We start from the raw sequence: 57,671 nt of genomic DNA on the forward strand, positions 1-57,671 counted from the left end.
TACCGAACCGGCGACCTTGGCGCCGAGGCTTTCGAGTTTGTCCTTGGCCACCTCGCGGCTCATCAACTCCAGCGATCCGGTCAGGACCCAGGTCTGCCCTGCCAGCGGCAAACCTTCGACGACCTTCTTCTCGCTCAGCCAGTGCATGCCGAAATCGCGCAGTTGCTGCTCGGCCGCCTGGGCCTGCCGGCGATGCTCGGCCACTGCAAAAAACTCACGCACCGCGTTGGCCTGCTTTTCCGGCAAGGCCTGGCGCATGTCCAGCCAATCGGCGTTGAACACCCCTTCCAGCGAGCCGAACCGGTCCGCCAGTTTCTGCGCCCCGCCCGGTCCCACCGACGGGATGTGCAATTTGTCGAGGAACCCGCCGAGGGTGGTGCTTGCGGCAAACTCGGCGCCCAGCTCGCCCTGGTCCTGAATCTGCAAGCCATGCTTGAGCAGGTCAGCGATCACCTGGCGGTTGTGGCTGTCTTCGAAAAAGCTGTGGATCTCGTGGGCCACTTCCAGCCCCACGTCCGGCAAGTACGTGAGCACCTGCGGCAATGCCTGCTGCACCCGCTCCAGCGAGCCGAGGGAGCGCGCCAGGACCTTGGCCGTCTCCTCGCCGACATCGGGAATGCCAAGGGCGTAGATGAAGCGGGCCAGGCTCGGCCGCTTGCTGTTCTCGATGGCGCTGAGCAGCTTGTTGCTCGACACTTCGGCGAACCCCTCCAGTTCGACAATGTCTTCGAACTTCAGGGCGTACAGATCGGCCGGCGAACTCACCAACCCTTCATCCACCAGTTGCTCGACGCTCTTGTCGCCCAGGCCTTCGATGTCCATCGCACGGCGCGAAACGAAGTGAATGATTGCCTGCTTGAGTTGCGCACCGCAGGCCAGACGACCGACGCAGCGGTACACCGCGCCTTCGCTGACGGTCTCACGGCCCTTGCTGCGCTTGACCAGTTGCGTGCGCTCGACATGGGAACCGCAGACCGGACAATTTTGCGGAATCTGCACCGCCCGCGCATCCTGCGGACGACGCGCGAGGACCACCTGCACCACTTGCGGAATCACGTCGCCGGCGCGGCGGATGATCACGGTGTCACCGATCATCAGGCCCAGGCGCGCCACTTCATCCATGTTATGCAGCGTCGCATTGGCCACGGTGACGCCGGCAACCTTCACCGGTTTCAAACGCGCCACGGGTGTCACGGCCCCGGTACGACCGACCTGGAACTCCACGTCGAGCAACTCGGTGAGCTCTTCCATGGCCGGGAATTTATGGGCGATCGCCCAACGCGGCTCGCGCGCGCGGAAACCCAGCTCACGCTGGGACGCAATGCTGTTGACCTTGAACACCACGCCGTCGATTTCATAGGCCAAAGCGTTGCGGCGCTCGCCGATGTCGCGGTAGTAATCGAGGCACTCGTCGATGCCATGCGCCAGTTTCAGCTCGCGGCTGATCGGCAGGCCCCAGGTTTGCAACTGTTTCAGGTTGCCAATGTGGGTGTCGGCGATGTCGGCCGACACCTGGCCGATGCCGTAGCAGCAGAACTCCAGGGGGCGATTGGCGGTGATCTTCGAATCCAGCTGGCGCAGGCTGCCCGCCGCCGCGTTGCGCGGGTTGGCGAAGGTCTTGCCACCGACTTCCAGCTGCGTGGCGTTCAGGCGTTCGAAACCGGCCTTGGACATGAACACTTCACCGCGCACTTCCAGGGTGGCCGGCCAGCCGCTGCCCTGCAGTTTCAGCGGGATGTTGCGCACGGTGCGCACGTTGACGCTGATGTCTTCGCCAGTGGTGCCGTCGCCGCGCGTCGCCCCGCGCACCAGCACGCCATCCTGATACAGCAGGCTGACCGCCAGGCCATCGAGCTTCGGTTCGCAGCTGTATTCCACCGCGGCACCACCGCCGAACAGATCGCCGGCCGGCAAATCGAGGCCTTCGGTCACCCGCCGATCGAACTCGCGCATGTCGGTTTCTTCGAAGGCGTTGCCAAGGCTGAGCATCGGCACTTCATGGCGCACCTGGGTGAACGCCGACAACGCCGCACTGCCCACGCGCTGCGTCGGCGAGTCGCTGGTGATCAGTTCGGGGTTGGCCGCTTCAAGGGCCTTGAGTTCGTGGAACAGACGGTCGTATTCGGCGTCCGGAATGCTCGGCTCGTCCAGCACGTGGTAACGGTAGTTGTGCTGATCCAGTTCGGCACGCAGCTCTAGAATGCGGTTTTTGGCGGCGGTCATGGGTGTTCTCTCATAAAGCAAAAGAGCAGCCGAAGCTGCTCAATGTCATTGCGGCGTGGCAGGAGCACCGGTGGCTCCTGCCGATCAACGCTTCTGGGTCAGTGCGCGACGCTCGAACTCGACGATGCGCTGACGGTAATGCTCGATGGTCTGAGCGGTCAGCACGCTGCGCTGGTCGTCCTTCAGTTCGCCGTTGAGCTCCTGGGACAGTTTGCGCGCCGCCGCCACCATCACGTCAAAGGCCTGCTTCGGATGACGCGGGCCCGGCAGGCCGAGGAAGAAGCTCACGGCCGGGGTGCTGAAGTGATCGATGTCGTCCAGGTCGAAGACGCCCGGCTTGACCGCATTGGCCATGGAGAACAGCACTTCGCCATTACCGGCCATGCTTTCGTGGCGATGGAAGATGTCCATTTCGCCGAAGCGCAGACCGCTTTCGAGGATGTTCTGCAGCAGCGCAGGCCCCTTGAAGCCGGCCGCGTCGCGGCAGATCACGCTGATCACCAGCACTTCCTCGGCTTGCGGCTGTTCCTTGTCGCCCAACGCCGGCGAGGCCTTGCCGTCATCCGGGAAATCGTCGTCACGGCTGTTGAAGCTCGGGCCGCCATCGAGGTCGAGGCTGAGGTTCATGTCGCCCTGGGAGGGTTCACCATGGCTACGCTTGCCGCGCTTGGAACCCGTTTCACGAGGTTCACGGGCGGGCATGCTGACCGACGGCAGGTCGTGCTCGTCCAGTTGCGGTTCTTTATGGGTGTCCAGAACGCGGGGCGGGCCCAGCAGTTCGGCGTTACCGTCGTCGTCCGGCAAATTGGACAGACTTCGATCAAGACGGAATTTCAGTTTTCCCTTGCCGCCGCGCATCCGGCGCCAGCCATCAAAAAGAATACCGGCAATGACAATGATGCCGATGACGATCAGCCACTCGCGCAGACCGATTTCCATGTAATCCCGTGCCTCTATAAAAAATGCTGAAAAATAAGGGGTTTACAACTGGTAAACCGCTTTAAAACGTGGCGCCAACTCTATGTTCTGACAGGCGTTTTGCCCACGTATACGAAAAATTGACATTAAACTAGCACGACCAAAGACAACTTTACACCGTCTGTCACCATGGCTTGCGCGATTATGTCGATTTGCCAGCAAGTCGGAGCATTCAGAAAAGCCCTACGGACCGAAAATACCCCTCCCGCCAACGCCGACTCAGGCGTCCACCATCGCCATGGCCTCCTCGACATCCACCGCCACCAGACGCGAACATCCCGGTTCGTGCATCGTCACCCCCATCAACTGATCGGCCATTTCCATGGCGATCTTGTTGTGGGTGATATAGATGAACTGCACCGTCTGCGACATCTCTTTCACCAGGCGTGCGTAGCGTCCAACGTTCGCGTCATCCAGTGGCGCATCCACTTCATCGAGCATGCAGAACGGCGCCGGATTCAACTTGAAGATCGCAAAAACCAGGGCCAATGCGGTCAGGGCTTTTTCGCCACCGGAGAGCAAATGGATGGTGCTGTTCTTCTTTCCTGGCGGTCGCGCCATGATCGTTACCCCTGTATCGAGTAGATCTTCGCCCGTCAGTTCCAAATAGGCGCTGCCTCCACCGAAAACTTTTGGGAAAAGCGCCTGTAAACCGCCATTGATCTGATCAAAGGTATCCTTGAAGCGGTTGCGGGTTTCCTTGTCGATCTTGCGAATCACGTTCTCGAGGGTGTCCAGCGCCTCCACCAGATCGTCGTTCTGCGCATCCAGATAACGTTTACGCTCCGATTGTTGCTGGTATTCGTCGATGGCCGCGAGGTTGATCGCGCCCAGGCGCTGAATCCGTCCGGCGATGCGTTCGAGTTCTTCCTCGGCGTCCTTTTCGTTGGCCTCGGCCGCCAGGGTGGCGAGCACGCCGTGCAGGTCGTAGCCGTCTTCGAGCAACTGGTCCTCGAGGGCCTTGCGACGCACGGTCAGGGCTTGCCATTCCATGCGCTGGGATTCCATCTGGCCACGGATCAGCTGCGATTGCTGTTCGGCCTGGTTGCGGCGTTTTTCGGCGTCGCGCAATTCACGGTCGGCATCTTCCAGGGCGATCTGCGCGGTCTTGAGTTCCTCATCGACGGTCATGCGCTTGTCGAGCAGCTCTTCGAGTTTCAGGCGCAGCTCTTCCAGCGGCGCCTCGCCCTCTTCCAGATTGAGGCTCAGCTGTTCGCGTTTTTCAGTCAGGCGCTCGGACTGCATTTCCAGGCGTTCCAGCGCCTGGCGCGTCGAGTCGTGCTGTGCCCGCAGGGAACCCAGGCGCACCGCCAGTTGATGGGCGTGATCCTTGTGTTGCCGTGCTTCCTGACGCACCCGGTCAAGGCGTTCGCGCAGGCTGTCGCGTTGAGCCAGCAGCAGCTCACGCTGCTCGGTGTCCAGTGCCATGGCATCGAGCGCTTCCTGCAACTGCAGGCGCGCTTCGCCGATGTTTTCGTGTTCCAGCGCGCGCTGTTCGGCCAGTTCGGCCAACTCTTCGTCGAGTCGCGTACGGCGTAGCGTCAGCTGCTCGGCCTTGGCCTTGCCCGCAGACAACTGAGCCTTGAGTTCCCCCTGCTGGCGCGCTTCGTCCTGCAGCAGTCGACGCAAATGTTCGCGACCGTTTTCCTGCTGGCGCTGTTGCGCCCGCAGGTTCTGCAGTTGCGTTTCGAGGGTTTCGACCGTGGCTTCGCGCGCTTCGCGCTCAAGGCCCAGTTGCTGGATTTCCTGGCCCCGGGCCAGGACGCCGCTTTCCGCCTCGCTGGCCCGGCGCACGCGCAGGAAGTGCCGGCCCACCCAGTAGCCGTCACGGCTGATCAGGCTTTGCCCGGGCGCCAATTGCCCGCGCAGGGCCAGGGCCTGTTCAAGGCTGTCGACCGGCTTAACCTGCCCCAGCCACGGCGACAGGTCGATCTGTGCCTCGACCTTGTCGAGCAGGCTGCCGGGCACGCGCACGCCATCACTGGCGGGGCTCAACAAGCGCAAATCGCCTTGGGTGAAACCGGCAAGGTCGACGCCCGCGAAATCGTCCACCAGCACCGCCTGCAGGTCGGCGCCCAGTACGGTTTCCACCGCCAGCTCCCAGCCGGCGTCCACTTTCAGGCCTTCGGCCAGTCGCGGACGCTCCGCCAGGTGTTGTTCGCGCAGCCACTGGGCCGTACCGGTGCCCGGATCGAGCGCGGCCTGCTGCAAGGCCTCGAGCGACGCCAGTCGCCCGTTGAGGCGCTGCAAATCACCCTGCGCCTGTTGCTGCGCCGCCAAGGCCTGCTGCAATTGCTGGCGCAGTTGCTCAAGGCGTTCGACCTGCGCCTCTTCACTGGCCTGCAGGTCTTCCAGCGTCGCCTCGCTCGCCGCCAGTTGCTCGTTGAGTTCCATGATCGCCGCGTCTTCCGGGTCCGCCGACAGCAAGTCGCGCTCCTCGGCGAGGCGCTTCTGACGGTCGGCCAGGCGCTCCAGGCTGGTTTCCAGCTGCTGGATCCGCGCCTGCTGGACTTCGGATTGGCGGCGCGGTTCAGCCGCCGTGAGGTTGAACGCGTCCCACTGTTCCTGCCAGCCGTGCATGGTGGTTTCGGATTCTTCCAGCGCGGCGGCGGCTTCTTCTGCGGCGGCGCTGGTGACTTCCTGCTCCGGGGTGAGCATGTCCAGCTCTTCGCCCAGGGTCAGCAGCAAGGTGCGGTCGTGGCCCAGGTGCGACTCGGTCTCCAGGCGTGCGCGTTCGGCTTCCTTCAAGTCGTCCTGCAACTGGCGCAGGCGTTGCTGGCCATGCTGGATGCTCTGCTCGACCCGGGCAATGTCGCCGCCGACCGAATAGAAGCGCCCCTGTACCAGATTGAATCGCTCGGACAGGTCATGGTGACCGTCGCGCAGGCGTTCGATGCTGGCGTCGGCGTTGCGCTGCTCAGCCACCAGCGCTTCGAAGGTGACCTCCTGGTTGCCGATGACCGCTTCGCGCTGTCCGACCTGTTCGTTCAGCGCCTGCCAGCGCAGCGCCGACAACTGGGCCTTGAGCTGGCGCTCCTCGCCCTTGTATTCCTGATATTTCTTGGCGGACTCGGCCTGACGGTGCAGACGCTCGAGCTGACGTTCCAGTTCTTCGCGCAAGTCGGTCAGGCGGGCGAGGTTTTCGTGGGTGCGACGGATGCGGTTTTCGGTTTCGCGCCGGCGCTCCTTGTATTTGGAGATCCCCGCCGCTTCCTCGATGAAATTGCGCAGGTCTTCCGGCTTGGCTTCGATCAGCTTGGAAATCATCCCCTGCTCGATGATCGAGTAGCTGCGCGGACCCAGGCCGGTGCCGAGGAAAATATCGGTGATGTCACGACGGCGGCATTTGGCGCCGTTGAGGAAATAACTGTTCTGACTGTCGCGGGTGACTTTGCGACGAATGGAAATTTCCGCGTACGCGGCGTACTCGCCGATCAAGGTGCCGTCGGAGTTGTCGAACACCAGTTCGATGCTCGCCTGGCTCACCGGCTTGCGGCTGGTCGAGCCATTGAAGATGACGTCGGTCATCGACTCGCCACGCAGGTTCTTGGCCGAGCTCTCGCCCATCACCCAGCGGACGGCGTCGATGATGTTCGACTTGCCGCATCCATTGGGTCCGACCACCGCCGCCATGTTACTGGGGAAGTTCACCGTGGTCGGATCGACGAAGGATTTGAACCCCGCCAGCTTGATGCACTTGAGTCGCACGCTCAGGCGTCCGTCAGGGCGGAAACCACCAGATCGCAACTGCGCTGGCCATAAGCCGTCAGTACTTCGCGGATCTGTGGAAAATCGCGGGCGATCACCGCCGCGAGCAGTTGTTCGAACAACGCCAGGTATTCGCTCATCGATGCCTTGCGTTGGTCCAGGGCGAGAAAGTACGCACGGCTCATGGCCGGCTGCAGATTCTCGACGGTTTCCTGCAAATACGGGTTGTTGGCGAAGGTATACGCCGCCCGCATCACATTGAAGCTGTCATCGACGAAGGCGCGGATGTCCTGGCGTTCGTAGCTGCTGTGCAAGCGCTGCTGGATCTGCAGGAACGGCGCAAGGTCGGCCTGGACCTGCCAGCCATTGGCCACGGCATTGCCGAGCAGGATGTACAGCTCGCCCATCAGGGTGCACAGGCTGCGCACTTTGTGAGCAGTGAGTTCGGTTACGTGCGCGCCACGTCGCGGCAAAATCGCGATCAGGTGACGACGCTCGAGGATCAGCAAGGCTTCGCGGACCGATCCGCGGCTGACATTGAGGGCCAGCGTGACCTTCTGTTCCTGGATGCGCTCTCCGGGCTTCATTTCGCCACGAATGATGCGCTCGGCGAGGTGGTGAGCGATTTGCTCGGCGAGGCTGTCCGGCGCCTTGAACGTCATGGTTGTCCCTTCAAACTCTTCGATCTGCACAAGCGGCGCAGTGTAGCGCACATGATGGGTCATGGCGGAGTGCCCACGCAGCGGTTTTTGGCACGAAACCCGCAAAAAGCAGACAGGTGCTTCAGGGTCAATACTGAAGAAACGTGCTGTTGATCGACAAAATGATTTTTCCTGACCCTTAAGTCAGAAAATCATTGACCCAAAAGTCAGAACTGATAAATTCAGTCCCAGTCGCTTAACAACAATAATGAAATCTGCGAGGCCTTCCGTGATCCAGTTTTTACTCAACCAGGAACTCCGAAGCGAGCACGCCCTGGACCCGAACCTGACCGTCCTCAACTACCTGCGCGAGCATGTGGGCAAACCCGGCACCAAGGAAGGCTGCGCCAGCGGTGACTGTGGCGCGTGCACTGTGGTGGTCGGCGAGTTGCAGACGGATGCGGCGGGCCGCGAGCACATTCGCTATCGCAGCCTCAATTCCTGCCTGACCTTCGTTTCGTCCCTGCACGGCAAACAACTGATCAGCGTCGAGGACCTCAAGCACCAGGGCGAATTGCACAGCGTGCAAAAAGCCATGGTCGAGTGCCACGGCTCGCAATGCGGCTTCTGCACCCCCGGTTTCGTCATGTCGCTGTTTGCCCTGCAAAAGAACAGCGATGCGCCGGATCAGCACAAGGCCCACGAAGCCCTGGCCGGCAACCTGTGCCGCTGCACTGGCTATCGGCCGATCCTGCAAGCCGCCGAGCAGTCCTGCTGCGGCAAACAACCCGATCAGTTCGATGCCCGGGAAGCCGAGACCATCGCGCGCCTGAAAGCCATCGCCCCCACGGACATCGGCGAACTCAACAGTGGCGACAAACGCTGCCTGGTGCCTCTCACCGTGGCCGACCTGGCGGACCTCTACGACGCCTATCCGCAGGCCCGCCTGTTGGCCGGCGGCACCGACCTGGCACTGGAAGTCACGCAGTTCCACCGCACCCTGCCGGTGATGATCTACGTGGGCAACGTCGCCGAGATGAAGCGCATCGAACGCTTTGACGATCGCCTGGAAATCGGTGCCGCCACCGCCCTCTCCGACTGCTACGCAGCACTGAAAGCCGAGTACCCGGATTTTGGCGAATTGCTGCAACGCTTCGCCTCCCTGCAAATCCGCAACCAGGGCACCCTTGGCGGCAACATCGGCAACGCCTCGCCCATCGGCGACTCGCCACCGCTGCTGATTGCCCTTGACGCGCAGATCGTCCTGTGCAAGGGCGAAACCCGCCGCACCATCGCCCTGGAGGACTACTTCATCGATTACCGGGTCACGGCGCGCCAGGAAAGCGAGTTCATTGAAAAAATCATCGTGCCGCGAGCCAGTGCCGAGCAGTCGTTCCGCGCCTACAAGGTGTCCAAGCGCCTGGACGATGACATTTCCGCTGTCTGCGCCGCCTTCAACCTGCGCCTGGAAAACGGCGTGATCGGCGACGCCCGCGTCGCGTTCGGCGGCATGGCCGCCATCCCGAAACGCGCCAGCGCCTGTGAAGCCGTGCTGCGCAACGCGCCCTTCGACAACGCCACCGTGGAACGTGCCTGCGCCGCGCTGGCCGAGGATTTCACGCCGCTCTCGGACTTCCGCGCCAGCAAGGAATATCGCCTGCTCAGTGCACAGAACCTGCTGCGCAAATACTTCATCGAACTGCAAACGCCGCACATCGAGACCCGGGTGACCGATTATGTCTAACCATCACGCCGTAGAGAAGACCCAGGCCGAACTGGCTGAACTGTTCGCCAAGGACCTGACCACCGGTGTCGGCCGCAGCGTCAAGCATGACAGCGCCGCCAAGCATGTGTCCGGGGAAGCGCAGTACATCGACGACCGCCTGGAGTTTCCCAATCAGCTGCACGTTTACGCGCGCCTGTCGGACCGTGCCCACGCCAGGATCCTCCGCATCGACACCGCGCCGTGCTACGCCTTCGAGGGCGTGCGCATCGCCATTACCCACGAAGACGTGCCCGGCCTGAAAGACATCGGCCCCTTGCTGCCGGGCGATCCCTTGCTGGCCATCGACACCGTGCAATTCGTCGGTCAGCCGGTGGTGGCCGTTGCCGCCAGGGACCTGGAAACCGCACGCCAGGCTGCCATGGCCGCGATCATCGAATACGAGGACCTCGAACCGGTGCTCGATGTGGTCGAAGCCCTGCGCAAACGCCATTTCGTGCTCGACAGCCATACCCATCAACGTGGCGATTCGGCTGCCGCGCTGGCGACCGCAGAGCATCGCATCCAGGGCACGTTGCACATCGGTGGCCAGGAGCATTTCTACCTGGAAACCCAGATTTCTTCGGTGATGCCCACCGAAGACGGCGGCATGATCGTCTACTGCTCCACGCAAAACCCCACCGAAGTGCAGAAACTGGTGGCCGAAGTGCTCGATGTGTCGATGAACAGGATCGTCGTCGACATGCGCCGCATGGGCGGCGGTTTCGGTGGCAAGGAAACCCAGGCCGCAAGCCCGGCCTGCCTGTGCGCGGTCATCGCCCACCTCACCGGCCAGCCGACCAAGATGCGCCTGCCGCGCGTCGAAGACATGCTGATGACCGGCAAGCGCCACCCGTTCTATGTCGAATACGACGTCGGCTTCGACAGCACCGGCCGGCTGCACGGCATCGCCCTGGAACTGGCGGGCAACTGCGGTTGCTCACCGGACCTCTCGGCCTCGATTGTCGACCGGGCGATGTTCCACTCGGACAACTCGTACTACCTGGGCGATGCCACCATCAACGGCCATCGCTGCAAGACCAACACCGCGTCGAACACCGCTTACCGGGGTTTCGGCGGCCCGCAAGGGATGGTCGCCATCGAGGAAGTGATGGACGCCATCGCCCGACACCTGGCCCTCGACCCGCTGGCGGTGCGCAAAGCCAACTACTACGGCAAGACCGAGCGCAACGTCACCCACTATTACCAGACCGTCGAGCACAACATGCTCGAGGAAATGACCGCGGAACTGGAACAGAGCAGCCAGTACGCCGAGCGCCGCGAAGCGATTCGTCGCTACAACGCCAACAGCCCGATCCTGAAAAAAGGCCTGGCGCTGACCCCGGTGAAATTCGGCATTTCCTTCACCGCCAGCTTCCTTAACCAGGCCGGTGCGCTGGTGCATGTCTACACCGACGGCAGCATCCACCTCAACCACGGCGGCACCGAGATGGGCCAGGGCCTGAACACCAAGGTCGCGCAGGTGGTGGCCGAAGTGTTCCAGGTGGAAATGGACCGGGTGCAGATCACGGCGACCAACACCGACAAGGTGCCGAACACCTCCCCCACCGCCGCGTCCAGCGGTGCCGACCTGAACGGCAAGGCCGCACAGAACGCCGCCGAAACCATCAAGCAACGGTTGGTGGAATTTGCCGCGCGCCAGTACAAGGTCAGTGAAGAGGACGTGGAATTCCACAACGGACACGTGCGGGTACGCGATCACATCCTGACGTTCGAGGCGCTGATCCAACAGGCGTATTTCGCCCAGGTGTCGCTGTCGAGCACCGGCTTCTACAAGACCCCGAAAATCTACTACGACCGCAGCCAGGCCCGGGGCCGTCCGTTCTACTACTTCGCTTTCGGTGCAGCGTGCTGCGAAGTGCTGGTCGACACCCTGACCGGCGAATACAAAATGCTCCGTACCGACATCCTCCACGACGTCGGCGCCTCGTTGAACCCGGCCATCGACATCGGCCAGGTCGAGGGCGGGTTCATCCAGGGCATGGGCTGGCTGACCATGGAAGAGCTGGTGTGGAACAACAAGGGCAAGCTGATGACCAACGGCCCGGCCAGCTACAAGATCCCGGCCGTGGCGGACATGCCCCTGGACCTGCGGGTGAAGCTGGTGGAAAACCGCAAGAACCCGGAAGACACGGTGTTCCATTCCAAGGCCGTGGGCGAACCGCCGTTCATGCTCGGTATCGCCGCGTGGTGCGCCATCAAGGACGCCGTGGCGAGCCTGGGTGACTACCGGCATCAACCGAAGATCGACGCGCCGGCGACGCCGGAGCGGGTGTTGTGGGGGTGCGAGCAGATGCGCCAGTTGAAGGCGGTGAAGGCTGTTGCGGCTGAGACCGAGTTGGCTCCGCTCTAGATCGAGGCGCGGCCATTCGCGAGCCGGCTCGCTCCCACAAGGGAATGCATTCCAAATGTGGGAGCGGACTTGCCCGCGAAGGCCCGGAACAGACAACAACGATGTCGAGGTGAACATGTACAACTGGATCGACGCCCTCGCCGACCTGCAAAACCGCAGTGAGCCCTGCGTGTTGGTGACCATCATCGAAGAGCTCGGCTCGACGCCGCGCAATGCCGGCTCGAAGATGGTCATCAGCGCCAGCCAGGCTTTCGACACCATCGGTGGCGGACACCTGGAATACAAGGCCATGCAGATCGCCCGCGAAATGCTTGCCAGTGGCCGCCAGGACAGCCACCTGGAGCGCTTCAGCCTCGGCGCCAGCCTCGGCCAGTGTTGCGGCGGCGCGACCGTGCTGCTGTTCGAACCCATGGGCCAGGTGCAGGCGCAGATCGCCGTGTTCGGCGCCGGGCATGTCGGCCGCGCGTTGGTGCCCCTGCTCGCCAGCCTGCCCTGCCGCGTGCGCTGGATCGACTCGCGGGACGCCGAGTTTCCCGGGCAGATCCCCCCTGGGGTGCGCAAGATCGTCAGCGAGGAGCCTGTGGATGAAATCGACGACCTGCCCCCCGGCAGCTATTGCATCGTCATGACCCACAACCACCAGCTCGACCTCGAATTGACTGCCGCGATGCTCAAACGCAACGACTTCACCTATTTCGGCCTGATCGGCTCCAGGACCAAACGGGTCAAGTTCGAACACCGCCTGCGCGAGCGTGGTTTCGACAGCGATGTGCTGCAGCGCATGCGTTGCCCGATGGGGCTTGGCGAGGTCAAGGGCAAGCTGCCGGCGGAAATCGCCATCTCCATCGCCGGTGAAATCATCGCCACCTACAACGCGAATTTCGGCCAGCAAACCTCGCGTGCCGAACCGATCGCCAAACTGCTGCCCGTGTCACGCCGCAGCCCTACCGCACACTTGAAAGCCTCGAACTGAGAACCTTATGCCTCTGACTCGCAAAGCCTACCGCGCCGCCATCCTGCACAGCATCGCCGACCCTGCCGAAGTGGGGACCGAAGCGTCCTACGAGTATTTCGAGGACGGCTTGCTGGTGGTCGATAACGGCCGGATCAGCGCCCTTGGCCACGCCAGCGACCTGTTGCCCACCCTGCCCGCCGATATCGAGATCACCCATTACCAGGACGCGTTGATCACTCCCGGGTTCATCGACACCCATATCCACCTGCCGCAAACCGGCATGGTCGGTGCCTACGGCGAGCAACTGCTGGACTGGCTCAACACCTACACCTTCCCCTGCGAAAGCCAGTTCGCCGACAAGGCCCATGCCGATGAAGTCGCGGACATCTTCATCAAGGAACTGCTGCGCAACGGCACCACCACCGCCCTGGTGTTCGGCAGCGTGCACCCGCAGTCGGTGAATTCGTTCTTCGAAGTCGCCGAACGCCTGGACCTGCGGATGATCGCCGGCAAGGTGATGATGGACCGCAACGCCCCGGATTACCTGACCGACACCGCTGAATCCAGCTATGTCGAAAGCAAGGCGCTGATCGAGCGCTGGCACGGCAAGGGCCGCCTGCACTACGCCGTCACCCCGCGTTTCGCCCCGACCAGCACCCCGGAACAGTTGACCCTTGCCGGTCAGTTGCTGAGCGAATATCCAGACCTGTACATGCAGACCCACATCAGCGAAAACCTCAAGGAAGTCGAGTGGGTCAAAGCGCTGTTCCCCGAGCGCAAGGGCTACCTCGACGTCTACGATCACTATCGGTTGCTCGGCGAGCGCTCGGTGTTCGCCCACGGTGTGCACCTGTGCGACGACGAATGCGCGCGCCTGGCGCAAACCGGCTCTGCGATTGCTTTCTGCCCGACGTCGAACTTCTTCCTCGGCAGCGGCTTGTTCAACCTGCCGATGGCCGAGAGGCACAAACTGAATGTCGGCCTGGGAACGGATGTCGGTGGCGGCACCAGTTTCTCGCTGCTGCAAACCCTGAACGAAGCGTACAAGGTCATGCAGTTGCAAGGCGCGCGCCTGAGCCCGTTCAAGTCGCTGTACCTGGCCACCCTCGGCGGCGCCCGCGCACTGCGCCTGGAAGACCGGATCGGCAACCTGCAACCGGGTAGCGACGCCGACTTCCTGGTGCTGGACTACAACGCCACGCCGCTGCTCGGCTATCGCCTGAAGCAGGCCAACAACATTGCCGAGACGTTGTTCGTGTTAATGACGCTGGGCGATGACCGGACGGTGGCGCAGACGTATGCGGCGGGCAACCTGGTGCATCAGCGCTAAGCAATCGCGAGCAGGCTCGCTCCCACAAGGATCACACTATCCCTGTGGGAGCGAGCCTGCTCGCGATGAAGGCAACTCAGCTCACAGCTTGGCCGAACGCCCCGGCTTCTTGCTCTGCAGCAAATGCGAGAACACCGCATGCAGGTCATCGGACGCGCCTTCCTCGTCGAGGTTGAGCTTGCTGTCGATGTGGTTCATGTGGTGCATCATCAGGTCCACCGCCAGCTCGCTGTTGCGCGCTTCGATGGCATCGATCAGTTGGGTGTGCTCGTCGTAGGAACAGTGGGAGCGGTTGCCGCTTTCGTACTGGGCGATGATCAGCGAAGTCTGGGACACCAGGCTGCGCTGAAAGCTGATCAATGGCGCATTCTTCGCGGCCTCGGCCAGTTTCAGGTGAAATTCGCCCGACAGGCGGATGCCGGCACCGCGATCACCACGGGAGAAGCTGTCGCGCTCGTCATTGACCATCTGCCGCAATTCGGCGATGTCCTCGGCGCTGGCGTGCTGCACCGCCAGCTCGGTGATCGCGCGTTCGACCAGGCGACGGGCGAAGAACACCTGGCGCGCCTCATCGACACTCGGGCTGGCCACCACGGCGCCGCGATTCGGTCGCAGCAGTACGACGCCTTCATGGGCCAGGCGCGACAATGCGCGGCGGATGATGGTACGACTGACCCCGAAAATTTCCCCCAGCGCTTCTTCGCTCAACTTGGTGCCGGGCGCCAGGCGCTGTTCGAGGATGGCCTCGAAGATATGCGCGTAGACAATATCGTCCTGGGTTCCGCTGCGGCCGGCTTTAGCTGCTCGCGGTTGTTTCTTGAGGGGCTGCAACTGTTCGTTCATGGGTACTCGGGTCGGAAGAACTGCGGCGAATTGACCGTGACTGTAATACGGCACAGCGGGTCGCTGGCAAGTATCGCGTAGAAATCACGGCGATTGTACACAATGGGTGGTGGCAACACGACTGTACGGCTGTTTGTCCCTTCCGCTGTATGGCAACGCCTGCTTACATTTGAGTTTAGGCTTGAACACGGAATCCGCGATCCCTGTGGGAGCGGGCCTCATGGTTACCCTCATCAACACCAGGAACACCGCTGTCATGAACGACGCAACACACGCGCCTCTGCGCCCACTGGCCGACACATCGCCTTCGGCCATCGTCGCCGGTTTCATCGCGATGATGACCGGCTACACCAGTTCGCTGGTGCTGATGTTCCAGGCCGGGCAAGCGGCAGGCCTGAGCAGCGGGCAGATTTCCTCTTGGATCTGGGCCATCTCGATCGGCATGGCGGTGTGTTCGATCGGCCTGTCCCTGCGTTATCGCACACCGATCACGATTGCCTGGTCGACCCCCGGCGCGGCACTGCTGATCACCAGCCTCGGCGGGGTGACCTACGGCGAGGCCATTGGTGCCTACGTGACCTGTGCGGTGCTGGTGACGATCTGCGGGTTGACCGGCAGTTTCGAACGCCTGGTGAAAAAGATCCCGGCGTCGTTGGCCGCGGCGTTGCTGGCGGGGATCCTGTTCAAGATCGGCAGTGAGATCTTTGTCGCTGCGCAGCATCGCACCGCCCTGGTACTGGGGATGTTTTTCTCGTACCTGGTGGTCAAGCGCCTGTCGCCGCGCTACGCGGTACTCGCCGCGCTGCTGATCGGCACCGCGCTCTCCGGGCTCATGGGTTTGCTGGATTTCAGCGCCTTTCATCTGGAGGTGGCGACGCCGGTCTGGACCACGCCGCATTTCTCCCTGGCCGCGACCATCAGCATTGGCATCCCGTTGTTCGTCGTGGCGATGACCTCGCAGAACATGCCGGGCATCGCGGTTCTGCGCGCCGACGGTTACCACGTCCCGGCGTCGCCCTTGATCACGACCACCGGCATCGCCTCGCTGCTGTTGGCGCCATTCGGTTCCCACGGGATCAACCTGGCCGCCATCAGCGCGGCCATCTGCACCGGGCCGCACGCCCACGAAGATCGCCACAAGCGTTATACGGCAGCGGTCTGGTGCGGGATTTTCTACGGGATCGCCGGGGTGTTCGGCGCGACGCTGGCAGCGTTGTTCGCTGCATTGCCCAAGGAACTGGTGCTGTCGATTGCCGCACTGGCGTTGTTCGGCTCGATCATCAATGGCCTGAGCATCGCCATGAGCGAAATGAAGGAACGTGAAGCGGCGCTGATCACCTTCATGGTCACGGCGTCGGGGCTGACGCTGTTCTCCATCGGTTCGGCCTTCTGGGGGATTGTGGCGGGGGTGGTGACACTGGTGATTCTGAACTGGCGCAAGGCCTGAGCGTTCAGCCAGACAAAAAAACGGCGACCCTTGGGTCGCCGTTTTTCATGACATCAGGCTTTCGGATTGATCGGCTTTTCCGGGTACCAGACGTCGAGCAGCGGGCTGACGGTGACTTCGGTCAGTTCGCTGCGGCCCTTGAGCCAGGCTTCCACAGCGGCACGCTGCTCTTCGGACACCGAGCCACGCTTCTGCAGGCACACCAGACCGAAGTCGTCGCCGCCCACGTAGCCCAGACCGTTGGCTTCCATGGCTTCTTTGAGGAATGCGTCGAGGAAAGCATCAATGGCTTCATCAGCCAAATCGTCCTTGAAATCCAGGTTCAGTTCGAAACCCAGCTCTTGAAATTCATCGACGCACAGTTTTTTGCGCAGACGCTGGGAACGGTTAGTCGCCATTGGAACAATCCTCATAAGTAATAACGGGCCGCACTTTAGCAGTTTAAGCGGCCAATTGCCCGGCTCTCTGGACGCGAACGGCAACCGCCTGTAAAAAAATAGCGGTTCGGTCCCCCTGCGTACGGCACAAGGGGTTGCACCTTGGGGCATAATGCCGACACTTTCATGTCACCGAGGGTTTTTATTTTCATGCCCTCCTCTTTTCCCCCTCGGCTGTAGGGTTTTATTTCACATGATCAAATCTTTGCGTCCATTGTTGCTGGCCAGTCTTCTTGTCCCCCTGGCCCTCCCTGTATCCGCCGCCACCATCAACACCGCGCTGACACCCAACGTCGAAAAGGCCCTGAAGGCCAGCAAACTGCCGGACAACGCCCTGTCGCTGGTGATGGTCCCGCTCAACGGCCCGGGCACCCCGACCATTTTCAACGCGGACGTCTCGGTCAACCCCGCTTCCACCATGAAGCTGGTGACCACCTACGCGGCCCTGGAAATGCTCGGCCCCAACCACCAGTGGAAAACCGAGTTCTACACCGACGGCACCCTCAGTGGTGGCATTCTCAACGGTAACCTGTACCTCAAGGGTGGCGGCGATCCGAAGCTGAACATGGAAAAACTCTGGCTGTTGATGCGCGACCTGCGCGCCAACGGCGTCACCCAGGTCACCGGCAACCTGGTGCTGGATCGCGGCTTCTTCCTGCAACCGCAATTGCCCGAGTTCAACGATGACGGCAATGACGAGAACAAACCGTTCCTGGTCAAGCCCGACTCGCTGCTGGTCAACCTCAAGGCCCTGCGCTTCGTGGCGCGCAACGACAACGGTCGGGTGCTGGTGTCGGTCGAACCGCCGATTGCGAGCATCCGCATCGAAAACCAGGTCAAGGCCATCAACTCCAAGCAATGCACCGGCGGCGTGCGCTACAACCCGGTGACCCAGCCGGATGGCTCCGTCACCGTGACCGTCGGCGGCCAGTTGGGCGACGGCTGCAGCTCGCAGACCTACCTGTCGCTGCTTGACCACGCCACCTACACCGCCGGCGCCGTGCGCGCGATCTGGAAGGAACTGGGCGGCAGCATCCAGGGCAAGGACGTGCTGGCGTCTACGCCCAAGGACGCCAAGGTCGTGGCTCGTGCCTTCTCCCCGGACCTGGCGGAGATCATCCGCGACATCAACAAATACAGTAACAACACCATGGCCCAGCAGCTGTTCCTGAGCCTGGGCCAGAAATTCCGCACCGACGCCGACGGCGACGACGCCAAGGCCGCCCAGCGCGTGGTGCGTCAGTGGTTGGCGAAAAAAGGCATCACCGCGCCGCACCTGGTGATGGAGAACGGTTCCGGCCTGTCGCGATCCGAGCGTGTGAGCGCACGGGAAATGGCAGCGATGCTGCAAGCCGCATGGCGCAGCCCGTACGCTGCCGAGTTCATCAGTTCGATGCCGATTGCCGGAACCGACGGCACCATGCGTAAACGCCTGAAAACCACCGCCATGCGCGGTGAAGCCCACGTCAAGACCGGCACGCTGAACACCGTGCGCGCGATCTCCGGCTACAGCCGCGACGTCAACGGCAACACCTGGGCAGTGGTGGCGATTCTCAACGACAAGGCGCCGTTTGGCGCGTCGTCGGTGCTCGACCAGGTGCTGCTGGACCTGTATCGCCAGCCGAAACTGCCTGAGACGGCTTCGGTGCTGTAAACCGATCTTCGATAAACCGAAGATCAAATGCGGGAGCGGGCTTGCTCGCTCCCACAGGGGTTCTGTGTTCGTCCCTAGTTCATCTCGCCTTCTACCCGATCCCGGCCGGCCTGCTTCGCCACGTAAACCCCAGAGTCGGCCCGCAGCAGCAGCGCGTCCGCGCCTTCGCCCACCCGCCAACTGGCGATGCCGAAACTCGCGGTGACGATGCCGACGTCGTCGATCGGCGTGCTGCGCAGCCCTTGCCACAACTCCAGTGCCAGTCGATAGGCCTTCTCGCCGTCGATGTCCGGGCAAAGCACCATGAACTCTTCGCCGCCCAGGCGACAGAACACGTCGGTGCGCCGCAGCCGATGGCCGATGCGCTCGCACACCGCCTGCAACACCCGGTCGCCCACCGCATGGCCGTGCTGGTCATTGATGCGCTTGAAGTGATCGATGTCGAGCATGATCACCGACAACTCGCCACCGCCCCGCTCGACCCTGGCCATTTCGGTGGTCAGGCGCTCCTGGAAGTAGCGACGGTTGTGGATCCCGGTCAGCGAATCAGTGATCGACAACGCCCGCAACTCTTCTTCCACCCGTTTCAGGTCGGAGATGTCAGAGATGTAGCCGTGCCAGAGCACGCCGCCGCCCGGCAGTTCTTCCGGTGTCGCCTCGCCACGCACCCAGCGCAGGCCGCGTGTGGGCAGCAGCACGCGGTATTCCTCGCGCCACGGGCTGAGCGTGTCCGCCGATGCCCGGATCGAGGAGCGGACCCGCGAGGTGTCCTGGGGATGAATCCGGGTGAAGATCGCTTCGGCGTCGAGCAGCAACACCTCCGGCTCGAGTTCGTAGATCTCGCGGATGCCATCGCTGGCGTAGATCACACTGAAACGCCCGTCGAACTCCATCTTGAACTGGTAGATCCCGCCAGGCAGATGGGCACTGAGCTTCTTCAGCAACAGGTCCCGCGCCGCCAGCGCCTCATGCACCCGTTTGCGCTCGGTGACGTCGATGCAGATCGCCAGGTGCCCGACCCACAAGCCTTGTTCGTCGAGCACCGGTGTCGCCAGCATGTTCACCGTCAGGTGGCTGCCGTCGCTGCGCACCAGGGTCCACTCCCGCGCCTCGTGTCCGCCCTCCTCGCCGCCTTCCACCAGCATCGCCTGGCACGTGGGGATCGGTTTGCCGTAACGCGCGCTCAACTCCGCCGAACGCGCTTCCAGCTCCCGGGGCAGAAGCAGGTTCTCCAGTGTCATGTGCCCCACCACGTTGAGGCTGGAGTAGTCGAGCATCTGTTCCGCCCCGGCATTGAAGGTGCTGATCACACCGCGCAGGTCGGTGGCGATGATCGCGACCTGGGTCGCGGCGTTCAGCACACCCCGCAACTGGCCATGGGTGCCGCGCAGCTCCTGCTCCCGGGCACGCAGCTCCTGGGTTCGTTGCTCGACCATTTTCAAGGCACGCTGGCGCTGGCTGACCAGCACATAGAGCAGCGCGCTGAGCAACAGGCTGAGCAGGCCGCCGAGGATCACCAGGCTGCTCACCGAAGAATGGTTGGCCTTCAGGAATGCCTCGCTGGGCTGGATATCGACCTGATAATCGTGGTCGGCCAGCCGCAGTTCCCGGGTCGCGCCCAACTCGCTGTCGGCAGGCCCGCTGGGGGATTCGTAGAGCACTTCGTGCTGATCGTCGGTGGACAGGTCGAGTATGCGCACCGACAGGTAGTCGCGGCTGGGTTCCGGCAGGTCGTCCGCCAGCAACTGGCGCATGCTGATCACCGCCATCACGTAGCCGAAGGGTTTGCTGCCGGGACTGCTGTTACGCAGGATCACCGGCGCCACCAGCAGCACGCCCCGCGCATAAGCCGGCTCGATACTGACCAGGTGCATCGGTTGCGACACCGCCATCTGCCCATGCTCGTCGGCCCGGTCGAGGGTGGCGCGACGCAGGGGCTGGGCCAGCAGATCGTAACCCAGCGGCGCGCCGAGCTTGCTTTGGGTCTCGCTGTAGAGCACCGGCACGTACTCGTCGCGTTCAGCCGCCAGTTGCAACTGGCCATCGGCATTGAGTTCGCGGATGGTGAAGTCCGGCAGCCCCTCGGCCTGTACCCGGCGCTCGAACTCGCTACGATCGGCCCCCTTCACCCTCAGGGCAAACGAATACGCTTGGGTCCGGCGCAGCAGGGGTTGGGTGTAGCCGTTGAATTCGTCGCGTTGAATCGAATCGGAGTTGATGAAAAAACGCCGCAGCCCGTCCAGGCGCTGTTCCTGATCTTCGAAACGCTCGGTGATACGGCTGTAACGTTCGCTGGCCAGCAGTTGAAAACGCTGGTGCAATTGTTGGTCGAACAGATTCAGGGTCGACCAGGCGAGCAAACCGGTGAGGAGCCCGCCGACGACCAATACCAGCAGCGCGACCAGCCAGGCCGAAGCGTCTTCACTGATAAAGCCCAGAATCTTGGGGCGTACGGAGTACAACGACATAAAGGCCACTCAAAACGCCAGGTGCTGAAAATGCGCATTGGCCATGTCTGAGTTATAGCTATTAGCCACTAATTTGGCCAGCCCCCACATCGAAGGCGGAAAGGGCCGACGGAACGGGAACTGCAAGGGTGGCAGCGAGCCTGCTCGCGATGGAGCTTGACGATAACGCTGGATGCCTGACACCCAGCAGCGTTATCGGCTCCATCGTCGCAACGCCGCCCGGAGACGGCTCGCTCCCACAGGGGGGTTATCCATTAACGCGCGGTGATTTTCCAGGCACGGTGGATCTTGGCATTACGGGCAAAATCCGGATCAATGGTCTGGGCCGTGATCTCCTCGACCGCATAACGCTCGCTGAGGTTGGGTTCCAGTTCGAACTTGCGGAAGTTATTGGAGAAATACAGCACGCCGCCCGGTGCCAGTCGGGCCATGGCCAGGTCGATCAACTGCACCTGGTCACGCTGCACGTCGAATACCCCTTCCATGCGCTTGGAGTTGGAGAAGGTCGGCGGGTCGATGAAGATCAGGTCGTACTCGTCACGGCTGGCCTCGAGCCAGGCCATGACATCGCCCTGCTCCAGGCGGTTCTTGTCGGAAAAACCGTTCAGCGACAGGTTGCGACGCGCCCAGTCGAGGTAGGTCTTCGACAGGTCGACACTGGTGGTGCTGCGCGCGCCGCCCTTGGCCGCGTGAACACTGGCGGTCGCGGTGTAGCAGAACAGATTGAGGAAGCGCTTGCCTGCAGCCTCTTTCTGAATGCGCATGCGCATCGGCCGATGATCGAGGAACAACCCGGTGTCGAGGTAGTCGGTGAGGTTGACCAACAGCTTGATGCCGCCTTCGCTGACCTCGACGAACTTGCCCTGGGCGGCCTGGCGTTCGTACTGCCGGGTGCCGCTCTGACGCTCGCGACGCTTGACCACCACGCGGCTCTTGTCGACGTTCAATGCCTGCGGAATCGCCGCCAGTGCGTCGAACATGCGCGCCGAGGCTTTTTCCGGGTCGATGGATTTCGGCGCGGCGTATTCCTGGACGTGGACCCAGTCCTGATACAGATCGATGGCCATCGAGTATTCCGGCATGTCGGCATCGTAGACGCGGTAGCAGTCGATGCCTTCACGCTTGACCCACTTGCCCAGCGCCTTGAGGTTTTTCTGCAGGCGGTTGGCGAACATCTGCCCGCCCTCGCTCAAGCGCGGCTGTTCGATGACTACCGGGGCCGGTTTGATCGGGTTGCCGTTCTTGTTGTACTGGCGTTCCTGCGGTGCGTCCGGGGTCTGATCGTACGCGGCCTGCTCACGCTCGACCTGACGCTGCTCCGGGGTACGACGCTCGCCGGTGACGAACTGGTCCGGCGTGACCTTGATCAGCAACAGCTTGCACGGCAATGCGCCGTTCCAGAACGAATACTGCTTGTGGCTGCGGATGCCCATGCGCTTGCCCAGGTCCGGGGCGCCGGTGAACACCGCGGCTTCCCAGTTCAGGCAGGCCTGGCGCAGACGTTCGCCGAGGTTCTGGTAGAGATACAGCAGGCTGGCCTCGTCCCCCAGGCGCTCGCCGTACGGCGGGTTGCAGATGACCAGGCCTTTCTGGTTCTGGTCAGGGCGCGGTTCGAACGTGCCGACTTCACCCTGGTAGATCTTGATCCAGTCGCTCAGGCCGGCACGCTCGACGTTGTTGCGGCCCGGTTGAATCAGGCGCGGGTCGGCTTCGTAACCGCGAATCCACAGCGGTGGCCGGGCCATGCCGGCCGCGGCACGTTCGAGTGCCTCTTCGTGCAGTTTTTTCCACAGTGCCGGCACATGGCCGAGCCAGGCGGTGAAGCCCCACTGTTCACGGCGCAGGTTCGGCGCCATGTCGGTGGCAATCATCGCCGCTTCGACGAGGAACGTACCGACACCGCACATCGGGTCGGCCAGCGCGCCGCCCTCGGCCGCAATGCGCGGCCAGCCGGAACGGATCAGTACGGCCGCCGCGAGGTTTTCCTTCAGCGGCGCCGCGCCTTGCTGCAGGCGATAACCGCGCTGGTGCAGGCTGTGGCCCGAGAGATCGAGGGAAAGGATCGCTTCGCCACGGTCCAGGCGCAGGTGAATGCGCAGGTCCGGGTTGAGTTTGTCGATGGACGGACGATCGCCTTGCGGGGTTCGCAGTTTGTCGACAATGGCGTCCTTGACCTTCAAGGCGCCGAAGTGAGTGTTGTCGATACCCGAGCCGTGGCCGCTGAACTCGACGGCCAGGGTGCCGTCGCTGAGCATGTGATCCTGCCAGTCGATATCGAGCACGCCGTGGTACAGGTCTTCGGCGTTTTTCATCGGGAAACGCTTGAGCACCAGCAGCACCCGGTTCGCCAGGCGCGACCACAGGCACAGACGGTAAGCGGTTTCCATGGAGGCCATGCCGCGAACGGCAGAGGTGTGTTCGCGCGCGTCTTCAAGGCCAAGCCCGACGGCTTCCTCGATGAGCAGGCCTTCAAGGCCTTTGGGGCAAGTGAGGAAGAGTTCGAAACGATCGGACATGGTAATGACAGAGCCTTTGGCTAGTGGACCGACAACGCATTGCCGGCCCGGTTTTCAATCAGGCGCTTTTCTGAAAGAGCGCCCGCGTGGCACGAAAGTGTGCCGTCCCATCCGTGCTGCTCGGGTCAGAAGAGCTTAGATGCACGGACAGATAAAAAAGTTGATGCAACAAAATGTCATAACGCGACCCTTCGTCGCATAGCGTCCGAGTTAACGGGAGCCATTCTCAGCAGAAGATTAGCGTCATCATCTTGCGAAGGGCTGATCATACAGGGGTTTGCGCCCTGAACAGGCAATAAACATTGAGTTACTTATGGCCATAGCATCTTTATGGTTACGTCCTTATGACAAAACGATCATTCCCTCGATGTGACGCATTGGTTAGAACTCAACACAGGTTGACGCCGCGAGTGACGTCAACACCTTGGCTCGCCACGCCGGCAGCGAGCCCCAACGGCAGACTTTCTGCCAGACCTCGATCGAGGTCAACGCGATAAAAACAGTCAACAAGTGAGGGCAACACCCTATGAGAAGACTTAAGCGTGATCCGTTGGAAAGAGCATTTTTGCGCGGATATCAATATGGCGTTGGTGGCAAATCCCGTGAGCTTTGCCCATTTACTCTACCGTCGGTACGCCAAGCCTGGATCAACGGCTGGCGAGAAGGACGCGGCGACAACTGGGACGGTATGACCGGCACTGCGGGAATCCACAGACTCAACGAACTTCACGCCGTCGGCTAACACAAGGCACACACTCCGACACGACAATCTGATTACGTACCGACTTACCACGCACGCCCCATCCGGGCGGCGGGCTTCGGCCCAAGGGCTCCTTCGAGGAGCCCTTTTTTATGCCTGAATGTTCATCGCGAGCAGGTTGGCTCCCACAGAGTCAGTGTGAGCCTGGCGGGCGCGGGCCCGGGATCAGCGCAGGGCTGCGATCGCGTCGACGGACTCGCGAATCAACGCAGGCCCCTTGTAGATGAAACCGGAATAGAGCTGCACCAGGCTTGCCCCGGCGGCGATTTTCTCGGCCGCGTGCCTGCCTTCGGTAATGCCGCCCACCGCGATGATCGGCAAACGACCGGCCAGTTCCGCCGCCAGCACCTTCACCGTGTGGGTGCTCTTGTCGCGGACCGGCGCGCCGGACAAACCGCCCGCCTCATCGCCGTGTTCCATGCCTTCGACGCCGACGCGGCTCAGGGTGGTGTTGGTGGCGATCACCGCGTCCATCCCGGTGTCGATCAGCGCCTGGGCGACTTGAGCGGTTTCCTCGTCCGACATGTCCGGGGCGATCTTGATCGCCAGGGGCACGTGCTTGCCGTGACGCAGCGCCAGTTCCGCCCGCCGCGTGGCCAGGTCGCTGAGCAGTTGCTTGAGCGAATCACCGAACTGCAGGCTGCGCAGGCCCGGGGTGTTCGGCGAGCTGACGTTGACCGTCACATAGCTGGCATGGGCGTAGACCTTGTCCAGGCAGATCAGGTAGTCGTCGACGGCGCGCTCCACCGGGGTGTCGAAGTTCTTGCCGATGTTGATGCCGAGCACGCCTTTGTATTTGGCCGCTGCCACGCGGGACAGCAGGTGATCGACGCCGAGGTTGTTGAACCCCATGCGATTGATGATCGCCTCCGCTTCCGGCAGGCGGAAGATCCGCGGTTTCGGGTTGCCCGGCTGTGGACGCGGCGTGATGGTGCCGATTTCGACGAAGCCGAAACCCAGTTGGGAAAAACCGTCGATGGCCGCGCCATTCTTGTCCAGGCCGGCCGCCAGGCCGACCGGATTCGGGAAGTCCAGGCCCATGACGCTTACCGGCGTGCTTGCCGGCGCCTTGCACAGCAAGCTGTTGAGGCCCAAACGTCCACCCGCGCCGATCAGGTCGAGGGACAGATCGTGGGAGGTTTCCGGGGAAAGTTTGAACAGCAGCTGACGGGCCAGGGTGTACATGGGCTGATTCGGACTCTGGGCGATGAAAAGTGTCGGCGATTATAGCCGGGCTGCCTGACTCAAGGAACCACAGTCTCCTGCGGCAGGACGTAGACGTTATCGGTACGCTTGGCACAGCCGAAGACAAAGGGAAAGTAGAAGATCATCCCCATCAGGGCGACACACCCGGCGATGATGTGGGCCTGATAGCCTTCGCCGACCTCTGCACTGTCGAGCAGGGTGGCGACCGCCCCCAGGACCAGCGCGAACGAATGCCCCGCCGAGAGGCTGAATGTGCCGAAGTCAAACATCGTATCGGCCAGTTCGCTGCGTGTCGGTCGCTGAAGCCCCGCTCGCACTTGCAACACTTCGTGCTGCACGGCCTGCGGATCGGAGAACACCGAATCGCGCCCCGGGTCCGGTGACAACAACTGGCAACTCCTGCAAAAGATGGAAATCATGTCATCCAGCACCATGCCGGCGCCATTCAACATGCCTTCCACCAGGTCCGCGCCAACGCTGTACCTCAATCCTTGCGCCGCACGGGCCGCACCGCTCAATGGCAGTACTTGCCCCAATTCAGCCAGCAGGAACTGCGCCACGCCGTTGACCACCGTCGTGGCTCCGGTGTTGGCCGCGTTGGGCGCTCCGGCGTTGCTCTGCAAGGACAGGAACAGATTGGGCAAGCTTCGGGCCAGCGTGTAGATCGATCCGCCGATCATCGCCGGGAGCACCCGCTGCGAGGCGCCCGTGAGGTGCCCGGCAATCAACGATCCCAGCAGGACGGCCGCCATGCTCACACGCCCCAGGCGCGACGGCACATTGGCGGTGCCGTTCACCTCATTTCGAATGGCACCGCCGATCAGCAAACCCAGGTCGACGAGGGTCAACGCCACCGCCACCCATGCACGCCCGGCCGGCGTCGAGTCACCCTCGCGCAAGGCTAGCTCGACGTGATAGCTCACGGCCTGGCGCACGGCGGTCGCGAGCGCCACGACCAACCCCGTGCGTCCCGCGATATTCAGCAGGTTCAACCCGGGACCTCTGGCCGACTCCAGCCACGCCCTGCCCGCCTCCAGCAGGGTGGTGACCCGGCTGTCACGGGACTGTTCGCTGTCGGCGGCATTCAACTCCCTGACGCGCGCGAACAGCGACGGATCGACCAGCACTGTCGGCAGGCGTCCCTCGGCAATGAAGGCATCGACCTGGGCGACCCCCTCCATATCACTGGCGCCCAACGCTGCGCGACAGGCCTCGAGCTGCAGGCTCACCTCGCGGTTCACCAGCGCGATGCCAGTGCCGATTTGCCGGGGTGTGCCCATGTCGAGCACGCGAAAGTCAGGCGATACGGCAAGCGCCGAGAGCACAGGCGATACCCGCTCGGTGGCGGGCGTTTGCGCGATCGTGGTGATGGCGCGGTTGTACACGGGTAGTCCATTGATCAAAATCATTCTCCTCACTGCCTGTTCGTAGAGTGGTTGTCGGGCGTGGCCTCACCACTCACTCTTTTCCCACGCGTCGTCGTCCGTCACCTGGAACACCTCGCGGGTGTAACTCATGACAAACACCTTCATGGCGAAGGCCATGCCATTGACGCCTTTGATTTCCTGGTAGAGCGGCGTTTTGTCCAGGCCCTCGTCTTTCAAATGACTCATGAGCCGCAGCGCTACGCTGCTCAGGGCTTGCGAGGTGGGATACAGCGCAGTTCCTGCGTCCGCGCCAGGCAGCGTCCTGAGAAGTTCGTAATGCGCCCTCTGGCCCTTGCCCTCCAGCGCCGACAGCCTTTGATGAAGCGCTTCGATGCCCGGATCGACCCCGGACGATTTGCCCGTCGCCTTCAACAATCGCGACTCAAGGGACTCGACCCTGGATACCGGCTCAGCGCGCTGCACAGTCGTCACGGTTTCAATCTTCATGGCGCGCCTGCTCGAATTCCGCACACAGCGCCCGCAACCGACTGATCGAGGCGTCATCGAGCTGTCGAGCCGATTCGGGCAGATTCGCCAACTGCGCCAACAGCAGTGGCTGCAACCGCTGACAGGTCGTACCGATATCGAATTCGAGCAATTGGTCGGCCAAACGAAACACGTAGCGCTCCTCGGGCTGATAGTCGATGACCAGCGCACCCGGCCAGAAGCCCTGCAGTCGCTGGCGCAAGGCCGGGTGTCGGGATTGGCAACGCATCGGCAGCAAGACCTGCAACGGCGCGCCGACATCGGCCTGCTCCGCCAGCCAACGCTCGAGCATTTCGTCCAGCCACTCGACCCGCGTCAGTGCCTCACTCAATAGCTGCCGGGCGGCCTGCGTCAGGTCCTCGCGCAACTGCATGCCGAGCGCCTGCGTTTCGAGCAAGCCACCGGCCAGGTCCTCCACAGCCCGGAGCATGCCGCTGGCGTAGCCCTCCTGATACGCCTGTGCGCGAATCGCGGCAGCTTCGGATCGGGCCTGCCCGACACAATCCCGCGCCCAACGTCTGGCCTGTTGCTGCAGGGTGCCTCGCTGGCGCGCGGCGCGCAGGTCTTCGCTTGCCACCCGGGCATCGCTCGAGGCCGGCACGTCATTCAAGGTTCGGATGGAGTCGAGCATGCTGCACCGCCAGAAAGAAAAGCGTGGGATCGGCCGCTGCGACCGGCCACTGTGTTTGCCGGTCGACAACATCGGGAGAGAATTGCAGGGGCAGCCGTTCGCACAGCGGCGCTGGCACGAACCCGGACAAACCCGACAATGCGTTCAAACCCACGGCTTGCACCTGCTGCATCAGCTCCCCTGCCGGGTCCAGCGGCGGGCTGGTGCGGCCACCCGGCCGGCAACCGGCAAACAGGCGCAAAGACCTGGGCAATCGCTGCAAGGCCCCGCCTTGCGCCAACCGTGGAAACAGTCGCCAGGCCCCCATCAGCCTCGCGATGTGCGGCAGTTGTTGCCATTGCCCAACCCACTGACGGGCCACGGCCGTCAGTGGCATCGGCAGCCATGGGCCCGGCGGCCCCAGCCCGTCGAGAAGGATCCGGTTGAGTGCACGCCGTGCCTCGGGGCTGTCGAAGCCGACCGGCAAATCCAGGCGCTGCGGGTGCAGGTAATCCAGCGGTTCAGTGAGGATCCACCGCAGACGCTCAGCGCACGCCATCGCGTCGTCCTCCTTTCAACAGTCGGTAGCCGAACGCGGCGCCGCCGGCCAACAGCGCGAGCATTGGCACCAGCAGCCAGGCCCAGGGTGAATCACCCGGCCTCGCCATCGCGGATGGCGTGACGTGCTGGGTGGGTGAACGCACCGACAGGACAACTGAAATGTTGTCGTAGTCGACGTCGGCAAAGGTGTTTTTGAGAAATCGCTTGATGTCACCGATCAGCAACTGCGGCTCGACACCTCGCTCGTGCACGGCCACGGCCGCCAGATGAATGGGCGCGGCCTTGCGCCCGCCTTCACCGGCGTCCAGGTCATAGCTGACATGTACCCGCGCCGAGACCACGCCCTCGAGCACGCCGATGGATTGTTCCAGACGCTGCTCCAGCGCCGAATACAACCGGGCTTTTTCTGCCCTGGGAGAAGCGACCAATGCATCGGCGGGAAACATCTCGGCGACTTGCAGCCGTGGTCTGGAAGGCAACGAATAGAGGTTGAGCAAATCGACCGCAGCAGCGAAATCCACCGGGTCGATCTTCACCGCATACCCGGCCTTGCCTGCGTCGACCTTCGTCGCGGCGATATTGTTGCGCTGCAGCACCGCCAGCACTTCGTTGGCCTGCTGCTGGTCCAACCCTTCCAGCAGGTTGGGCTGGCGGCAACCCACCAGCGCCAAACACAACACCACCGGCAACACACCGGCTTTCATGAGGCGCGCAACAAGGTTTCAGCGGTGCTCACGCTCTTGCGAACCAGCACATTGAGCAAATTGATATCGACGTTGTACTGCCCCATCCGCTCCTGCAGTTGCGCCAGCACCTCGGGGTTGGTGAGATCCGGCCGTTGCGTCAGTCGCTCGATCGCCGCCACGTCCTGCGCGCTGTCGACCGCCGAACCGGCGAACGCCTCGATCAGCCGGCGCTCAAGGGACACCACCGGGCCTTGCTGCGCACTGCGCAAGTCAGTGAAGGTCGCCGCCCCGACGAGTGAAGGGGAAATACTCTGAATAGCCATGTCGTGCCCCTTGGAAAGGACCATCGCCAGGCAGCGATGGCCCGTCAGGTTGAGTGAATCAGCGAGCCGCCTGGATGATCGCCATGTCGATGTCCTTGAAGCCCTTGACCGTACTGGTCTGGGCATTGCGAAACACGGTGTAGGACGAGAACGCCGTCTGGTAGGCCGCCAGCTTTTCCGGGTTGGAGGCATCACCCTTGAGGGCCGTCAGTGCGTTTTTCAATGCGGTGTTGAGCGCACTCGCTCCGTTTTCGAACGCTGACGCCTGCTGGCCGAGAAAATCATTGTGAAATTTTGCCGCGCTAATGCCTTCAGACATGTGTCACCTCCAGATTTGCTTGGGGAAATGCCAGGACGACGACGTCGTCTTGATGTAGCCCTGAGGGCCGGTTTGAAATGACTTGCCCTTGAGCAGGTCATCCTTGAGCTCGACAGCGAAGTGCACGTAGCGATCGCCCCACTGCCGACGAAACTCGCCGACGTATTGGCGGGCCGTCGCCAGCTCGGCATCGCGCATGTCTGCGCCGAGGGCAAAGGTCACACTGCCGGCGTACCCGACCCGGTCGAACGCCAGTGCCAGGCGACGCAAGCCTTGTTCGGCGAGGTCGGCCAACAGGTTCTCGTCCTGTAGCTGCACGACCACATCCCGGGCATAGGGAGCGGCCTCGAGCAACATGTCGAGCAATCGTGCCTGGCGTTGCGGCGTGAGCACATTGCGCTGCGCGCTGAGCAGCAGCCGTGGCTGGGTGGGGTCCTTTAAATCGAGGGCATGCCAGGCCAATTGCGGATCGTGTTCGATCAGCAGGTTTTCCAGGCGACGGCGTTCCTGGTCGATCACCAGCACGTTGGCCACGGTGGCGTTGCGCATCAGCACTTGCCGACTCCAGCCGGCATCCCGTTCGGACGCCACAAAGACGTACACCTTGCGGTCTCGCCCGAGCACGACCTCGATATCGCCGCTGGCGCCGCCGATCAAACTGCGCACATGGGTTTGCGGGGCCGGATCGGGCAGCGGCCAGAGGCCTGTCGAGGCCACCAGCAAGGCCAGTAACAGCCCACCGCCCGCCCACTTCGCGGCGACAGGCAACGGCCAGCGTCCAACGGCCGATTGCGGCGGCTGCAACGTTTGACTGCCCGGCAGAACGTGCACCCAGGCCTGCCCCGCTTCCCGCACAACGACCGACAGGCCGCCGATCTGCACGGGCTGCAGAAAGGGGCAATGCCGGGTTTGCGTGGGCTCGTCGAGCAGGTGCAGGGTCACGCCCTCCAGGTCGCTGTCCCCCGGCAACACTTCAAAGTTGCAACCACCCTGCTCCAGAGGAACGAAGATCGCGTCCTCGGGCACACTCACGACGTGTGCGTCCAACAACTCGAGCGGCGCGACGATGAACAAGGTTCGCGACTCGGCGAGCGGGAACTCGCAGCCCTGCAGCGGACCGTTGAGTATCCGCAGGATGCAGGGCCGTGGAGAGAGGGCTGAAATATCCGTCACCGTTCAGGCTCCGGCCAGTGAATGAGCGCTCATCCTAAAAGCACCGCCCATGAGATTCCTGATCGAATTATCGTGGTCATCCCCGGGCATCATCAGAATCCCGCTGGCGAACCGCGACTAACCCAGCAGCACTGCCGGATGCCCGACCGGGTCCATGTTCATGGCCTGTTCCCGGTCACTCGACTGGACGATACGCACTCGCAGCATCTTCGCCCGTACGCAGTTCGGATCGTGACGCAGGCACCTGTCGATGCTCTGGGCGGCCTGCCCGTGGCGTTGCCAGAACCAGTAATGCCACGCATGAAAGAAATGCACCTCCGCCAGGTCGGCGTTGAGCATGCAGCGTCGAAACAACACCTGCGCCGCTTCCTCGCAACCGCGCAGGCTGGTCAGCAAGGCAAGGCGCGCGATGGCCGGCGGGCTGCCGGGGTCCAGGGACAGGGCCCTGGCGACCGCCGAATGCGCCAGATCGATGGCATCCTGCAAGTCGCACAGCCCGAGCATCGCCTGACCCAGCCAGACATCCACCAGGCCACACCAGGCAGGGGCATAGCGCTCGTCCAGTTGCAGGCCATGGCGAAATTGCACCAGGGCATCGCGCAGGCTCTGCGCCGTATGACGCTGGATGCTGCACAAACCATTGAGGTAAGCCACCAGGGCCGGGTAGGACGAACAGGTCGTGGCGCACGGGCGCAAACCCGGCAAGCGTTGCGCAACCAGGCAGGTCAGCTCACCGAGCGCCTCCCCCAGGTCTTCGCCGCGCACCACCTGGGCATGCAACAGCGCATGATCGATACCCCGTATCAACTCGACCGACCATTGCTGTTCGACAGCCTGCGGGACATGACGTCCGGTCAGGTAGAAGTCCGGCATCAGGCCCTCGACCAGGCACCGCGCGTCGATGGGTGGGGCGTAGGCGGCCATCAACCCTGAAGGCACGACATGCAGCGCCTCACCGAATGCCGTGGTCAATTGGCGGATCATGGCGTCCTGCCAATCCAGTGCCTGGGACTCGCTCACCCCGCGAAACGGCAGGATGGCCAGCGACGAGACCCTCACGCCTGCCTGTTCGTTGAGACCCAGCGCCACCACCGGGCAGGTGAATCGGTAACCCTGGCCGTACACCGTCGCGATAAAATCCTTGTTGTCCTTGAGCAGCTTGCGCAGGGCGTAGATGCAGCGGGTCAACGACTCTTCGCCCGCATCGGTCGCGGGCCATACACAGTCCAGCAGATGATCCTTGGTGATCACCTTGCCCGCCGATGCCAGCAGCAGGCGCAACACACTCAATTCCTTGGGGGGGACGTGGACTCCGTGTCCATCTCGCATCAGCGTTCCATCGCTTTGCAGTAGCCAGTGGTCAAAAACGAACGACTGCACCGGCGCTTTATCAGTTGCACTGTCCATACTTTGAAACTTCTCTATAGGAAGGTACTGAAACGCAATTGAGCCCGTCGCGGGACGGGCTCAAGATGACAAGCTGCGTGACTATAGGAAGTTGGGTGGGAGGAATCCGCAGGGCGATCTCACTTCTCAGCGATGAAAATGCGATTTTTGCCGTAGGACAAAAGCTACCGCGTCCGCTCAGAAATTCAGCATCGCCTTGAGCATGTCCGTGTACTGATTCAAGTGCGAAGACAGGATCTTGTTGAAGTTGTCGTGATAGGCGTTGGCATTGGAATACTTCTGCGTGAACGATTGCAGCCGGTTCTTCAGACGGTCTTCCTGGGCGGTGAAGCCGGTTTGCCAGGACTGGAACCTGGCGGTATCCCAGTCGACACTGGCGCCATTGGGCGGCAGTTGGCCGATCATGATGGTCAACGGGCTGAGGTCCATCACGACGCTGTAGCCACCGTTGGCGTTTTTCCTCAGGCTGTCGTCAGGCAACCCCAGCGCCTTCAGCCACTTCCCGGCTTCCTCCCGGGTGGCGTCGCCCATGCCCGGAGCCGGGAACAGGACAGCGGCAGCGCGAGGGGGTGAATACCGACTCACCAGTGCCTGCAGCGCGGACCGCAGCTCAGCGACGTTCAACCTGACTTCCTTGCCGTCCTTGACCCCCTTGATCCAACCCTCCAGTTTGGCGGTGATGTCCTTGTTGAACGCGTCGAAGAACCCGGTGAAGACATCGATGATGTGTTGATAACCCGCCAGGTAGCTGTTCTTGATCAGGCCGATCAGTTCCTGCAGCCTGTCAAAGAAGTCGCTGGAGCCGTTGCGGTGCTGCGTGAGTTCGCCGGCGATGCCGTCGGGAGGTGAGGGATTTTGTTGCACCTGCGACAGCACGCCCTGCTGAGCGGCGCTCAGGCGTTGTTGCTGCTCCGGACGCAGGGACTGCTGAATATGCGACATCACCGCGCCGGACTGACGCACTTGCAGCGCCCACATCTGCGCGCGAATGCGCTTGCCCTGGAGCTGCTCGCCAAACTCGGCCATGGTCGCGTCCGCGCCGCTGCCCGCCAGCAACTGCTCAGCCAGTTTCTGCGCTGGCGGCTGGACCTTGAGCAGGTTGTCGAGCTGGCGTTGGATCCCCTTGTTCGAGCGGTCCAGCAACTGCACGAGTGGCTGGACAACCTGAGGCGTGCGCGGCAATTCATCGGGCAGAGGCCTGGCGTCGGCCCGACGGGCGTCGACGGCCTGGTGAGTCGGTGGCGCTGTGAAATCGGCAATTCTCATGGGGTGCTCCCGATCAGGTCGCTTTTCCGATGACTTCAATCCGTGACTGGAACAGCTGCATCACGATCTCCATGAGTTTTTGCAACAGTGCCGCATCCGACGAGTCCTTTTGCCCGACTTCATCGCCCAGGCTTTTCTGCGTGTTGTGCGCGCTTTGCTGCAGGACCTCCTTTTCCCGCGCGGCGTGTTCGCCGATGCGCACCATGCTGGTCACCACCTGGCTCAGGCTCATCGACATCGCGTTGAGTACGCGGCCGATCTCCAGTCGCTTCTCGATGCCCTTGCCGCTCGTCTGGCTCAGCCAGTCGGAGGTGCGGCCGACGTTCTGCGCCTTGATGATTTCACTGTCGAACCAGGCTTGTTCCCGGGCGTTCAGCGTCGAACCCTGGGGTTTGAAATCGACGGTTTTCATTCGGGCAAAATCATCGAATACCGTGATTTTGTAGGCAGTGTCCGGATTCCAGTCATCGCGAACACGCGCCTGCTGCAAGTCACGCTCGACGATGCCGGCGTCGAGGGCATTGCGCTGGTGCAGGTCGATATCGGCTTGCTTGAGCCCTTGCCCCTGGAACGTCTTGAGCAGCGCAAATCCGGCGATGGCACCGGAGACCACGGCGGCGGTGATGGCGCTGAACATCGCCGCCTTGCCCGACTCGACGATGGCCGCGCCCTGGGACTTGGCGGCATCGGCGGCCATCACGCTGAAATGCCCGCGCAGTTGTGCGTTGGCGACCCGCGCGACATTCAACGCGATGATCGCAGCGACCAGCACGTTCGCGTGTTTTTCCCAGGCACCGGGATCGAACACCAGATCGTTGCGCACCTTCTCGCCCACCGTCAGCGTGGCCGCGAGCAAGTCCTGCTGATCGGACCCGGTGGGCTGATAGCCGTCGATGCCACGTTCAAGCTCCGCTGCCGAAACGCCAGGAACCGGCGGGTTGGCCAGCACCTGGCCCTGCCCCACCATACCCTTCAAGGACGAGTCGCCGGGCGACAGCCAGACCTTTTCGGCGCCCGCCGTGCTTCGCGACGGCATGACGACACCCAACGCAGACACTGCATTTGTACTCATGAGAAACTCCTTCTATCGGTGAATTCAAACCTGCCGGGCCATTTGCACGCTGACGGCATGGCTGCGTTGCAGGTCGGCAAAGACCTGTTCGATCTGCCGGCCACGATCCTGCATCGCCTTGCCGTAGTCCTCGACGATGCGTGTCAGGTAACGGGTGAGCTCGTCGTTGACCGCCATGTGCACCCGGACATCGGCCAGGTGCCTGGCGGCCTGGGCCTGATGCACACCACTCTGTGTACCCATCACGCCCTGCGCGCCGACGCCGCCGAATTCGGTGACCGCCTGGGCGACTTCGACCCTGGCGACGTAGCGGGCCAGTGCCACGGGGTCCGCGCCACGGCTGACGAAATGGCGCAGTTGACTGAGCATCTGGGTCAGGGTGTTGCCCAACGACGACGCCAACTGCCGCGCGGCCTGTACCGCCGCCGGTGCGGCCTGGGCCGCCACCGAGCCGATTTTCGAAGCAACGGCACTGAGCAGCGGCCCGATCACCTTGATCCCGACCATGACCGTGAGCACGATGGCGCCCAGTGTGGCGGCGATGCCCGCAATCATCCCGGCGATTTGCCCGATGTCTTTGGCCGTCTTGGCGTCGACGCCAAACGCCATCAACGTCTTGGTGTACAGGTCGGTAAACAGCTTCACGGCTTCCTGCATGACCGTGGTCAGCGGTTTCATCACCTCGGCCATGAACGATGCGCCGGTGAGTTCCCGGGTCACCTCGTCCGCAATCATGATGGCGGCGCCGATGACCCCGACGGCGATCAATACCGGGTTGACCGTCAGGACGCCCGCGACAATCGTAGCAATGGACACCAGCGCACCCACGACTTTACCGACGCAACCCATGGTCTTTTGCAACGCTTCGGCCTTGCGCACTTCCTCCAGGTACTGCTGCGATTCAAGCTGCATTTTTTCCTGCAATCTGGCCTGCAGTTGCAGCAACAGCTCCTGATTGAGCGCTTCCTTGTTCTGCGCGGAATCGCCCAGCAGCTCGATGAGTTTCAAGCGGTTCAGCAGCGCAAGCGCACTGGCGCTCAACGCCTTTTCATCGGCCTGCTTGAGTGGAGCACCCGCGACACCTGCCTCCACCAACTGGCCGGTCAGGAACAGCAGGTTTTTCGCGGCGGCATTGGCGGTCTCGATCAGCTTCAAGTGGGCATCGGTGGCCGTTTGAACAGACTGGGTCGCGGTTGTCAGCTCACCCTTGAGCCGGTCGCACCGCGCCAACTCGCTCGCATACTCCGGTGATTCGGCGGCCAGGCCGGCCAGACGGGTTTCGCTGGCATCCCGCTGGCCCTGAACGCTCTGCACGCGCTCACGTTGTTTCTCCAGTTGCTGCTGACTGTTTTCCACCGCGCCCTCGGCGGTTTCCAGCGCCGTCACGGCCAAAGTGTATTGAGTGGCGAGTTTTTCCTGGCCCTGCTGCCGGGCACCAGCCAGGCTTTGGGCCATCGCCAGCCGACTCTTCAGCTTGTTGATGTCGACCTCGCCGATCAGCTCGCTGATCATCGCCATCAGCAGCGTGAACAGATCGCCCTGCGCGGCTTTTCCAAGGTCCCGTGCCATGGGCGGGTGCAATTGCGGTCGTCCCGGGGCCGGCGCGGACTGACCGGGTTCGGCGTGGTAATTCACCGACATCAGGGCGCCCAGCGCCTCCTGGCCCGCCTTGCGATAATCCACCCGGGCGGCGATTGCATCACCCGTGAAGGTGTCGGAACGGCCAGGCCCAAACACAGAGGCCGGATTCATTGTGCGGCTGATGTCACTCATGTTCAGTCCTCCGAACAGTCCTTTTCGAGGGGGCCCAATGTGTCCAGATACACCTGGGCCTGTTGGCGCAGGTCCTCCTGCGTCGCCTGGTCGAGTACGTACTCGAAACACAACCTGGCCTTGGCGATCCGGCCCAGGGCAAGCTGACACTGGCCGGTGTACAGCATCGGTCGGTAGTCGTTGCGGCCCTGGGCGAAGGCGATGGCGTACAGGTCGATCGCTTTCTGGTGGTTGCACTTGAGTTGATGCACCGCCGCCAACCCCATCCAGTAATGGCTGTTGTAAAAATCGTAGATGCACAGGAAATGAAAGAACTTCTCGGCATCGTCCAGCCGCCCCTGCTCATAGAACTTGAACGCGAAGGCGTACAGGTCATCCATGTGCTCGTCGCTCAAGCCCTGAACCTGCTTCAACGATGCTCCGGCGAGGACGGCATCGACGATGCCCAGGGCGACCCGCTCGTCTTGTTGGTTGTCACCACTCATCGGCCACACTCCTGAAAAAGTGCCAGCGTCGCCGGCCCGTGCATTGAGCCAAAGCACCCTCAGGGGCGCTGCCAAATTGCGCTCAAAACGCCCGCCCGATTGCCTGTGGGAGCAAGCCTGCTCGCGAAAAACGGCCAGACAACCTGCGTCATCGTTGACGACCGTCGCCAGCGCGCTCACGCCCACAGCGATCCGCCATCACGCCTGCTCGACCTGCTCCAGCCAGATCAACAGGCGCAGGACTTCCTCGACTTCCTGCACCTGCAGGAAGCTGTAGCGCTGATGGGTCTTGAAAATGCGGCGGGCCAGGGCCGGGTCGTTGATCACCGGGACGCCGACCTCCCGGGCGTAGGCCCGGACGGCCAGGGCGCGCTGGTTGGTTTCCATCAGGGAGATGAAAGGCAGCACGATGATGTCCGGGCGGAAATACACGCCGATGGCGATATGGGTGGGGTTGGCGATGATCATCCGCGAGCTGCGCACATCGGACCTGACCTGCTCCGACAGCAGCTCCAGGTGCAGGTCGCGGCGACGCCCCTTGAGGTGCGGGTCGCCGTCCAGTTCCTTGTGTTCGCGCTTGACCGCATGCTTGTCCATCCTCTGCTCGCGCATGAACAGCCAGTATTCGCTCAGCGCATCGAGCACCACGATCAACAGCACACAGAGCAGAAACGCCAACACCAGCACCAGCAGCAAGTGGCCCCAGATCGCAAACAGATCCGGGGCGCGGGCAAACAGTTGGGCAAACAGCAATTGCCGCTGAGTGATCCAGACCATCCACAGCGCCAGGGCAAAACTGCCCAGGTACAGCAGCGCCTTCAGCGTGTCCTTGAGCGTGCGCAGGCTGAACAGTTTTTTCAGGCCATTGATCGGGTTCAGCGCGCCGAAATTCAGCTTCAAGGCTTCGCTGGCCAGGGCAAAGCCGCTTTGCAGCAACGCCGGCACGGCGCTGGTCAGGATGCACACCACCAGCAGCGGCAGCAGCGCCTTGAGCCCCACGAGCACCAGCGTCGCCGAATACTGTTGCAGGTCGGCGTCGAAATCCCGGGCGATGATGCGTCGATAGACCTCCATGATCTCCAGCAACGAGCTGTTGAATACCATGTAGGCGATGCCGCACAGCGTCAGGCAGGTGACGACCAGATCCCGGGCCTTGAACGTCTGCCCCTTGCGCGAAGCATCGCGCAGGCGCTTGGGCGTGGGTTTTTCAGTCTTCGAGGCGCTGGACGACATCACCCGACTCCCCGTCAGCGGACAAATAGTGCGCCACCCCCCGGGAGCCGGCGCCCATGCGCAGGACTTCATCGGGCACGTGCGCGCCGAAGTACAGCATCAGCACCATCACCGCCACCAGGCTCTTGACCGTCAGCGACACCGAAAACGCGTTCATCTGCGGCGCATACCGCGACAACAGACCCAGCAGCGCCTCGCTGATCAACAGAGTCGCCACCACCGGCGCGCTGATCACCAGCATCTTGCCCACCAGGGCATCGAGCAGGCCGAACAGCGCGTGCACATTGATCTCGCAGACATCGACCGGGGCGCACAGGCGATAGCTGTGGCCGACGGTTTCGAGCATCAACCGCATGCCGCCCCCTTCGAGGTACACCACGGCGGCAAACAGTTGCAGGAAGTTCGCCAGCTCCGAGGTATCGACGCCGTTGGCCGGGTCCACGGTGCTGCTGAGCAGGGCCCCACGCTGGTTGTCGATCAGGTTGCCCATGGCGTGCAGGACCCAGAACGGCCAGCACAGCAGGACGCCGAGCAACACGCCAATGCCAGCCTCGCGCAGCAGCCAGCCGAAGAATGCCAGGCTGTCGAGACGCGGTAGCGGCACGCCGACACTGGCCCAGAACCCCGCCGCCACCAGCAGGATCACTGCCTGGCGCGGTGCCCCGGTCAACACGCCGCCGTTGAGAAACGGCAGCATGAAAAAAATCGGCGCCAGCCGTGCGAACCCCAGCAGCGCGACGGCAAACCAGGCATACAGGTCGGAAAACAGGGTCGCTGTCATTCGGCTAGGCCAACGCCAGGCGCATGACTTCACGACTGAAATCGAGCAAGGTTTCACCGTACCAGCCCGAGAGCAAAAACAGGCACGCCGCCACCGCCAGCAACTTGAAACCGAACGGCAGCGTCTGCTCCTGCAACTGGGTCACGGTCTGGATCAGCCCCACGACCAGGCCGACCACCGTGGCGACAATGATCGGCCAGGCGACCATCAGCAGGATCAGGTACAGGGTCTTGTTGCCGGCATACACCAGGTCGTTCATCGGCGCCCCTAGGCCAGCAGCGTCAGGTATTGCCTGACCAGCCCGGTCGACAGCAGCGCCCAGCCATCCAGCGCGACAAACAGCACCAGTTTGATCGGCACCGAGATGATCACCGGACTCATCATCATCATGCCCAGCGCCAGCAGGATGCTGGAAATCACCAGGTCGACGATCACGAAGGGCAGGTACAGGTAAAAACCGATCTTGAATGCGCTTTTGATTTCACTCAGCGCATAGGCCGGCAACAGTGCGAACAACGAAGGCGCGGGGGCTTCCTCGTCGACTGCACCGGTCTCGTCATCGTCCTGCGCCGCCTGCGCACGCTCGAAAAAGCGGGCCAGTTCCGGATCGGTGTACTTGCGCAGATAGTCCTTGTAGCCACCCAGCCCGTTCTCCGCGAAGTTCACCACCGACTCGATGTCGGTGAAGGCCACCGCCTCTTCCTTGTAATAGCCGTAACCCTGTTTCATCACCGGGGTCATGACGAAGATCGCCAGCATCAGGGCAATCGCATTGAGCGTCATGTTCGAGGGCACCTGTTGCAAGCCCAGGGCGTTGCGCACGATGACAAACACGATGGAAAACTTGATGTAGCAGGTGCCGGCGGCCACCAGGAACGGCAACAGCGAGGCGAACGCCAGCAGCGCGATCAACGAAACGTCATTCATCGCGGCGGTTCCGGGCGATACAGCTCCAGCACCTCGACGCCCAACTGTCCGTCCAGTTGCACCAGTTCGCCACGGGCCACGGGCTTGCCATTGGCGCGCACCTCGATCTGCCGCGCGGCGTCGCTCGGCAAGGGAATGAGTTGCCCCTCGATGATCTGCGACAGCGTGCCCAGGTCGATCTCATGGCTGGCCAGCAGAAACTCCAGGCGCACCGGCAAACTCGCCAGTTCGACCGGTGTGACGATGGGTGCTTCGTCGTGCGTTGATTGCATGTGTAATCCCCCTTGGGTAAACGTGAAAACGCCAATGCATCGACTGGCCAGCCGGCAGTGGTCGGTCCGCTGGGTGATGCGCAGAACGTCGCCCGGCCCCAGCCGCGCCCGGTTGCCATGGCTCAGTTGGCTGCTGCCGAGCAGCAGCTCCAGGCGCAGCGGCAGATCCCGCAGCCAGGGCGCCGCTCCCGGCGTGACGGCGCGTACCGTCGGCACCTGCGTCACCCACACCCGGCCCCGTGCGGTGTCGAGCCACGGCAGGTCTTCGCTGGGCAATGCCGGCGGGGCGATCAGTTCGATGTCGCGCAACTCGTGGTAAGGCAATGCCGCCTCCGGCAGCAACAAGGGTTGGGGCACGGCCTGGAACAAACAGGCGATGCTGGAGGCCGGGCATTCGTGAGGCAGCCACCCGCGCAGTGATGGCCATGCGTGATGCAGCCAGTCAACGGCGTTGATCAGGCCGCGCCATTCGCCCGCGCGGCCACTGGCGCAAAATCCCAGATAGCCCGGTTGTCGGGTGGGCCGCCCGAGGCCCGCGTGGTGACCGGCGTGGCGCCAGCGTTGCACCACCTGCGCCCTGGCGTGGGCCACCGCCTCGACCCGGCGCAACGTCAACGCGCTCATGTGCTGGACTCTTGCGGCTCTTCATCCGGCGATTGCCGGGAGCCTTGGCGTTGCTGCTCGCCACGCTGATCGGCCAGCCGCCATCCGGGCTCTCGCAGCTGTTCGAACGGTGCCTTGAGCTGTTCGAAAACCAGCGGGTTGCTCGGACTGAGCAGCAACGGTCGAGCGGGTTCGTCGGGCTCTCGACTGATCGTCACCTGCCCGCTGGCCGCGCCTTTGTTGAAGGGCACCTGCAACAGGCCGGGACCTGGGCCGGGTGGTGTTTCGATCCTCGGCTCGATGGCAGGCCGGGGGACGGGTGCCGGGGGTAACGGGAGCGCGAGTGCTGGGGTGACCGGCGCGGGGCGCGTGCCGTACAGGTTCATTGAGGCGTCGGCAACGACTGTGCCCGCAAGATCATCAGGCGCCCTTGCGGCCGCCTTCGCGAGCAGGCTCGCTCCCACACGGGATTGCGCTTCCCGGAGAAATTGAGCCTGCTCTCCCCCACTGGCATGCGACTCCCTGTGAGATTGAGCCTGCTCTCCCACATGGGCATGCGACTCCCCGTGGGAGCGAGCCTGCTCGCGAATACGCCCGTCCAGTCCCCCCAACTCGCCCACATCGGAACCCGATCCCCTGTGGGAGCGAGCCTGCTCGCGAAGGCGCCCGTCCAGTCCCCCCGACTCGCCCACATCGGAACCCGATCCCCTGTGGGAGCGAGCCTGCTCGCGAAGGCGCCCGTCCAGTCCCCCCGACTCGCCAGCCGATCGAGTTCGCACGATCAACGCCGCCAACAAATCCAGCACACCTTGCGGTAATTCCTCCACCTGCACCGGGACCCGCCGGTCGTGCAGCCCATCGGCAATGCCTGCGTTATCGGGCACCACGCTGTGAGCCGGGCCGGGTGAAACGGTGGCTATGTCTTTCATCGCCGCGCTCCACTCATCTCTTCCGTCTCCCGTTCTTCACGGCGAAGCTGTTCCAGCCGTTGTACCCGCAGCCGTTGCTGCAGCGAACGAACGCAGCTGTCATGTTTGCGCCGCGCCTCACGCAAGTGTTCGCGTTGCCGGAGCAACGACTGCTCAAGTTGTCTGCACTGCCCGGCCACGTGGTCACGCTCCAGGTGCAGCAGGTCAAGCTGCCGCCGGAGCAGCGCCTGGTGGCGCAACAGCGCCAGCAACTGCGCGTAATCGAGGGTGATGTCGCTGGCCTGATGGCTGGCCAGCAGGCTGCGCAGTGAGACCTCCTGTTCCGCGAAATCGCTGAGTTCGCGCAGCAACGGCTGCAACTGTCGTTGTGTCTGCAACAGCGCCCGCTCGGCACGTTGCCAGCGCGACTGCTGGAGCGACAGCAGGCGTCGCAGCTCAGGCAAGCAGTTCATTGAGGCTCCGCAGGGTGTCGTCAGGCGTGCACCGCTCAGCCGTCGGCTGACGCAGCCAGTGCATCAGGGCTTCGCGGCGCTGCAACGCCTGATCGCTGGCGGCATCCGCGCCCGGGGTGTACTCGCCCAGGTCGAGGAAGACCTGCAACTGCTCCAGGCGGGCCAGGGTGTCCCGGGCCGAAGCCGCCGACGCCTGCACCTGGGCGCTGCTGACTTGGGTGGCGACACGGCTGACGCTGCGCAAGACATCGATCGCCGGGTAGTGCCCTTTGGCGGCCAGGGTTCGGCTGAGGCAGACATGACCGTCGAGAATCGAGCGGATCTCTTCGGCGATCGGGTCCGGCTCGTCGTCACTTTCCAGCAGCACTGTGTACCAGGCGGTGATGCTGCCCGTGGCGGTCACACCCGGGCGTTCCAACAGGCGCGGCAGTGCGTCGAACACCGACGCCGGGTAACCGCGACGGGCCGGCGCTTCACCTGCGGCCAGGGCCAGGTCGCGGCGCGCCCGGACGTAGCGGGTCAACGAGTCCAGCAACAACACCACGCGCCGGCCCTGGTCGCGAAAATACTCGGCAATGGTCGTGGCCAGCAGCGCCGAATTGCAGCGATCCACCGAGGAAAAATCCGAGGTGGCAAACACCACCACGCAGCTTGAGCGTCGGGGCGACTGGCGCAGGTGTTCGATGAACTCGGTCACCTCGCGCCCGCGCTCGCCTATCAGGCCGACGACAAACACATCGGCATCGCTGTGGCCGATCAGCATGTTGATCAACGTGGTCTTGCCCGACCCGGCCGCCGCGAACACGCCGATGCGCTGACCGACTCCGCAGGTCAGCAAGCCATCGATAACCCGAATGCCAGTGTCCATCGCCTGTACCACCGGCCGCCGCTGATGGTAAGCGGGTGGGTCGGCGTCCACCGGGTAGTCGTGAGGCGCAACGTCTGCCGACGGCGCCAGTCGCTCCACCACATGCCCCTGAGGGTCGACCACGCTGCCGAGCAGGGCCTCGCTGCAACGCAGGTGCAAGGTCGAGCCCGTCGGCACGATCATCGATGCCCTGGACAACCCCCGGCCATCACCCAGCAGGCTGAGCAACACCGTAGCGGGTTTGAAACCGATCACCTGCGCCCGCGCCGCCACCTGCGGCGAAAGCCAGTGGCGGCGCACCTCGCAGACTTCACCGATCACCACATCGTCCAGCGCCGCTTCGAGCAAGGCGCCGCTCAAGCGCAGCGGATGCGCCGCCCGCCGCTCCAGCCGCGGGTCGCTCGGTGCTCGCCAGGTGTCATCAGGCAGTAAGTCATTCATGGGTCGAGTGGGCTCAGAGGGTCTTGAGGACGTTGACCGAAACGGTCTCGGATATTTCGCCGAACGACATCACGTCCAGCTCGCGGAACCGTCCTTCGATCAGCTTCTTGATATAGCGCCGCACATCCACCGAACACAGCAGCACCATGTCCTTGTGCGCGATGTGCAGGCTGTCCAGGCCGACGCTCAGGCGGTCCATCAACTCTTGCGCCTCCGACGGCTCCAGGTTGATGAAACTGCCGCCCGAGGTCTGCCGGATTCCCCGGCGCACCACCTCTTCGAATTCCGGCGACAACAGCAGGACGCGCAGGTCATTGCCATGGGCGAACTTGTTGCTGATGTAGCGCGCCATCGTCCCGCGAACGTGTTCGACCAGCGCCAGCACGTCCTTTTCCCGCGAGGCCCAGTAGGCCAGCGACTCGAGGACCAGCTTCAGGTTGCGCACGGAGATGCGTTCGCCGACCAGGCGTTGCAGCACTTCGGCGATCTTCTGCACGGTGACGTGGCGATACACTTCCTTGAGCAGGTCGGGATAGCGACTCTCCATTTCGTCGAGCAGGTGCTTGGTCTCCTGCACACCGAAAAATTCCTGGATGTTGCGTGCCAGTAACGTCACCAGGCAGCGATAACACTCCTCGTCGGCCGCTCGCAGTTGATAGCCCAATTGCTGCACCTGCGCCCGGTCGACGGCGCCGACCCACACGCCGCCCTGGCGATTGCTGTCCTGGCCGCGCACCAGGGAGAACCCCAGGGGTTCCAGGTCCGGCGAGTAGTCCAGCAGGCGCCAGTGGTCGAAATGGATGTCGAACTGCTCGGCCCGCACTTCATTGATCAGCACCGCCACCTGGTGCGCCGGCAAGCCGTCGTTGCCACGCAGTTGCGGCTCGGGGATGCGCAAGCCGTAATCGACGAAGAACTGACTGCGAAATCGCGCGGCCCAACGGGCCCGGGTCAACACCTCCAGTTGCGCGGTGGGCACCAGCAGCATCAGGGCGACGGTTTCAGTGGCGAGGGTGTCGATGTTCTCAAGCAACCCCGACCCGACGTGCAGCGCGTCCTGCTCGCTGGCGCCGACACGCGGGGCGCCCTGCCCGCCGACTGGCCGCAGGCGGAAAAACACCACCAGCGCCAACAACGCGGCGATGGGCACGAAGGTCAGCAGCGGAAAGCCCGGCAGCAGGCCGACGCCCAACGCCAGCAACGCAGTCACGCCGATGACGAACGGGTTGCCCAGGGTCTGCGCGAGCATGTTGCGCCCCAGGTTGCTGTCGTCACCGTTGACGCGGGTGACGATGAAGCCGGCGCCGATGGCGATCAACAGGGCCGGAATCTGCGCCACCAGGCCATCGCCGATGGTCAGCAGGGTGTAGGTCGACAGGGCGGTGGACGTGTCCATGCCCAACTGCCCGACACCGATGGCCATGCCCCCGATGAAGTTGACGAAGATGATGACGATGCCGGCGATCGCGTCGCCCTTGATGAACTTCATGGCGCCGTCGAAGGCACCGTACAACTGGCTTTCGCGCTCCAGCACGTTGCGCTTGTCCCTCGCCTCTTCGGCGCTGATGGCGCCCGCCTTGAGGTCGCCGTCGATGCTCATCTGCTTGCCCGGCATGCCGTCCAGCGAGAAGCGCGCCGCGACTTCGGCGACCCGCTCCGAGCCTTTGGTGATCACGATGAACTGGACGATGGTGACGATGGAAAAAATCACGAACCCCACCACCAGGCTTTCGCCAATCACGAACGTCCCGAACGAGGCGATGATCTCGCCGGCGTCGGCCTGGCTGAGGATCAGGCGGCTGGTACTGATCGACAGCGCCAGGCGAAACAGCGTGGTCAACAGCAGCAGCGCCGGAAATGTCGAAAAGGCGAGGATGCGTTCGATGTAGAACGAGCCCATGAACACCAGCAGCGAAATGACGATGTTCAGGCCGATGAGAAAATCCACCAGCGCCGTCGGCAAGGGAATGATCAGCATGGCGATGATCATCACCATCAGTGTCAGGATCAGCAGCTCCGGGCGCGCGCCAACGTTGCGCAGAAACACGTTGAGCAGGCCGGTCATGCGTCACCGCCAGCAGATCGTCGCAGACCTTCATGGCCGAAGGCGATGTCAGCCAGATGGGTGAATTGCTGCGCCAGGCGTTGCGGCGCGTCTGCCTCGGCGAACAGCGACAAAGGCAATTGCAGGCTGAACCGCCGCACGGTGTTCAGCAGCGTCGAGCGTTCAGGGTGCGGGCTCAACCGCAGGCTGTCGCCGAGCACGCCGAACAGCAACGGGTCGAGTTCATCCGGGCAGGTCAGCAGGCCCAGCAAGAACACCAGCCAGTCGGCTTCCTCGGGGTTGTGCCGGCGGATCAACGAATCGCCGAGCAGACCGCCAACGAACTGCGCCTCGGCTGAACGCAGGCGCTTGAGTTCGCTCAGCCGGGCCAGCAACCGGCCAAACTCCAGGCGTGAACAGCTCGGGTCCTGGGCGCCGATATCGGTGAGCAGCGCCGCCTCGATGAACGCCAGCACCTGCAAGCGCCGGGCCGGGCCGTAAAGCGCGATCCAGTGCTGATAACTGTCGAGCGGCCCGTCATCGCACTCGAGAAAATCCCGATACGTTTCACGCAGCAACGCGGCCCGCACGGCCAGGCTCGCGCCGAACAACCGGGCCTTGAGCGCGGCATTGATCCCGGCCTTCAGGCGCTTGGGAGGCGCCTGGGCGACCACTGCCTGCAACAGGGTCTCCAACCGTTGCCGACTGACCTCGTCCAGCGTCTTGCGGCGCAGCAGCTCACGCAGCACCCATGTCAGGTCGCTGTCATCGGCAAACAGCTTGCGCGCTGTCGTCAACAAACGGGCGACGGAGGCGTCGGCGAGTGGCGCCAGCCTGAGCAGTTGCTGCACCTTGGGCAGCGGATCGTCGTCCAGGACCCGCTCGAAATTGTCCGGCAGGCTGTCGGGTTTCAACTCGAACTGCCGTCGGCCTCGAAACTGGGTGAGCGCGGCGGACATTTCATCGCTGATCTGCACCAGACGCTGGACCCAGGCGGTGGCCGCAGCGTCGTCGAGTTCGGTCTCGACCGACGCCTGGGGCGGCGGATGCTCGGCGGCCTTCTCGGCGTTGAGCCGCGCCTGGGCCGCCCGGCCAGCGCTGGACATCGTCGGCAGGATCATGGCTGGGGCCCCCGCAGGTAGCTGCGTCGCACCCGCTCGTGCTGTTGCGGGGTGAGCAAACGCGTAGCCGGCTCGACGACATTCGGCTCCAGCGCATCGCGGATTTCCCTGGGCTGAATCAAGAACACTCGCACGGTGTTGGCCGAGCGACTCTGCCGATAGCTGAACAAGCGACCGATCCATGGGATCGAACCGAGCACCGGTATCCGGCCGATCTGTTCGCTGTGATCATCGCGGGTGAAGCCACCCACCAGCAGGCTCTTGCCCGGTGGAACCCGCGCCACCGTGCTGATCCGGGTGCGACCGACGGTGGGCAATGCACTCGGTTGCTCGCCCCGGTCGGGGTTGTCGATCTGGCTGCCGTCCTCGATGGTGAGCGACATTTCGATCTCGTCGGTCTGGGCGAAACGCGGCAGCACGTTCACCAGCGTGCCGTAGGTCACGTGTTGCAGATCGACACTGCGCTCCCCCACCAGCGGCGCATAAAAGGTGCGATTGTTGTCGAAAATCGCCGGCACGTTCTCCTGCGTCAGGATCATTGGCCGCGACACCACGTTCGCCCGGTCGGTGCGTTCCAGGGCCAGGATCCGCGCCACGAACGACGCGCCGTTGAGGGTGGTGGTCGAGCCGGTGTTGAGCGATACACCGAACTTGCCGCCCACCTTCGACGCCCCTTGCCAGTTGATGCCCAACTGATTGAGCTCGTCCTTGTGCAGGTCGATGATCCACAGCGACAGCTCGACGTGACGCTTGGGCGTGTCCAGCGCACTCACCAGGTTCTCGATGAAGCGCACCTGCTCTGGCAGGCCCTTGACCAACAGGCTGTTGGTGTCGGGGTAGGCCACGACCCGGATATTGCCGGCCGCCATGTCGCGGGCAAGGATGCGCGGTGCGGACGGGTCCTGTTCCGACAGCGTGGTCGCCAGGCCGAGCAGCGGAAACTCCGGCGTAACCGCCTGGCGTTCAGGCTGGGCCTGGGCCACGGTGGATTCGACGCCATTGCGCTCGCCGCGCAGCAAGTCTTCGATCACGGTCGCCAGGCCCGGGATGGTGATCTTGTCGTCACGCAAGTCGTACTGGCGGTTGCCGACGAAGGTGTTGCGCACCTGGATGACGCCGATCTGCTGTTTGCCCAGCATCAGTTCCGAGCGCTGGTTGTCCATCATCCCGGCGGCCTGGATCACCAGATCGACATACATCGGCGGCCCGGACACATGGAACGTGCGCAGGCCATCGTGGCGTAACGGGTATCGCCGATCGTACAACCCGGAGCGTTCGAGGAACGCCTTCAGGTTCGCCACGGTCAGGGTCTGCAGCGCCATCATCGAGCTTTTGAACTCGCCGTTGTCGTACAGGTAGATCGCCTGGCCGTCGCTGTACCAGATCAAGCCCATCTGCGCGCTGACCCGTTCGAACACCTGTTGCGGCGCGCGCAGGTCGAAGGTGCCCGAGATGCGCTTGGCCGCCGCGCTCTTGCTGACGATGACCGGCTTGCCCAACGGGCCGGACAGCGCGCTGAAAAAGCTGCGCACGCTCTGTTCCCGAGCTTCGAAATTGTCTTCGCTGGCCTGGGCGCGCCATGGCGCGAGCAGCCAGCCCATCGACAGGCAGACGGACAGCAGCGCGATGATTCGGCGGTTCATCGGCTCACTTTCCCGGCAGGTAGGTGATGTCGCACAGACTGCTGGGCGTGAACCCCACCAGCTGGCGAATTTCTCTCGAGAAATGCGAAGACGAGGCGAAGCCCAGTTCCAGCGCGACATCGGTCAGCGAACCGCCCTGCAGGCTCATGTTGAGCAACGCCCGGGCCGTGCGCCAGCCGCGCAATTCAGGCTTGGCGGCCTTGCCGAGCGCCTGGCGGCACAGGCGCCGGAAGTGCGACACCGAAACGCCGTAGCGCTGCGCCAGGTCCGCGAGTTTTTCGCTGCGGGTGCCCTGCTCCAAGAGGAATCGCACCAGCCCGTAACTCTCGGTGTGCCGCAACACGTTGGCGAAGGCCTGGAAGGCCGGGCTACCGCCCAGTGCCTGCGCGATGTACCAGTGCTCCAGGGCGCGGTCCGAGCGAACGGTGTCCAGGCTCACCGGCAACGACGCCCATGAAGCGGGGTTTTGCCGTTGGCCGATCAACGCATCGCTCAGGTCGATGAACACCTGCAATTTCACCAGCCGCGCCGGCGACAACGGCAGCACTTGTACGTCGCCACCGTGCAGGTGCAGTTCCTCGTTGACCGCGACCAACCCTTCCCAACCGCCGGGCAAGCGACTGCACGGCGTCGTCCCCAGGAGCAGGTTCGACCTGCCGACACGCAAATGCATCACGCGTTCGCCACAGCGACCGCCGGGAATGGGTGTGAGGTGAAGGGGTTCGGGGGGCATGCCCATCTGCTGTTCGGCCTGACGAGGAAGGTTCGGCAGGATGAAAGACCGGGCCCGGGAAGTCCTGATGGAAAACTGATGAACGCCGCTCTGGCATATGCCTTGCACCCCCACAGACATCAGCACTCATGGCAACGGCGCGATGAGTGTCAGGACAACGGCGTCGTCACCCGGCCTTGCGTATGCGAGGACGCGGGACGACGCTTTTTTTTGCAAGGTGAAGACGCGATGAACGAACCATCAGCCGGCCCATTGGCCTGGGTCAACGGCAGCGATGCCCCGGAAAAGACCGAAATCAATCTCGGTTTCATGGCCCTGAGCGACTGTGCCTCGGTGGTGGTCGCCGCCACCCAGGGTTTCGCCCAGCCGTACGGACTGACCTTGAACCTCAAGCGCCAGTCATCCTGGGCCAACCTGCGGGACAAACTGGTCAGTGGAGAACTGGATGCCGCCCACAGCCTCTATGGCCTGATCTATGCGGTGCACCTGGGCATCGGCGGCGTGGCCGCCACCGACATGGCGGTGCTCATGGGTCTGAACCAGAACGGCCAGAGCATCAACCTGTCCCAGGGGTTGCAGGCGCTGGGCGTGACCGGTCCTGAGGCACTGGACCGCCACGTGCACCAAACTCGACCAAAACTCACCTTTGCCCAGACCTTCCCCACCGGCACCCACGCCATGTGGCTGTATTACTGGCTGGCGAGCCAGGGCATCCATCCCTTGCACGACGTCGACAGCGTGGTGGTGCCACCGCCGCAAATGGTCGCGCACCTGCAAGCGGGACGGATCGACGGTTTCTGCGTCGGTGAGCCCTGGTCCGCCAGCGCGGTGAAGCAGAACCTCGGCTTCACGCTGGCCACCACCCAGACCATCTGGCCCGACCATCCGGAGAAAGTCCTGGGCTGCACCCGCGCCTTCGTCGAGCAATACCCCAACACCGCCCGGGCACTGGTGATGGCGATCCTGCAAGCCAGTCGCTTCATCGAGCAAAGCATTGAAAACCGCCGCAGTACTGCGCAGCTGCTGAGCGCCCCGCAGTACCTCGACGCGCCGCTCGACTGCATCGAGCCGCGATTGCTCGGCGATTACGTCGACGGCCTCGGCAATCGCTGGCAGGACCCGCACGCCCTGCGCCTGCATGGCAATGGCGAAGTGAACCTGCCGTACCTGTCCGACGGCATGTGGTTCATGACTCAGTTCCGCCGCTGGGGCTTGCTGCGTGACGACCCGGACTACCTCGCGGTAGCCCGGCAGGTCCAGCAACTGGACGTGTACAAAGAGGCCGCCAGCGCCGTCGGCATCGTGGCGTCGAGCCTGGAAATGCGCAGCAGCCAATTGATCGACGGCAAGATCTGGGATGGCTCGGACCCTGTCGGCTACGCCCGTGGTTTCAAGCTGCATGCCATGAGCGACAGCTCGCCCCTACTCGCCAGCCGCTGACAGGAGACTGCGAATATGTTGCGTATCCTGCTGATCAATGACACCGCGAAGAAAGTCGGCCGGCTGAAGGCCGCCCTGACCGAAGCCGGATTCGAAGTCATCGACGAATCCGGTCTGACCATCGACCTGCCCGCGCGCGTCGAAACGGTGCGCCCGGACGTGATCCTGATCGATACCGAATCACCGAGCCGCGATGTGATGGAACAAGTGGTATTGGTCAGCCGCGACCAACCGCGCCCGATCGTGATGTTCACCGACGAGCATGACCCCGATGTGATGCGCCAGGCGATCAAGTCCGGGGTCAGCGCCTACATCGTCGAAGGCATTCACGCCCAGCGCCTGCAGCCGATTCTGGACGTGGCCATGGCCCGCTTCGAAAGCGACCAGGCCCTGCGCGCCCAACTCCATGCCCGCGACCTGCAACTGGCCGAGCGCAAGCGCATCGAGCTGGCCAAGGGGCTGCTGATGAAAATGAAGGACTGCAACGAGGAAGAGGCCTACACCCTCATGCGCCGCCAGGCCATGAGCCGGCAGCAGAAGCTGATCCAGGTGGCGGAGCAGATTATCGCGATGAGTGAGTTGCTCGGCTGAGGTTCTGTATCGCCCTTTCTGGCCCCATCGCGAGCAGGCTCGCTCCCACAGGGATCTTTTGAGCACCGAAAATCCAGTGTGGGAGCGAGCCTGCTCGCGATAGGGGCGACTCGGTTTCGAAGTGTTGGCACAAATCTCGCTAAGCATTCACCACAGGTAACCAACGGCGGTTGCCCCACCTACGACAAAGACGTCGCTCACCTGATTGGCCCATGGCGAATCCGGTGGCGGCGTTTTTTTGTTTTGGCCCCACAGCCCGGGGCCGGTGGTGCGGCCGTTGCGGCCTCCCACCTGCAAGCTCATGACTCCTTCTCGAGACGACTCACAGCTGAGGTGCGCGATGAATTCAAGCTTCTGGAAATCCGGCCATACCCCGACCCTGTTCGCGGCGTTTCTCTATTTCGACCTGAGCTTCATGGTCTGGTACCTGCTGGGCCCACTGGCAGTGCAAATTGCCGGCGATCTGCACCTGACCACGCAACAACGGGGCATGGTCGTCGCCACGCCGATCCTGGCCGGCGCCATCCTGCGTTTCATCATGGGCATGCTCGCCGATCGCCTGTCGCCCAAGACCGCCGGGCTGATTGGCCAGGTGATCGTCATTTGCGCGCTGTTCGGCGCCTGGAAACTGGGTATCCACAGCTATGAACAGGCGCTGGTGCTGGGTCTGTTCCTTGGCATGGCCGGTGCTTCCTTCGCCGTGGCCCTGCCGCTGGCCTCGCAATGGTATCCGCCGCAGCACCAAGGCAAGGCCATGGGCATCGCCGGGGCCGGTAACTCGGGCACCGTGCTGGCGGCGTTGATCGCTCCGGTGCTGGCGGCTGCGTTCGGCTGGAGCAACGTGTTCGGTTTCGCCGTGATCCCGCTGGTCCTGACCCTGATCGTCTTTGCCTGCCTGGCGAAAAACGCGCCCGAGCGGCCCAAGGCCAAGTCGATGGCCGACTACTTCAAGGCCCTGGGCGACCGCGACAGCTGGTGGTTCATGTTCTTCTACTGCGTGACCTTCGGTGGCTTCATCGGCCTGGCCAGCGCCCTGCCCGGCTACTTCAACGACCAATATGGCCTGAGCCCGGTCACCGCCGGTTACTACACTGCAGCCTGCGTGTTCGGTGGCAGCCTGATGCGCCCGTTGGGCGGCGCCCTGGCCGACCGTTTCGGCGGCATTCGCACCTTGCTGGGCATGTACACGGTGGCGGCGGTCTGCATTGCCGCGGTAGGTTTCAACTTGCCAAGTTCCTATGCGGCCCTGGCCCTGTTCGTCTGCACCATGCTCGGTTTGGGTGCGGGTAACGGCGCAGTGTTCCAATTGGTGCCTCAGCGCTTCCGCCGCGAAATCGGTGTGATGACCGGGTTGATCGGCATGGCCGGCGGCATCGGCGGCTTCGCCCTCGCGGCCGGGATGGGCGCGATCAAGCAGAGCACCGGCAGCTATCAATTGGCCTTGTGGTTGTTCGCCAGCCTCGGCGTCCTCGCCTGGTTCGGCCTGCATGCCGTCAAGCGTCGCTGGAGAACCACCTGGGGTTCGGCCGCTGTCACCGCCGCACGGGTCTGAGGCCTGAATGAGCCTGCAGCTGAGTTTTGCCGAAGCCAGCGCCATCGGCCCCCGCGAGGAGAACCAGGACGCCTTGCGCCTGGTCACGCCGGCACCGGCGCTGGCGGCGAGCAAGGGTTACTTGTTCGCCATCGCCGACGGCGTCAGCCAGTGCGCCGATGGCGGGCTGGCTGCCCGCTCGACCTTGCAGGCATTGGCCCTGGACTATTACGCCACCCCGGAAACCTGGGGCGTCGCCCAGGCGCTGGACCGCCTGTTGCTGGCGCAGAATCGCTGGTTGCAGGCCAACGGCGGCGGGCAACCGCTGCTGACCACGGTCAGTGCCCTGGTCATGCGTGGCCGGCGGTTCACCCTGGCCCATGTCGGCGACTGCCGGGTGTACCGCTGGCACGCCGATCAGTTGCAACGGATCAGCGAAGACCATGTCTGGGACCAACCGGGGATGCAGCATGTGCTGAAACGCGCCCTGGGTCTCGACCAGCATCTGGTGCTGGATTTCCTCGACGGCGAGTTGCGCCTCGATGAGCGTTTCGTGCTGCTCAGCGACGGCATCTGGGCCGTGCTGGGCGACACCGCCATCGCCGCCATCCTGCGCGATCAACCGGACCTGCAGAGCGCCGCGCAAACCCTGGTGAACGCGGCGCATCTGGCCGGCAGCCAGGACAATGCCAGCGCCCTGTTGGTGCGGGTCGATGCCCTCGGCGAAACCAGCATCGGCGATGCGCTGATTCATTTGCAGCAATGGCCCTTGCCGCCTGCGTTGAAACCGGGCCAGGTCTTCGAGGGCTGGCAGGTCGAAGGGATCGTCGGGCAGAGCCAGCAGTCGCGGCTCTATCGGGTCCGCGACGCCCAGCAGCAACCCTGGCTGTTGAAAACCCTGCCGGCGGCCCTGCACGACGATCACCTGGCCGGGCAGGCGTTGCTGTCCGAGGAATGGTTTCTCAAACGGGTCGCCGGGCGGCATTTCCCCGAGGTGCACGCCAGCAGTCAACGCCAGCATTTGTATTACGTGATGCGCGAATACGCCGGTTCGACCCTGGCGCAACGGGTTGAAGGCAATGCAACGCTGCCGCTGGCGCAATGGCTGGACCTGGCGGAGCGCCTGCTGCGCGCGGTGGGCATGCTGCATCGCCGGCAGATCCTGCACCGCGATATCAAGCCGGAGAACCTGCTGTTGGGGGACGACGGCGAGCTGCGCCTGCTGGACTTCGGCCTGGCCTACTGCCCCGGCCTGTCCGAGGATCAGCCCTCGGCGTTGCCCGGAACGCCCAGTTACATCGCACCGGAGGCCTTTCGCGGTGATCCACCCACGCCGCAACAGGACTTGTACGCGGTGGGCGTGACCTTGTATTTCCTCCTGACCGGGCACTACCCCTACGGCGAAATCGAAGCCTTCCAGCGTCCACGGTTTGGCGTGCCGGTGAGTGCCAATCGCTACCGCCCCGACTTGCCGGAATGGGTCGCACACAGCCTGGAACGCGCGGTGGCGGCGGACCCGGGGCAACGTTTCGAGACGGCGGAGGAATGGCTGCTGGTATTGGAACAGGGTGAACGGCGCAGCCTGAGCGTGAGACCCAGACCGCTGCTGGAGCGCGAACCGTTGAAGGTGTGGCGGACGTTGGCGTTGTTGTCGTTGGCAGGGAATCTGGTGTTATTGGTTTTTTTGTTTCACGGGTAGGTGGGGTTGGGGCGTTGAGTTGAGTTGAGTTGAGTTGGGTGAATATCCGTTTTTTGGGTGATGGCGGGTTATGGTTCCGCCCTTACGGCGGGTCCCTTTGGGGCCCCAAAGTAACCAAAGGGCTTCAATCCCCTGACGTACGGCCCTTCGCTTAGGCTCAGGGTTCCCTCGCTCCCGTCCTGCTCCGTGGGCCCGCCGCCATCGGCCATCCATGGCCGGGGGCGGCTAAACCGGCATCCATGCCGGTTTGCCCACTGCGCAGAACCTGCGCTCGGCCTTCCGATGGGGCAGATCAAGATCAAAAGCCAGATCAAAAGCAAAGCCAAATGCATAACAGGTCGGCTTTTCTGTGGGAGCGAGCCTGCTCGCGATGGTTGTGAACGATGACACGGGGGTATCTGGATGCTTGCGGTGCCTGGCCGTTTTTCGTCGGAACGCCGCCCGGAGCAAGCTCGCTCCTACAGGGGGTCGCGTACATCTTGAGAGCCAGGCCGGCCGGTAGGCCGCCTCGGGTGCTGTGGCGGTGCACGCCCCCTCGAGAGGCCGAGTGGAGGTTCTGCGCAGTGGGCACCGCGGCAGGGATGCCGCGGTAGCCGCCGCCGGCCATGGATGGCCGATGGCGGCGGGCCCACGGAGCAGGACCGGAGCGAGGGGATGCCGAGCCTAGGCGAGGCACCGAACGTCAGGGGCAGAGCCTTTTGGTTACTTTGGGGCCCCAAAGTGACCCGCCGTAAGGGCGGAACCTTAAGTAGCCGTTACCCCAACAATGGATATTCACCCTGTCCATGAACCGCGATAACAGCCGACCAGCCCCACCAGCCCCCGCTCCATTACCGGGCAATCCGCTTCGATTCGGTGCACCGCCCGCCCCCTGCCCACGCCCCCTCCCCAATAAAACCGGCACCGGGACGACTTGGCACAACCGCTGCATTAACTCTTGCATCACATACAAAGCCCAGCCTTCAACGATGAAGGGTGCGCTTCCCGAGAGAACGGGATCCGGACAAAGGCGTCCTCGCTAGATTACTGGCGGGACGCCTTTTTTGTTTGCGCGCGATTTGTCGAACACGCGGGAGAAGCTGATGAAAAAACTCAAACTGGTGATGATCGGCAACGGCATGGCCGGCGTTCGTACCCTCGAAGAGTTGCTCAAGCTGAGTGACGAGCTGTACGACATCACTGTCTTTGGCGCCGAGCCCCACGCCAACTACAACCGCATCCTGCTGTCGCCAGTGCTCGCGGGTGAGCAAACCTTCGAAGACATCGTGCTCAACGACCTGAACTGGTATCAGGGCCACGGCATCAAGCTGCTGCTCAACCGCAAAGTGGTACAGATCGACCGGATCAAGCGCCGGGTCATCGCCGAAGACGGCACCGAAGCCGAATACGATCGCCTGCTGATCGCCACCGGTTCGACCCCTTTCATATTGCCGATTCCGGGCAACACCCTGCACGGCGTAATCGGCTACCGCGACATCGCCGACACCCGACTGATGATCGACACCGCCAGGACCCACCGCCACGCGGTGGTGATCGGCGGCGGCCTGCTCGGCCTGGAAGCGGCGAACGGCCTGATGCTGCGCGGCATGCACGTCACCGTGGTGCACAACGGCGAGTGGCTGCTGGAGCGGCAACTGGATAACGTCAGCGGCCGTATGCTGCAAACTGCGCTCGAAGCGCGTGGCCTGCATTTTCGTCTTCGCGAGCAAACCAGGGCGTTGCACGATGCCGGCAATGGCCGGGTCGGTTCAGTGGAATTCAGCAACGGCGACCTCATCCCCGCCGACCTGGTGGTCATGGCCGCCGGCATCCGTCCGGCGACCGAACTCGCGGAGAAATCCGGCCTGCCCTGCCATCGCGGGATTCTGGTCAATGACACGATGCAAACCTATGACCCAAGGGTCTATGCCATCGGCGAATGCGCCAGCCACCGGGGTACGGCCTATGGCCTGGTCGCGCCACTGTTCGAACAGGCCAAGGTCTGCGCCAACCACCTGGCCCGTCTGGGCTTCGCCACCTACAAGGGCTCGGTGACTGCGACCAAACTGAAAGTGACCGGCATCGACCTGTTTTCCGCCGGCGACTTCATGGGGGGCGAAGGCACCGAAACCATCACCCTCAGCGACCCGATCAGCGGCATCTACAAGAAGCTGGTGATCAAGGACGACGTGCTGGTCGGCGCCTGCCTGTACGGCGACACGGTGGATGGCGGCGAGTATTTCCAGCAGATCCGCGAGAACCTCGACATTGCCGCCATCCGCGATCGTCTGATGTTCGGTCGCCTGCAACCGAATGACGACATGCAGCATCACCTGCGGGAAGCCAGCTGATGAACCGCCAGACCACCGCGTCCACCTGCTGCTACTGCGGCGTCGGCTGCGGCGTGCTGATCGAACATGACGGCGAGCGCATCCTCGGTGTCAGTGGCGATCCGGCACACCCGGCTAACCTCGGCAAACTGTGCAGCAAGGGCTCGACCCTGCAGCTGACCGGCGACCTCGCGGCCCGCGCGTTGTACCCGGAACTGCGCCTGGGCAAAGGCCTGGCGCGCAGCCGCACCGATTGGGACAGCGCCCTCGATCACGCCGCCAGCGTGTTCGCCAGCACCCTCGCCGAACACGGCCCGGACAGCGTCGCGTTCTACATCTCCGGGCAATTGCTGACCGAGGATTACTACAGCTTCAACAAACTGGCGCGGGCACTGGTCGGCACCAACAACATCGACAGCAATTCGCGGCTGTGCATGTCATCGGCAGTGGTCGGCTACAAGCGCAGCCTGGGCGCCGATGCCCCCCCGTGCAGCTACGAGGACCTGGAATCGAGCGACTGCGTGATGATTGTCGGCAGCAACATGGCCTACGCCCACCCGGTCCTGTTTCGTCGCCTGGAAGAGGCCAAGGCGCACCGCCCCGAGATGAAAGTCATCGTCATCGACCCTCGTCGCACCGACACCTGCGATCTGGCCGACCTGCACCTGGCGATTCTGCCGGGCACCGATGTCGCCCTGTTCCATGGGATCCTTTACCTGTTGCTGTGGGAAGGCTGGATCGACCGCGACTTCATCGAGGCCCATACCGAAGGGCTCGCGGAACTGAAAGAGCTGGTACGCGACTACACCCCGCAGGTGGTGTCGCAGTTGTGCGCCATCGACGTTGAGCAACTGCAGCAATGTGCACACTGGATCGGCACCTCCCCCAGCTTCCTGTCACTGTGGTGCATGGGCCTGAACCAGTCCACTGCCGGCAGCGCGAAAAACAGCGCACTGATCAACCTGCACCTGGCCACCGGACAAATCGGTCGTCCGGGTGCGGGACCTTTCTCCCTGACCGGTCAGCCGAATGCCATGGGCGGTCGCGAAACCGGCAGCCTTTCCAACCTGCTGCCCGGGCACCGCGAAGCCGCCAATGCCGAACATCGCGCTGAAGTGGCGGCTTACTGGGGCGTCGATCAACTGCCCGAGAACACTGGCCTCC

At 63.2% G+C, this 57,671-nt stretch carries 46 protein-coding genes and 1 pseudogene (2 of these 47 only partly in view); 13 read left to right on the top strand and 34 right to left on the bottom strand.

Going from position 1 to position 57,671, the window contains the following annotated elements:
- The 4 genes from ligA to IB249_RS02160 all read right to left on the bottom strand — a co-directional run.
- Positions 1-2,223, bottom strand: partial view of an NAD-dependent DNA ligase LigA gene (ligA, locus tag IB249_RS02145; RefSeq protein ID WP_192301872.1) — the 5' portion only. 135 nt of this gene lie to the left of the window's left edge; the window shows 2,223 of its 2,358 coding nt (coding positions 1-2,223); its start codon is at positions 2,221-2,223; its stop codon lies off the left edge, out of view.
- Positions 2,224-2,307: 84 nt separating this feature from the next.
- Positions 2,308-3,162: a cell division protein ZipA gene (gene zipA, locus IB249_RS02150; RefSeq protein ID WP_192301873.1), complete on the bottom strand. Its 855-nt coding sequence runs from the start codon at positions 3,160-3,162 to the stop codon at positions 2,308-2,310.
- A gap of 258 nt (positions 3,163-3,420) precedes the next feature.
- On the bottom strand, positions 3,421-6,909 hold the full coding sequence (gene smc, locus IB249_RS02155; protein ID WP_192301874.1) for a chromosome segregation protein SMC: 3,489 nt from the start codon (positions 6,907-6,909) through the stop codon (positions 3,421-3,423).
- A gap of 2 nt (positions 6,910-6,911) precedes the next feature.
- Positions 6,912-7,571 (bottom strand): GntR family transcriptional regulator, encoded by a 660-nt coding sequence (locus IB249_RS02160; RefSeq protein ID WP_192302809.1) that lies wholly within the window; start codon positions 7,569-7,571, stop codon positions 6,912-6,914.
- Positions 7,572-7,839: 268 nt separating this feature from the next.
- On the opposite strand from IB249_RS02160, the gene xdhA reads away from it, so the two are divergent.
- The 4 genes from xdhA to guaD all read left to right on the top strand — a co-directional run bounded on the left by xdhA (position 7,840) and on the right by guaD (position 13,971).
- The gene (gene xdhA / locus IB249_RS02165; RefSeq protein ID WP_192301875.1) at positions 7,840-9,294 is read left to right on the top strand and encodes a xanthine dehydrogenase small subunit; all 1,455 of its coding nucleotides are present in this window, start codon (positions 7,840-7,842) and stop codon (positions 9,292-9,294) included.
- The gene (gene xdhB / locus IB249_RS02170) at positions 9,287-11,686 is read left to right on the top strand and encodes a xanthine dehydrogenase molybdopterin binding subunit (protein ID WP_192301876.1); all 2,400 of its coding nucleotides are present in this window, start codon (positions 9,287-9,289) and stop codon (positions 11,684-11,686) included. The genes xdhA and xdhB overlap by 8 nt, the downstream gene beginning before the upstream one ends.
- A 115-nt stretch (positions 11,687-11,801) precedes the next feature.
- On the top strand, positions 11,802-12,659 hold the full coding sequence (gene xdhC, locus IB249_RS02175; protein ID WP_192301877.1) for a xanthine dehydrogenase accessory protein XdhC: 858 nt from the start codon (positions 11,802-11,804) through the stop codon (positions 12,657-12,659).
- A 7-nt stretch (positions 12,660-12,666) separates the two neighbouring features.
- Entirely contained in the window at positions 12,667-13,971 is a 1,305-nt protein-coding gene (gene guaD, locus IB249_RS02180; RefSeq protein WP_192301878.1) for a guanine deaminase, read from the top strand.
- Positions 13,972-14,052: 81 nt separating this feature from the next.
- Here the strand turns inward: guaD and IB249_RS02185 are convergent, their stop codons facing one another.
- Positions 14,053-14,814 (bottom strand): GntR family transcriptional regulator, encoded by a 762-nt coding sequence (locus IB249_RS02185; RefSeq protein ID WP_192301879.1) that lies wholly within the window; start codon positions 14,812-14,814, stop codon positions 14,053-14,055.
- A 256-nt stretch (positions 14,815-15,070) separates the two neighbouring features.
- On the opposite strand from IB249_RS02185, the gene IB249_RS02190 reads away from it, so the two are divergent.
- Complete coding sequence (locus tag IB249_RS02190) at positions 15,071-16,261, top strand: benzoate/H(+) symporter BenE family transporter (protein ID WP_192301880.1); 1,191 nt, start codon at positions 15,071-15,073, stop codon at positions 16,259-16,261.
- Between the two features lie 53 nt (positions 16,262-16,314).
- On the opposite strand, the gene IB249_RS02195 is transcribed toward IB249_RS02190, so the two are convergent.
- On the bottom strand, positions 16,315-16,659 hold the full coding sequence (locus tag IB249_RS02195; RefSeq protein WP_192301881.1) for a YggL family protein: 345 nt from the start codon (positions 16,657-16,659) through the stop codon (positions 16,315-16,317).
- Between the two features lie 232 nt (positions 16,660-16,891).
- Here IB249_RS02195 and dacB point away from each other — a divergent pair, with 232 nt between their 5' ends.
- A complete protein-coding gene (gene dacB / locus IB249_RS02200; protein WP_192301882.1) occupies positions 16,892-18,352 on the top strand; it encodes a D-alanyl-D-alanine carboxypeptidase/D-alanyl-D-alanine-endopeptidase in 1,461 nt (486 codons plus the stop codon).
- A gap of 74 nt (positions 18,353-18,426) precedes the next feature.
- On the opposite strand, the gene IB249_RS02205 is transcribed toward dacB, so the two are convergent.
- Together IB249_RS02205 and rlmKL are read right to left on the bottom strand one after the other, a co-directional pair.
- Entirely contained in the window at positions 18,427-20,820 is a 2,394-nt protein-coding gene (locus tag IB249_RS02205) for a GGDEF domain-containing protein (RefSeq protein ID WP_192301883.1), read from the bottom strand.
- Positions 20,821-21,074: 254 nt separating this feature from the next.
- Entirely contained in the window at positions 21,075-23,336 is a 2,262-nt protein-coding gene (rlmKL, locus tag IB249_RS02210) for a bifunctional 23S rRNA (guanine(2069)-N(7))-methyltransferase RlmK/23S rRNA (guanine(2445)-N(2))-methyltransferase RlmL (protein WP_192301884.1), read from the bottom strand.
- Between the two features lie 526 nt (positions 23,337-23,862).
- Between rlmKL and rmf the strand changes: the two genes are divergently transcribed.
- A complete protein-coding gene (rmf, locus tag IB249_RS02215; RefSeq protein ID WP_003223300.1) occupies positions 23,863-24,078 on the top strand; it encodes a ribosome modulation factor in 216 nt (71 codons plus the stop codon).
- A gap of 183 nt (positions 24,079-24,261) precedes the next feature.
- Here the strand turns inward: rmf and IB249_RS02220 are convergent, their stop codons facing one another.
- From IB249_RS02220 to IB249_RS02345, 26 genes are all read right to left on the bottom strand, one after another.
- Positions 24,262-25,281 carry a quinone-dependent dihydroorotate dehydrogenase gene (locus IB249_RS02220; protein WP_192301885.1) on the bottom strand — a complete coding sequence of 340 codons (1,020 nt, stop codon included), beginning with the start codon at positions 25,279-25,281 and terminating at the stop codon, positions 24,262-24,264.
- Between the two features lie 59 nt (positions 25,282-25,340).
- A complete protein-coding gene (locus IB249_RS02225) occupies positions 25,341-26,711 on the bottom strand; it encodes a hypothetical protein (protein WP_225606801.1) in 1,371 nt (456 codons plus the stop codon).
- Positions 26,712-26,753: 42 nt separating this feature from the next.
- On the bottom strand, positions 26,754-27,176 hold the full coding sequence (locus IB249_RS02230; RefSeq protein WP_192301886.1) for a hypothetical protein: 423 nt from the start codon (positions 27,174-27,176) through the stop codon (positions 26,754-26,756).
- Positions 27,166-27,846 carry an oxygen-regulated invasion protein OrgB gene (locus IB249_RS02235; RefSeq protein WP_192301887.1) on the bottom strand — a complete coding sequence of 227 codons (681 nt, stop codon included), beginning with the start codon at positions 27,844-27,846 and terminating at the stop codon, positions 27,166-27,168. Before IB249_RS02235 ends, IB249_RS02230 begins: the two co-directional genes overlap by 11 nt.
- The gene (locus IB249_RS02240) at positions 27,818-28,384 is read right to left on the bottom strand and encodes a secretion system protein (RefSeq protein ID WP_192301888.1); all 567 of its coding nucleotides are present in this window, start codon (positions 28,382-28,384) and stop codon (positions 27,818-27,820) included. Before IB249_RS02240 ends, IB249_RS02235 begins: the two co-directional genes overlap by 29 nt.
- Positions 28,371-29,090 (bottom strand): EscJ/YscJ/HrcJ family type III secretion inner membrane ring protein, encoded by a 720-nt coding sequence (locus IB249_RS02245; protein WP_192301889.1) that lies wholly within the window; start codon positions 29,088-29,090, stop codon positions 28,371-28,373. The genes IB249_RS02240 and IB249_RS02245 overlap by 14 nt, the downstream gene beginning before the upstream one ends.
- Complete coding sequence (gene sctI, locus IB249_RS02250; RefSeq protein ID WP_192301890.1) at positions 29,087-29,395, bottom strand: type III secretion system inner rod subunit SctI; 309 nt, start codon at positions 29,393-29,395, stop codon at positions 29,087-29,089. The genes IB249_RS02245 and sctI overlap by 4 nt, the downstream gene beginning before the upstream one ends.
- Positions 29,396-29,453: 58 nt before the next feature.
- Positions 29,454-29,714, bottom strand: coding sequence for a type III secretion system needle filament subunit SctF (sctF, locus tag IB249_RS02255; RefSeq protein WP_192301891.1), 261 nt, complete (start codon positions 29,712-29,714; stop codon positions 29,454-29,456).
- A 3-nt stretch (positions 29,715-29,717) separates the two neighbouring features.
- Complete coding sequence (locus tag IB249_RS02260; protein ID WP_192301892.1) at positions 29,718-30,887, bottom strand: PrgH/EprH family type III secretion apparatus protein; 1,170 nt, start codon at positions 30,885-30,887, stop codon at positions 29,718-29,720.
- 117 nt (positions 30,888-31,004) lie between these two features.
- Positions 31,005-32,294 carry a winged helix-turn-helix domain-containing protein gene (locus tag IB249_RS02265; RefSeq protein ID WP_192301893.1) on the bottom strand — a complete coding sequence of 430 codons (1,290 nt, stop codon included), beginning with the start codon at positions 32,292-32,294 and terminating at the stop codon, positions 31,005-31,007.
- Between the two features lie 177 nt (positions 32,295-32,471).
- A complete protein-coding gene (locus IB249_RS02270; protein ID WP_192301894.1) occupies positions 32,472-33,560 on the bottom strand; it encodes an IpaD/SipD/SspD family type III secretion system needle tip protein in 1,089 nt (362 codons plus the stop codon).
- Between the two features lie 13 nt (positions 33,561-33,573).
- Positions 33,574-34,632 carry an IpaC/SipC family type III secretion system effector gene (locus IB249_RS02275; RefSeq protein WP_192301895.1) on the bottom strand — a complete coding sequence of 353 codons (1,059 nt, stop codon included), beginning with the start codon at positions 34,630-34,632 and terminating at the stop codon, positions 33,574-33,576.
- Positions 34,633-34,656: 24 nt separating this feature from the next.
- Positions 34,657-36,405, bottom strand: coding sequence for a type III secretion system translocon subunit SctE (sctE, locus tag IB249_RS02280; RefSeq protein WP_192301896.1), 1,749 nt, complete (start codon positions 36,403-36,405; stop codon positions 34,657-34,659).
- Between the two features lie 2 nt (positions 36,406-36,407).
- Positions 36,408-36,890, bottom strand: coding sequence for a type III secretion system translocator chaperone SicA (sicA, locus tag IB249_RS02285; RefSeq protein ID WP_192301897.1), 483 nt, complete (start codon positions 36,888-36,890; stop codon positions 36,408-36,410).
- A gap of 198 nt (positions 36,891-37,088) precedes the next feature.
- Entirely contained in the window at positions 37,089-38,123 is a 1,035-nt protein-coding gene (locus IB249_RS02290) for an EscU/YscU/HrcU family type III secretion system export apparatus switch protein (RefSeq protein ID WP_192301898.1), read from the bottom strand.
- A complete protein-coding gene (gene sctT, locus IB249_RS02295) occupies positions 38,098-38,904 on the bottom strand; it encodes a type III secretion system export apparatus subunit SctT (RefSeq protein WP_192301899.1) in 807 nt (268 codons plus the stop codon). Before sctT ends, IB249_RS02290 begins: the two co-directional genes overlap by 26 nt.
- A 4-nt stretch (positions 38,905-38,908) precedes the next feature.
- Entirely contained in the window at positions 38,909-39,163 is a 255-nt protein-coding gene (locus IB249_RS02300) for an EscS/YscS/HrcS family type III secretion system export apparatus protein (protein WP_192301900.1), read from the bottom strand.
- 8 nt (positions 39,164-39,171) lie between these two features.
- On the bottom strand, positions 39,172-39,831 hold the full coding sequence (locus IB249_RS02305; protein WP_192301901.1) for an EscR/YscR/HrcR family type III secretion system export apparatus protein: 660 nt from the start codon (positions 39,829-39,831) through the stop codon (positions 39,172-39,174).
- Entirely contained in the window at positions 39,828-40,727 is a 900-nt protein-coding gene (locus tag IB249_RS02310) for a FliM/FliN family flagellar motor switch protein (protein ID WP_192301902.1), read from the bottom strand. Before IB249_RS02310 ends, IB249_RS02305 begins: the two co-directional genes overlap by 4 nt.
- On the bottom strand, positions 40,724-40,963 hold the full coding sequence (locus IB249_RS02315; protein ID WP_192301903.1) for a hypothetical protein: 240 nt from the start codon (positions 40,961-40,963) through the stop codon (positions 40,724-40,726). The genes IB249_RS02310 and IB249_RS02315 overlap by 4 nt, the downstream gene beginning before the upstream one ends.
- Positions 40,964-41,631: 668 nt before the next feature.
- On the bottom strand, positions 41,632-42,087 hold the full coding sequence (locus tag IB249_RS02320) for a type III secretion protein (RefSeq protein ID WP_192301904.1): 456 nt from the start codon (positions 42,085-42,087) through the stop codon (positions 41,632-41,634).
- Positions 42,071-43,396, bottom strand: a complete 1,326-nt coding sequence (sctN, locus tag IB249_RS02325) for a type III secretion system ATPase SctN (RefSeq protein ID WP_192301905.1) — start codon at positions 43,394-43,396, stop codon at positions 42,071-42,073. Before sctN ends, IB249_RS02320 begins: the two co-directional genes overlap by 17 nt.
- 13 nt (positions 43,397-43,409) lie before the next feature.
- The gene (locus tag IB249_RS02330) at positions 43,410-45,452 is read right to left on the bottom strand and encodes an EscV/YscV/HrcV family type III secretion system export apparatus protein (RefSeq protein ID WP_318653489.1); all 2,043 of its coding nucleotides are present in this window, start codon (positions 45,450-45,452) and stop codon (positions 43,410-43,412) included.
- A gap of 5 nt (positions 45,453-45,457) precedes the next feature.
- Complete coding sequence (sctW, locus tag IB249_RS02335; protein ID WP_192301907.1) at positions 45,458-46,561, bottom strand: type III secretion system gatekeeper subunit SctW; 1,104 nt, start codon at positions 46,559-46,561, stop codon at positions 45,458-45,460.
- Positions 46,558-48,204 (bottom strand): type III secretion system outer membrane ring subunit SctC, encoded by a 1,647-nt coding sequence (gene sctC / locus IB249_RS02340; RefSeq protein ID WP_192301908.1) that lies wholly within the window; start codon positions 48,202-48,204, stop codon positions 46,558-46,560. Before sctC ends, sctW begins: the two co-directional genes overlap by 4 nt.
- Positions 48,205-48,208: 4 nt before the next feature.
- Positions 48,209-48,937: an AraC family transcriptional regulator gene (locus tag IB249_RS02345; protein ID WP_192301909.1), complete on the bottom strand. Its 729-nt coding sequence runs from the start codon at positions 48,935-48,937 to the stop codon at positions 48,209-48,211.
- Between the two features lie 228 nt (positions 48,938-49,165).
- Here IB249_RS02345 and IB249_RS02350 point away from each other — a divergent pair, with 228 nt between their 5' ends.
- The 6 genes and pseudogenes from IB249_RS02350 to IB249_RS02375 all read left to right on the top strand — a co-directional run.
- Positions 49,166-50,377 carry a CmpA/NrtA family ABC transporter substrate-binding protein gene (locus IB249_RS02350; RefSeq protein ID WP_192301910.1) on the top strand — a complete coding sequence of 404 codons (1,212 nt, stop codon included), beginning with the start codon at positions 49,166-49,168 and terminating at the stop codon, positions 50,375-50,377.
- A gap of 15 nt (positions 50,378-50,392) precedes the next feature.
- The gene (locus IB249_RS02355) at positions 50,393-50,968 is read left to right on the top strand and encodes an ANTAR domain-containing response regulator (RefSeq protein ID WP_084318725.1); all 576 of its coding nucleotides are present in this window, start codon (positions 50,393-50,395) and stop codon (positions 50,966-50,968) included.
- 340 nt (positions 50,969-51,308) lie between these two features.
- Positions 51,309-52,520 carry a nitrate/nitrite transporter gene (locus tag IB249_RS02360; RefSeq protein WP_192301911.1) on the top strand — a complete coding sequence of 404 codons (1,212 nt, stop codon included), beginning with the start codon at positions 51,309-51,311 and terminating at the stop codon, positions 52,518-52,520.
- A gap of 7 nt (positions 52,521-52,527) precedes the next feature.
- Positions 52,528-54,198, top strand: coding sequence for a bifunctional protein-serine/threonine kinase/phosphatase (locus IB249_RS02365; RefSeq protein ID WP_192301912.1), 1,671 nt, complete (start codon positions 52,528-52,530; stop codon positions 54,196-54,198).
- Positions 54,199-55,280: 1,082 nt separating this feature from the next.
- Positions 55,281-56,477: pseudogene (locus IB249_RS02370) on the top strand (NAD(P)/FAD-dependent oxidoreductase); the annotation flags it as partial.
- A gap of 50 nt (positions 56,478-56,527) precedes the next feature.
- Positions 56,528-57,671 carry the beginning of a nitrate reductase gene (locus IB249_RS02375; RefSeq protein ID WP_192301914.1) on the top strand. 1,574 nt of this gene lie beyond the right edge of the window, so 1,144 of the gene's 2,718 nt are visible here — the first part of the coding sequence; it begins with the start codon at positions 56,528-56,530; its stop codon lies off the right edge, out of view.

The organism is Pseudomonas sp. PDM04 (assembly GCF_014851765.1).
Taxonomy (GTDB): Bacteria; Pseudomonadota; Gammaproteobacteria; order Pseudomonadales; family Pseudomonadaceae; genus Aquipseudomonas.

Excerpts from the sequence above, each read along its gene's own strand:
- rlmKL (WP_192301884.1), bottom strand. The coding sequence starts at position 23,336 with ATGTCCGATCGTTTCGAACTCTTCCTCACTTGCCCCAAAGGCCTTGAA.
- zipA (WP_192301873.1), bottom strand. The coding sequence starts at position 3,162 with ATGGAAATCGGTCTGCGCGAGTGGCTGATCGTCATCGGCATCATTGTC.
- xdhC (WP_192301877.1), top strand. The coding sequence starts at position 11,802 with ATGTACAACTGGATCGACGCCCTCGCCGACCTGCAAAACCGCAGTGAG.
- IB249_RS02230 (WP_192301886.1), bottom strand. The coding sequence starts at position 27,176 with ATGAAGATTGAAACCGTGACGACTGTGCAGCGCGCTGAGCCGGTATCC.
- IB249_RS02265 (WP_192301893.1), bottom strand. The coding sequence starts at position 32,294 with ATGGACAGTGCAACTGATAAAGCGCCGGTGCAGTCGTTCGTTTTTGAC.
- IB249_RS02355 (WP_084318725.1), top strand. The coding sequence starts at position 50,393 with ATGTTGCGTATCCTGCTGATCAATGACACCGCGAAGAAAGTCGGCCGG.
- IB249_RS02345 (WP_192301909.1), bottom strand. The coding sequence starts at position 48,937 with ATGCCCCCCGAACCCCTTCACCTCACACCCATTCCCGGCGGTCGCTGT.
- IB249_RS02205 (WP_192301883.1), bottom strand. The coding sequence starts at position 20,820 with ATGTCGTTGTACTCCGTACGCCCCAAGATTCTGGGCTTTATCAGTGAA.
- IB249_RS02365 (WP_192301912.1), top strand. The coding sequence starts at position 52,528 with ATGAGCCTGCAGCTGAGTTTTGCCGAAGCCAGCGCCATCGGCCCCCGC.
- IB249_RS02360 (WP_192301911.1), top strand. The coding sequence starts at position 51,309 with ATGAATTCAAGCTTCTGGAAATCCGGCCATACCCCGACCCTGTTCGCG.
- sctI (WP_192301890.1), bottom strand. The coding sequence starts at position 29,395 with ATGGCTATTCAGAGTATTTCCCCTTCACTCGTCGGGGCGGCGACCTTC.
- sctT (WP_192301899.1), bottom strand. The coding sequence starts at position 38,904 with ATGACAGCGACCCTGTTTTCCGACCTGTATGCCTGGTTTGCCGTCGCG.
- IB249_RS02240 (WP_192301888.1), bottom strand. The coding sequence starts at position 28,384 with ATGGCGTGCGCTGAGCGTCTGCGGTGGATCCTCACTGAACCGCTGGAT.
- IB249_RS02185 (WP_192301879.1), bottom strand. The coding sequence starts at position 14,814 with ATGAACGAACAGTTGCAGCCCCTCAAGAAACAACCGCGAGCAGCTAAA.
- dacB (WP_192301882.1), top strand. The coding sequence starts at position 16,892 with ATGATCAAATCTTTGCGTCCATTGTTGCTGGCCAGTCTTCTTGTCCCC.
- sctF (WP_192301891.1), bottom strand. The coding sequence starts at position 29,714 with ATGTCTGAAGGCATTAGCGCGGCAAAATTTCACAATGATTTTCTCGGC.
- IB249_RS02160 (WP_192302809.1), bottom strand. The coding sequence starts at position 7,571 with ATGACGTTCAAGGCGCCGGACAGCCTCGCCGAGCAAATCGCTCACCAC.
- sicA (WP_192301897.1), bottom strand. The coding sequence starts at position 36,890 with ATGAGTGGTGACAACCAACAAGACGAGCGGGTCGCCCTGGGCATCGTC.
- IB249_RS02290 (WP_192301898.1), bottom strand. The coding sequence starts at position 38,123 with ATGTCGTCCAGCGCCTCGAAGACTGAAAAACCCACGCCCAAGCGCCTG.
- sctW (WP_192301907.1), bottom strand. The coding sequence starts at position 46,561 with ATGATCCTGCCGACGATGTCCAGCGCTGGCCGGGCGGCCCAGGCGCGG.
- IB249_RS02235 (WP_192301887.1), bottom strand. The coding sequence starts at position 27,846 with ATGCTCGACTCCATCCGAACCTTGAATGACGTGCCGGCCTCGAGCGAT.
- sctE (WP_192301896.1), bottom strand. The coding sequence starts at position 36,405 with ATGAGTGACATCAGCCGCACAATGAATCCGGCCTCTGTGTTTGGGCCT.
- IB249_RS02195 (WP_192301881.1), bottom strand. The coding sequence starts at position 16,659 with ATGGCGACTAACCGTTCCCAGCGTCTGCGCAAAAAACTGTGCGTCGAT.
- IB249_RS02270 (WP_192301894.1), bottom strand. The coding sequence starts at position 33,560 with ATGAGAATTGCCGATTTCACAGCGCCACCGACTCACCAGGCCGTCGAC.
- sctC (WP_192301908.1), bottom strand. The coding sequence starts at position 48,204 with ATGAACCGCCGAATCATCGCGCTGCTGTCCGTCTGCCTGTCGATGGGC.
- IB249_RS02245 (WP_192301889.1), bottom strand. The coding sequence starts at position 29,090 with ATGAAAGCCGGTGTGTTGCCGGTGGTGTTGTGTTTGGCGCTGGTGGGT.
- IB249_RS02300 (WP_192301900.1), bottom strand. The coding sequence starts at position 39,163 with ATGAACGACCTGGTGTATGCCGGCAACAAGACCCTGTACCTGATCCTG.
- IB249_RS02190 (WP_192301880.1), top strand. The coding sequence starts at position 15,071 with ATGAACGACGCAACACACGCGCCTCTGCGCCCACTGGCCGACACATCG.
- sctN (WP_192301905.1), bottom strand. The coding sequence starts at position 43,396 with ATGAATGACTTACTGCCTGATGACACCTGGCGAGCACCGAGCGACCCG.
- IB249_RS02225 (WP_225606801.1), bottom strand. The coding sequence starts at position 26,711 with ATGATTTTGATCAATGGACTACCCGTGTACAACCGCGCCATCACCACG.
- IB249_RS02320 (WP_192301904.1), bottom strand. The coding sequence starts at position 42,087 with ATGAACTGCTTGCCTGAGCTGCGACGCCTGCTGTCGCTCCAGCAGTCG.
- IB249_RS02305 (WP_192301901.1), bottom strand. The coding sequence starts at position 39,831 with ATGAATGACGTTTCGTTGATCGCGCTGCTGGCGTTCGCCTCGCTGTTG.
- IB249_RS02350 (WP_192301910.1), top strand. The coding sequence starts at position 49,166 with ATGAACGAACCATCAGCCGGCCCATTGGCCTGGGTCAACGGCAGCGAT.
- rmf (WP_003223300.1), top strand. The coding sequence starts at position 23,863 with ATGAGAAGACTTAAGCGTGATCCGTTGGAAAGAGCATTTTTGCGCGGA.
- IB249_RS02310 (WP_192301902.1), bottom strand. The coding sequence starts at position 40,727 with ATGAGCGCGTTGACGTTGCGCCGGGTCGAGGCGGTGGCCCACGCCAGG.
- xdhB (WP_192301876.1), top strand. The coding sequence starts at position 9,287 with ATGTCTAACCATCACGCCGTAGAGAAGACCCAGGCCGAACTGGCTGAA.
- IB249_RS02275 (WP_192301895.1), bottom strand. The coding sequence starts at position 34,632 with ATGAGTACAAATGCAGTGTCTGCGTTGGGTGTCGTCATGCCGTCGCGA.
- IB249_RS02220 (WP_192301885.1), bottom strand. The coding sequence starts at position 25,281 with ATGTACACCCTGGCCCGTCAGCTGCTGTTCAAACTTTCCCCGGAAACC.
- guaD (WP_192301878.1), top strand. The coding sequence starts at position 12,667 with ATGCCTCTGACTCGCAAAGCCTACCGCGCCGCCATCCTGCACAGCATC.